The following is a 57,671-nucleotide window of genomic DNA, read 5'->3' as shown; positions in this document are numbered from 1 at the left end:
AGAGCATCTCAACAAACATCACTTAGATACGGTGAAAATCCCCATCAATCGGCCAATTTCTACGGAAATCTGGACGAAATGTTTACGCAATTGCACGGAAAAGAACTTTCGTACAACAACCTCATGGATGTGGATGCCTGCGTGCGTTTGATTGAAGAATTTGATGACTTAACTTACGTAATCGTAAAGCATAATAACGCCTGTGGAGTAGCTACTGCCGCCACTTCGCACCAAGCATACCTAAATGCTCTTTCTTGTGATCCAATTTCTGCTTTTGGTGGAGTTATTATTACCAATGGAAACGTGGATTTAGCTACTGCTGAAGAATTGCACAAACTTTTCTTTGAAATTTTGATAGCACCTTCATTTGATACAGATGCTTTGGAGATTTTGAAAAAGAAAAAAGACCGCAGATTATTGATAAGAAAGGAAGTAAAGACTTCGAAGAAACAATTCAGAACGCTTTTGAATGGGGTTTTGGAGCAAGACAAAGACCTTTCAACAGAAAAAACGGCTGATTTTAAAGTTGTGACAAATACAGTTCCTACGGATGATCAAAATAAAGCATTGGAGTTTGCATTGAAAATATGTAAACATTTAAAATCCAATAATGTAGTGCTTGCCAAAGACGGCCAGTTGCTAGCCAGCGGGGTAGGACAAACATCGCGAGTAGATGCCTTAAAACAAGCAATAGATAAAGCAAAAGAGTTCGGCTTTGATTTGAAAGGTTCAGTTATGGCCTCAGAAGCATTTTTCCCCTTTCCTGACTGTGTAGAAATAGCTGGAAATGTAGGAGTTACAGCAGTTGTTCAGCCAGGAGGATCTATAAAAGACCAACTGTCAATCGACTATTGTAATGAAAATGGGATAGCAATGGTAATGACTGGCGTTAGGCACTTTTTGCATTAAAATAGTTGAATCAAAACGTTAGGTTAAACCTGAAAGATTTAAGTTCATATACAAAGCAGAAATTCATCAACTTGAGTTTCTGTTTTTTTGTTTGGATTATTTGAAGTACTAAAGAATAGAAAACTTCCTTAAATAATTAATATTAGCTTAAATTCCGAAAAATACACCATATGAAACAAACGGAATTATTTATAAACGGATGATTTGAGTTATAAATCTCATGCTTAAACACCACTATTCTGTCTACTTGCTTAATTTTAAAAAAAGGAAGCCAACTTTGTGGGAATCTCCAAGGCTATCGTTTACATTTACATGCCATCAAAGAAAATATGCCTAATGCTGCTGCTTATTCAAAATATATAGTTGCTTGATTGTGGTAAGGAGGCTGTATTTCTAATAAAACTCAGCGAAAACTATGTTTCATAAAATTTACAAACCTCACCCCGCCTTGAGCGAATTTGTGAATAATATCATGGTTTTTCGCTTTGAATTAGACCGAACTTTGCCACGTCCTGAGTTTTCGTTTCCGCCATTGCCTGAGCAATGCCTTTATTTTTATCCATTTGAAGCTCCTGAAAGCGAATATCTGACTACTAATAAAAAGGTAAAACTCAACCGCAGTATTTTGGTGGGGCCGCAAGTAAACCGAATCAAGTTGAAAATGCACCATTCAAATTTTACGGTGAAAGTTGGTTTTCAACCTTGTGGGCTATATCGTTTGTTGGGGATTTCGATGAATGAGTTTCCCGTTGATGAGTCATTGGATAGCACCTACATTTTGGATAAAGAGATTCAGTTCATTAATGAGCAATTAGCCGAAACACAATCGCCAGATAAATTGAAAGAAATTGTGGAGGTTTTTCTATTAAAAAAACTCCATAAACTACGTAGTAGACTTCCTATAGACAGCGTTTTGCCAATGATTATAAAAGAAGGGGGACTTGTAAATGTCGATAAAATTGCCTCGCAAGCCTGTGTAAGTAATCGCCAATTAGAGCGGCAGTTTTTGCAGCGAGTAGGAGTTTCTCCAAAGTTTTTTGTTCGCCAAACTCGCTTCGCTAAGGCTTGGGTAATGAAAGAAAACATACCTAATATCAAATGGACGACCATTGCCCACGAGTGCGGTTACTTCGACCAAATGCACTTGATTCGAGATTTTAAGGCATTTTGTGGTGTTTCTCCGTCGATTATCGAAAACGAGTTTCTTACAACTCCATTTTCACTTCGAAATCAGATTTTTTATTAGTAGTTTTTAGTAAACCCAGCCTTTGAAGTTTAATTCTCTTTGGTTGAAACTTGTCGTGTTTGTACTATTCTTACGACTATTCATCTGCTAATTTTGCAATCAAGAATTTTATATAAATAATTGATTATGAAAAAATTAGCTTCATTTTGTCTCCTGTTTTTAATATCAAACGCACTTTTTGCCCAAGCTAAAACTCCCGACGAAGTGGCGGTGGATAAACAAGTAGATGCATTGATTGCGAGTTGGAACAACCACAATTACGATGATATTGCCAACTATGCCACCGAAGATTGCGACTGGGTAAATGTTGTAGGTATGTGGTGGAAAAACCGTCGCGAGATTCAGTATGCTCATCAGATTTTTCACGAAGGAATGTTCAAGAATGTAAAGCTCACAAAGAAAAGTGTAACATTTCGGGCAATAACAAAAGAGGTCATGGTGGTGCATCTTTTACAGCAAGTTGGAGCATATACTTCGCCATCGGGTACATTATACCCCGAAGCTGATAATTTAAAACTGTTGGTTTTTGTAAAAAAAGCAGAAAAATGGCTCCTGACGGCGGTTGAAAACGTGGTTGTGGTTGAGCAAGCTCAACGGAGTAATCCAGTAAACAAGATGCCGAAGTAGTATTAAAGAATCGTTTCGAAATTCGAAGTCAATGGAAATTTTGAAACGACATAATTAAAATATAAATAATCCTGAATAGAAATTCAATTTGTATTATTTTGACCTCAACATTTTGTTATTCTTAGAATTAGATTTGAGATTATTGCATTTAAAGGATTTAAAGGAAATGTTCGCTACAAATTCCCAGCAAATTTTATGGGTTCATAATGAATTAATTGACTGAACGCAAGACTAGTTTTATCAACAAAATCCATAAGCATAAAATTGTAGGTTTAGCAATGCGGAAATATTTCAGGTACAATAGACTCCAAAACTATTTCTTATTCAAAACAGATTCAAATCCAACAACAATTGTTTATTTTGCACAAAAAAGCTAATAGCTAAATGCTAAAAGCCAAAAGCTATAAACAATGAAACTACAATTTTACGGAGCTGCTCAACAAGTTACAGGCAGTAAACATCTATTAACTACCTCAAAAGGCACAAAAATATTACTAGATTGTGGCATGTTTCAAGGTATCAACACCAGCGACATGAACCTCAACTTTGGATTTAATCCTGCTGAAATTGACTATTTATTGCTTTCACATGCTCATATTGACCACACTGGTCTTGTTCCCAGGTTGGTAAAAAAGGGTTTTAAAGGTCAAATATTTTGTACCGCTGCTACCAAAAGCCTTTGTGAAATAATGCTCATGGATTCGGCGAGAATTCAAGAGCGAGATTTAGAACGGGTAAATAGGAGAAGAAGAAATAGGGGGGAAGATGAATTGGAGCTTTTGTATGAAGAAGACGATGTGAACGAAGCCTTGGCTTTATTTGAAATCATAAAATTGAATCAACCGTTCTATCTGGAAGATGGAGTTAGAATAGAATATTTCAATGCTGGTCATATTTTGGGAAGTGCGGGCATTTTGATTCATTTAGAAGAAGAAGGCGAGACAAAAAAAATCTATTTCACTGGTGATATTGGACGACCTAACGATAAAATCCTCAGAAGTCCTGAGCGTTTTCCTCAAGTAGATTATTTAATTTGTGAGTCAACTTATGGTGACCGATTGCACGAACCAGAGCTAGATATGAAAGCTCATTTGCTTGAATTAGTTCATAAAACTTGTGTCGTAAAACGTGGAAAATTGATTATCCCAGCTTTTGCAGTGGATAGAACCCAAGAGTTGGTTTTTGCACTTGATCAATTGGAATTTGAAGGCAAGTTGCCCCGAATTCCTGTTTATGTAGACAGTCCTTTGGCAGTAAATGCAACTATGGTCATGAAAAAACACAGGGAGGACTTTAATCCTGATATTTTGAATTATATCGAAAGAGATGGTGATGCTTTTGGTTTCGACAATCTACACTACATTACAGAGGTAGAGGACTCAAAAGCTTTGAATGAATCAAAACAACCGTGTATTATTATATCTGCCTCAGGAATGGCAGAAGCTGGTAGAATTAAGCATCATATAGCCAATAACATAGAAGATCCAGATAATACTATCCTGATGGTAGGGTATTGCTCACCAAATTCTTTAGGGGCTATGCTGAAAACCGGACAACCTACTGTCAAGATTTTTGGAAATGAGAAAATTGTCAAAGCCGAAGTTGCTATCATGGATTCATTTTCAGCACATGCAGATTATTCGGAGATAATCGATTTGCTAAAGTGTCAGGATTCATCGAAAGTAAAAACCGTCTTTTTGGTCCATGGCGAATATGATACCCAAAAGTCATTTAAAGAAAAACTATTCTCTGAAGGGTTTAAAAACATTATTATCCCTAGTCAAGCAGAGGCGTTTGAATTTTAATATTTACAAAATGAGTGTTTTATGAAAAAAGTGTTTAGCATATTTTTTTGTTTTGGGATTGTATTCCTAATGTCTGTTGACATTTTGAAGCCCGTCAAATGGACTTTCACAAGTACCCCTAAAAAACCGGCTATAGGCCAGACAGTGGATTTGGTTTTCACAGGAAAAATCGAAAAAGACTGGTACATTTATAGTTCTGAACTTAAAGTTGAAGGTCCAAACCCTACTGAATTAGATTTAATTTCGAATGGTTCATACCAGAAAGTGGGAAAACTAGTTGCCGTAAATCCGAAAGAAAAATATGATAAAATTTGGGAAGGGACTATACATTATTTTGTGAAAGAGGCGAAATTTATCCAGAAAGTCAAGATATTAAAATCAGATGCAACTATCGAGGGTAAGATAAACAGCTATACCTGTACATTAAAAGACGGCAGCTGTATTCCAAACAAAGATAAGTTTAGTTTTAAGTTTTAGTGTTTTTTGACAAACTATCAATCAAGGTAGCATAAATTTTCGTCCAACCAAAATTCGATTCTAGCGATTCAGTTGCTTTATTATAGGCTAATTTCATCCTAAAGTCTTCTATTTTTTTTAATATTTCTTTAGCGTCTCCATTTTTAAAAACAACTTGCTTGGCTTCTTTTATTATAGCTTTATTTTCTTTATCTATTTCTACTATTCCGCAGTGTCTCATTTCTTAAATGGGGGAAATATTTCTAATTCGTTAATCAATACGGGAAAAGTCCATTTTGCTCTATCCAATACCAAAGTCTGTGTACTACCGCCATTGGTTTTGTAGCCGTTTTCGGTGGTTGGAGCTATTTCACTTTCAAATAAAATGGCTTTTTTCCCTTCTTTGAGCTGTATTTTGTAAACATCATATTTTGCTGAATGACTGACGATGGGCAGCCCAAATTTATCTTCCAAATCATTAGATACGACTGTTTGTAAGTCTTCAATTTTTGTCCAAAAAGGAGTGAATGGGGAAGGTGGTGGATTACCCTTTGGGATGATTTTGTAAAGAGCATATCCAACGTTAGGAATAATTTTTTTTGGAACATTCTTGCCGCTATTTATCAGACTTTCAACAAATTGAGGTGCGGAGGCCTCGGCTTTCATATCGTCCAATAAACTTTTTTTTATTTCTTTAATATCAATTCCCCAAGTCCGGAATCCCGATGAGTTACCCAAGCTATCAAAATTTGACTTTAAGCTATCAGCCCACCAAGTACGAAGCAAAAAAATAGACCTTTGGCCCTTGCTTGTATTTTGAAATTCATTTTTTAAATACTCGCTTTTATGCTGATTTCTATGGAGGAATTTTGCAGTTTTTTGTAAAACAATATTTTGTGTTCTCAGGCTATCATCTGCTATACAGACTCTCCAAGCGGCAACTGTACTTTTTTGCTCGTAAAATATTGCCAACTGTTTGCTCCTAAAATCTGAAAGGAAGGCTTTCAGCTCTGCAGAATCTAATGAATAGGTGTTTGCTAAATAAGTAAGTGAATCCTCATTATTTTTGAGTGAGTCTGAGTAAATGGATTTAACTAAATGGCTATTTTCGATTGATGGAAAATTTCCACGAACAACTATTGAAAATGAGATTAGTATTGCTGAAAGAAGTATTTTATTTATCATTTAAACTTAGGGCATATTCCAGTTAAGGGTTTAAAATTAGGGTAATTAAATAGGTATTCAGCTGTTAGAATGAATGATTCATTGGATCAATTTGCATTTTGCTGTTTATTTAAGATTTATATTTTTCTAATATTTTTAATAGAATTAGCATTTCTCCCAAGTTTAAAAACAAACGGGGCAGTAAATACAAGTACTTCCAGTTTAAATCATCGTGAAATCCAGAAAAAACGAAAGCTAAATCTGCCATCACAATGAACGTTACTCCAATGCCGACTTCATGAAAAAGCTTTTCTTTGAAGTTTGAACCATAAATAAGCAATATATAAAGTATTATTATAGAGCAGTAAACAACTGGTTGATCATTATGGTTTATTTCGAATTTTAAGAGGAATATCAAGAAAATTAGGCTTCCAAAAGCTACGTTAAGAAAGTTTTTTAACTTTCTTTTAGAGATAAAATTTGTGCCTAGAATAACTAATATTATAATCCAAAGTAATCGCTGGCTCATTACAAATATCAAGTCTACATTTACTGTATCACCGTCAGGGAAGCAGTAATTTGTAATTTCATTGGCGATATCAAGCAATTGAATAGTTAAAACACATATAATAACTGAATTTCTCAAAGATATGTGTTTATTAAAAACGATATAACATACAATGAGTAAGTGACAACTCTGGTTTAATATTTTCCCAAGAATTATGTCAGCGGTAGTCATTGGACTATTTTCCAAAATGATGCTAAAGAAAAAAATATTCGAGATAAGAAGGATTGTTAAATACAACCCAATAAACCTATTAGACATGTATAATAATGGTTATTCAATGTTCCTAGGCTGAATTTAAATAGAAGTTGAAAATTTCTAAATAATTTGATTTGTTAAATCAAAGATTCAGTTCTTTTCCTCCAAATAAATGCAACTTCTGATTTATACAAGCAGGGATTTCGTCATCATAATGAGTCACAAATAACAACGTTTTATTTTGATGAATCGCAATTTCGTTCAAAATAGTTCTAAAAAACACCATTTGATTATAATCTAAGCCTTGGCATGGTTCGTCAAGAATCAATAAGGCTGGGTTTTTTACCAATGCCCTGGCCAAAAAAACCAGTCTTTGCTGCCCAAAAGAAAGTTGATTGAGTTTTCTATCTTTTAAATCCGAAAGACTAACCAATTGCAAATATAATTCTACTAATTGTTGCTGCTCGGAACTGATTTTTTGAAACAATCCGGCTGAATCAAAAAAACCAGATGCAACGACTTTCCAAACAGTCGTGTTTTTATTAAAGTAAAGATGTAATTCAGGAGAAACGAAGCCTATTTTTTTCTTTAAATCCCAAATGCTTTCACCACTTCCTCTTTTTTTGTCAAATAAATACAGTTGGTTTTGATAGCATTGGGGATTGTCTCCCGTTATAAGGCTTAATAGCGAACTTTTTCCTGATCCATTGGGACCCATTAAGGCCCATTTTTCTCCTTTTTTCACCTCCCAGTCAATTTCTTGGAGAACAATTTTGTTTCCATATTTCACTTTACCTTCTTCCAATCTTATGGCGGTTTCAAAACTATCAAATTGTTTGGATGATAATTTTTCTATGCTCAATAGTAAGCCTTTTGAAACTTCATAGGGAATGGAATATTTTGGGACAAAATCAGATAGTTTTCCGAAATATGAAACTTTACCATTTTCTAATTGAAGCACCTTGTCAAAATTGATTGGAATATCTTTGAAATTAGCTACAAGAATAATTTGAATATCCGAAAGTTCAGAAAGTAAAGTTTTTAGTTCTGCTCTACTAGCCACATCTAAACCTGTAAAGGGATTATCGAGTAGCAAAATGTCTGGCTTTTTTAATAATGCGTTGGCTATTAATGTTCTTCGAGTTTCTCCATTGGACAAGGATGTGATTTTTTGATCGAGTAAATGACTCAAGTGTAGTTTTTTTACAATTTTTTCGAGCCATTCTTCTGAATATTGCGGTGGATTGTGCTCAACTGAATTTTCGTTTATAGTTCCTACCGGGATTATCATGTTCTGCAATATTTCATATACAGTTGGGCCAAGTTCTGCGTCTTGCGAGTTGAATCTTTGCTGATAATACTGATAAACGGGTCCAACAAGCCTATGAAAACTGTAATCTCGGCCCACGGAAATTATTTTTTTTGATTTGTTCTTTTCAATTTTACCTTTAGAAGGGAAAATATTTCCAGAAATGACATCCAAAAATGTGCTTTTCCCCGAACCACTATCTCCCAATATCACTAGATTAATTTCTGGTTCAATAAGTAATTCAATGTCTGAAAGTATCACGAAATTGTTTTTAGCAATCTCTGCATTTTTAAAGATAATGGACATTATATTTTCATTTTGGTGTCCAAATTAAGGGAATTTAGTTTTTTTTCAATCCCAATTGAGCTTTAAAAAACCATAAGGGCTACATTTGTTCAATTTTTATCAAGACAATATCAGTAAATGAAGCATTTTATAAACCTCAACGACGTTTCAAACGTAGCAGAACTCGTAAAAGTAGGCCTTGAGCAAAAAGCAAATCCGTTTGCCAATAAACACTTGGGACTGAACAAAACCATAGGTCTGTTGTTTTTTAATTCGAGTTTACGTACAAGGATTTCTACTCAAAAGGCTGCCCTTAACCTTGGGATGAACGTGATTGTGATGAATGTAGGCTCTGATTCTTGGCAATTGGAGTTTGAAGACGGCGTAATTATGGATCAAGGCAGGGCCGAACACATCAAAGAAGCGGCGGCAGTTTTAGGGCAATATTGTGATATTATAGCCGTAAGGGCTTTTGCCGAACTTAAGGATAGAGACGAAGACTATAAAGAGACCGTTTTAGAGAGTTTTAGAAAATATGCGGGTGTACCAATTGTCAATTTGGAGTCTGCCACTCGCCATCCATGTCAATCTTTGGCTGATTTGATTACTATTGAAGAACTGAAAACTGTAAGAAAACCGAAAGTAGTACTGACTTGGGCTCCACATTTTAAACCTCTTCCTCAGGCAGTAGCCAATTCTTTTGCAGAATGGGTATTAATGACTGATTATGAATTCGTGATAGCTAACCCTGAAGGTTATGACCTTTCGCCAGAAATCAGGAAAAATGCAAAAGTGTTTCATTCACAAGATGAAGCTTTTGTAGGAGCAGATTTTATTTATGCCAAAAATTGGTCGTCGTATGAGCAATACGGAGAAGTATTGACGCAAGATCCTTCTTGGAAAATTACGCCAGAAAAAATGGCTCTGACCAATAATGCCAAGTTTATGCATTGTCTACCTGTAAGGCGTGGTCTGAAAGTATCGGATGAGGTTTTGGATGCAGACTACTCCGCTGTGATTCAACAAGCCGGAAATCGTGTTTGGTCTGTTCAAGCAGTAATTAAGCAGATTTTGGAGGGACTTTGAGTTTTTAACATGAAGATAATGAAGGTTTTAAGAGTATTAAGAGTCTTAATTGCCTTAATTTCTTAATATCTTCATGTTAGAAAAATATCAAGAATTGTTTTAACATGAAGAAAATGAAGGTTTTAAGAGCATTAAGAGTCTTAATTGCCTTAATTTCTTAATACCTTCATGTTAAGAAAAATATCAAGAATGTTTTTAACATGAAGAAAATGAAGGTTTTAAGAACATTAAGCGTCTTAATTGCCTTAATTTCTTAATATCTTCATGTTATAAAAATATCAAGAATGGTTTTAACATGAAGAAAGTGAAGGTTTTAAGAGCATTAAGAGTCTTAATTGCCTTAATTTCTTAATATCTTCATGTTAGAGAAAAATTAAACTAAAATCACAATGACAAAAAAGAAAGTCACACAGTTGTCTTATGAAATTATGAACGCTGCTATTGAAGTTCACAATACCTTAGGCCTAGGTTTATTAGAGAGTGTATATGAAAAATGTTTAAAACATGAATTAATTAGCAGAGGGCATTTTGTGTCATCTCAGCTCTTGGTTCCAATAGATTACAAAGGAATAAACCTGCAGGCAGAATTAAGGATTGATTTACTCGTGGATGATTTGATTATTATAGAAGTAAAAGCTGTAGAAAACCTTCATCCAGCATACGAAGCTCAGGTGTTAACTTACATGAAATTGTTAACAAAACCACAAGGACTTGTAATCAACTTTTTTTCAAGAAAACTAAAGGAGAGCTACATTCCCTTGGTAAATGATTATTTTAGACAATTACCAGATTAGTTTTGTTTCTGATTTCCATTAGCGACTTTTAGATCCATAAAGTCTACTTGCAATATTAGTAGCAGAATTTTTTATATTTGTTTTTTATTCAACCTAATTTAATACAATGTCAAAGAAAGGAAAAATTCTTATTATCACCGGTGATGCTGGTGAAGGTTACGAGTGTTTATACGGAAAACATCGCTTTGAAGAAGCTGGATATGAGTCTGTTATTGCTGCACCAAGTGTAAAAAGGCTCAATTTGGTCATCCATGATTTTGAACCTGGCTGGGATACTTATGTTGAAAAACCTGGGTATATGGTGGAGTCTGATATTGCTTTTGACGATGTAAAAGTTGAAGAATATTTGGCCGTTTTGATTTTAGGTGGAAGAGCACCCGAGTTTTTACGCCATAATGATAAAGTGATAGAAATTATAAGAGCATTCGACAAAGCCGACAAATTTATCTTTTCTATTTGTCACGGAATTCAGATTCTGACAGCCGCAGGTTTGGTAAAAGATAAAACGGTTACTTGCTACGAAAACGTGCGTTTCGAAGTAGAAGCTTGTGGAGGCAATTTTGTAGGTAAAAACGAAGCCGTGAGAGATGGAAGATACGTTTCTGGCCAAACGTGGCAATCGCACCCCGATTTTTATAGAATGGTTTTTGAGTGTTTGGGTGAGGGGTGATGTGAATTGGTAGTTCGGTCTGGAGACCGATAGTCACTCGTGCTTAGTCAGAAGACTAAGCACATCAGGCTGAGACAGTGCCCAGCAGAGTTTATATTCGCAAACTGCAGTATTTTAAACCCCTTTTACTTCAATTTTTGAAATTTTAAATCCAGCATTGTCTATTCCTTTTAGGATATATTCAAAACCATGACTCGAACTTCCTAAGTCCACTTTTATACTTAGGATATTATTTTTTTTATCATGTTTCTTCAAATCAAAACTATGTATTAATCCTGTGGGGCTTAAAAAATACGGTTTTGGAGGTTCCTCTAAGCTCTTGTTAAATTCTTCTACAGCCTTTATTTGGCTTTCATTGGTATTTTTTATGAATTCTTCGATTTCGTTTTTTTTGGCTTCATCAGTTATTTCATCATACTTAAATGTTAATTTCCAAGCAAGCGTATTTTGTTCAGGATCGAAAACCTTCTTTTCATATTTGGATAAATCTGGTTCAACTAAAATCTGAATATGTGTCTGGTTTTCTGAATGCGTATTGTATTCATTAATAATTTCACCAAAGATTTTCAGGAAATTATTTATATCGTAACTATCATCTTTAAAAAACACATTAAATACCAAATCTACATTGAGGTCTTTTGCCCAAGCCTCAAAGCTGTAATCATCTAGTTTTGTACCATTTTTGATTTTCTGCTCTCTATCTGCAAACTCTTTTAAATTTCTAAAATCATTATCACTAAACTCCAGCCTCATTTTTAAGGAGTTGGGTTCAACCTCTTCGGTTGGATCTATAATTGGCCAATCTCCTATAAGGTTTTCTATTATAAGCTTTGGAGTATGTACATAGGCATTGTTATAACCGACTAAAAATTTCTCAGCATATGATTCATTACTATTCAGTGATTGAAGTAATAATTCTTTCTTAGTATTTGGGTAATTAAATGTTCCATTAATTTCAAGAAATTGCACAAAAACTTTTTTTAGATTTAGCTTTTTTTCAAATAAATAATCCAATTCATTTTTCATACATCTTTTTAATTCTTTCTTAAAAGATTTTGATATGACAAAATTTAAACTTATACACTCACCATTTACAAAATAAGCCGAATCAAGAACCTGCATTTGAAGAATTGTTTAATTGTTCTAGAGCTATTCTAAAGTAAAAACAACTGTTATTATAATTTAATCTGAAGAGCGAATTCTCTCTCGGACATATTTCAGCCCATTCATTAATCAAGACAGACCGGATTCTAAGAATCACTTCCCAACAACCACCGCAGGATTCCCAAAAACAGTTGCTCCTTCTTTTACGTCTTCTATGACTACAGAACCGGCACCAATACGTGCGTTTTTACCTATTTTTATGCCTGAAACAACGATTGCTCCACTGCCTATGAAGGCTCCGTTTTCTATTATTACTTCAGCATTTATAATGGCTCCGTTTCCAATCTCTACAAATTCGCCTATTTCGGCTTGGGTGTCAACTACAGCATTCGAGAGGATTACCGTGTGATTTCCTATTTTTGAGCCTTGGTTTACTACTGCTCCTGGTCCAATCAAAATGCCGTGACCAAGCTCTGCGTCTTCAGATACGATGGCTTTTCCGTGTATGGCATTAACCGGCATCGTTTTTCTTCTTTCCAAAAGCATTTTTACTACTTTCTCTTTGTGAGTTTTGTTTTCTAAAGCCACAAATGCCTCAGTTTTATTGCCAATAATTTTCAAAAAGCCATCGTCCATGGGATCGCCAAGTACTACAACTTCTGAAATCTCAGTATTATGTTTCTTCTTGTCATCGTCTAAAAAGCCATAGACCAACACATCATTACTACTGAAAATGTCTAAAGCCAAGCGGCCTAATGTACCAGCACCAAATATTACAACAGGATTTTTCATCAATTTCAATTTTTATGCAAAACTAATCATCAAGTAATATGAATTAGATTTGAGGAGGTAATTATTACTATTTATTTTTTAGAAAGTCTTTGTAAATTTTTCGTTGTTTTTTGAAAGAGTCTGACGCAAAATCATACAAAATATTGAATGCAAAGGGAATTTGGTCGGACAAAACACCTCCATAAATGGCCAAGTCGAATTCTTTAAGGGCATCTTCTAAACGCTCATTTTCAAGGGTTTTGCTTATTTCGGAGGTGGTCATGGTTGAGTAGGGTTTTTTCAACAACCACTCCAAATAGTTTTTCCAGATGATCAGACCACTACTTATGTTGGCGAAATTCTTAGGGCTTTTACTTAGTTTTTTGAATGCTGCAGAAAACTTTTGATGTTTTTGACCGAACTGCCAAATGCGAACATTTCGAATGAGGAATTTCCCAAACAAAGCCCAAAATACGGCGATAGAAATTAGGAGAAGGACCAAATAATATAGAAATTTTGGAAAATTAAAGTCTAAGGGTACTGTAAAATACCCCGTAGATTTTTTAATAATATGATTTCTAATGTCTGTAGTATCTAACATTGAATGTAGTTTTATACTGGCCGTATCCGAAAAAATGGTTTTCTTAGAACGCAGCACTTGGATAGGTAATGACAAAGAATATGTACTATCTACATTAAATGTTATGAGTTTATATACTACACTGTCGAGGCTTTTTCCGTTTTGAGTTTTCGTTGGAAAAAATTCTACGTCTAAAAACTCAAAAGGCTTATAGTTATAGGAGGAGTCTGGAAATAGTAAATCAGTTTTGCCATTATGCAAATAAGTCAAGGAAAAAAATATAGGTTTTCCGATATAGAGTGAGTCGTTGCTAAAGTAAGTCTTTGGCTTTTGAGCGAACCCGAAGGCATAAAGGAAGACAAATAAGGAGCTTAAATAGATTCTCATTTTCTATACCTAAAAAGTTGAATTAGACTATTAACATAATTAGCTCCAGACTCTATGGAAAGGTAATTGGCCTTGTTTTGTTTACAAAGTTTTTCTAGTTCGCTACTATTTTCTTCAAATATATCCTTCATTTCACGCTTAAAAAATCTCGAACTCGTGTTTATCCAAGTTGTTTTACCTGCTTCTTTATCATACACTGGAACGATACCCAAGCTGGGCAAATTCACCTCTCTTTTGTCGTAAATATGCAGAACCACCAAATCGTGCTTTCTGGCAAGAGCTTTTAGGTTATGGGAGTAGTCTTTATCAAGAAAATCAGAAATGAGGATAATCACGCTCTTTCTTTTCAGAATATTTAGGGCAAAAGCTATGGCTTCTTGTAGATTGGTTTTTAAGGAAAGTGGTTCCAGCCTAAACATTTTAGAAATGATATTGTAGGCTTGTTTCATTCCTGACTCTGGCTTTAGGTAAAGTTCTTTTTGGTCTGAAAAGCAATATAAACCAACTTGGCTAGCCTCTTTTATAGCCGAGAGCGTAAGCACACCACAGATTTCCTTTGCAGTGTCTATTTTTAGAGAGCCATCTTTTCCTACATCTTGTGAACCACTCACATCGAGCATAAAAAAAACAGTTTGCTCTTTTTCTTCTTTGAATATCTTCACATAAGCCCCATGTCCTTTTGCCGTAGCTACCCAATCTATGGCCCTTACGTCATCGCCATATTGGTAAGTTCTAAGATCGCTAAACTCCAAACCAGTACCTTTGAAAACCGAACTAAAGTTGCCATTCAAATGAGAATTGACCGCTTTTCTGATTTTAATTTCGTACTTATTGAGTTTATTGATTATTTCTTTCATTAGACCAAAATGCTGTTTTAACGAAATTTATGAACTTAGATTTATCCCTTGCCTGATAATTAGTTATTTTTGTTCGTAATATTTAAAAACCAAAGACATTGGGTAAACTTGGCATAAAAATAGTATTTATTTCGTTGACATGTTTTTTTTCTTGCAAGTCTTCGTCAGAAGATTTTATAGATAAAAAAACAATGGCGATAGTTTTTGCAGATTTAAAGACCGCTGAAGCGAAAGTAAGTAGGCTAAATCTTACGGGAGTAGATTCTTCAAGGGTTGCTTTTAAATATTTAGAAAAGCAGATATATAAAAAACACAAAATTGATTCAGTTCTTTATCTCAAAAGCTTTGATTTTTATGCCAAAGACAAAAAACAATTGCTTTCTATTTATGTTCAGGCTGAAAAAATCATTGAAAATAATAAAAATAAAAATACTACGTACTGAATGAAAAATCTGGTCATCATACCTACCTACAACGAAATCGAAAACATCGAGGCCATCATAAAGGCGGTTTTTAATCTGCCCGTATGGTTTGATGTTTTGATAGTAGACGATGGTTCGCCAGATGGTACTGCTCTAAAAGTTAAAGAACTTCAGCATCAGTTTCCTTCACAACTTCATTTAGAGGAACGTAAGGGGAAACAAGGTCTAGGAACTGCCTATATTCATGGTTTTAAATGGGCTTTGGCCAAGGGCTTTCAATATATTTATGAAATGGATGCTGATTTTTCCCATAATCCGGCAGATTTGGTAAAACTTTATAGAGCGTGTTCAGAAGAAGGTTTTGATGTAGCCATCGGCTCAAGATATATAAATGGTGTAAACGTAGTCAACTGGCCAATCGGCAGAGTTTTGATGTCTTACGGTGCAGGAATTTACGTAAGATTTCTCACAGGTATGCCCATAATGGACCCTACAGGTGGTTTTATCTGTTATTCGAGAGAGGTTTTAGAAACTATTCCTTTGGATCAAATACGTTTTGTGGGTTATGCATTTCAGATAGAAATGAAGTTTAATGCTTACCTCTTCAAATTTAAAATAAAAGAAGTGCCTATCATTTTTACAGATAGGACACTCGGACAATCTAAAATGTCAACCAAAATCTTCCAAGAAGCTGTTTTTGGTGTTGTTATGATGAAAATCTGGAGCTTGTTTAAGAGTTTTAAAAGATAAAACAAATTCACTTTTTAGCCTTCAAAGCATCCATTTGGTCTTGTCTTACGGTCGGGTATTTTATGCCCAGTTGCTCCAAATAAGTATTGTATTTACTCGGATCATAATGATACTTTTTAAGTTCAGGATTAAAAGTTTGCATTATACTGGTATTCAATTGAATGGCTGGTTTGTCATCTTTCGAAATCAATGGCGTATATTTTTGCTCCTTGGTTTGGGTATTGTTGTAATAATCCCAAGCATCTTTAAGAATTTGGGGTTTATAAAGTAAATCTAGAATCGTCATGGCTTCTACTTTGGCACCTGCAGTACAGCCTTTATGGGCTATCGGAGTAGCCATCGTGATGGCGTTTGCCCAGTGGTGTCCGGGCATGCCGGGCATATTGGATGGATATCTTAGTACTATAGTTGGCAATGACCAGGAAATGTCGGCAATGTCATCAGAACCACCTTGTCTGATTACAAGTGGAGAATAAACAGGCTCTGAAACAGAATCTAGTTCCATAGCCAAACCATTAATTTCAGGAGATTTTAATTCTATTTGCGATGCTTTGGCAAGTAGTTGGTCTTCTTCCGACCATTTGGGTAAACCTACTTTCTTAATATTTTGATAGGCCGTTGCAGCCAAAGCTTTATTAAAATGCCCAGGCCAAGCACTGCCCAATATTTCATAAGTAAATTTTGTATCCGTCATTAGAGCGGCACCTTCGGCTATTTTTATCCCGTTATCAAATAAATTCTTGATTTTTGGGTAAGTTCTTTCTCTGAAATAATACCATACGGTAGCTTTTGAAGGAACCACATTCGGCTGGTCACCACCATCGGAAATTACGTAGTGCGATCTTTGAGTGGTTTCAAGATGCTCTCTTTTAAAGTTCCAGCCAATATTCATCAATTCTACGGCATCCAAGGCACTTTTTCCTCTCCAGGGTGCTCCTGCTGCATGGGCAGCAGCACCTTCAAAATGAAACTTAACCGAAACTAAACCCGTGTTTCCAGCATCGCCCCATGAAACGCCCAAATTATTGGCGACGTGTGTAAAAATACATGCGTCCACATCTTTAAAATAACCCTCTCTTACAAAAATCGCCTTTGTTCCCACTTGTTCTTCTGCCACACCAGGCCAAAGCATCAATGTTCCAGGTATTTTCTCTCTTTCCATGATTTCTTTCAATGCCAAAGCTGCAGTAATGTTCAGAGCCTGACCAGAATTATGCCCTTCACCGTGACCTGGAGCACCTTCCACAATGGGGTCTTTGTAGGCTACCCCTGGTTTTTGAGATGCTTTCGGAATACAATCCACGTCGGAGCCAATGGCTATTACAGGTTTGCCACTTCCCCATTTGGCTATCCAAGCAGTCGGAATGTTCGCAATGCCTTTTTCTACTGTAAATCCTTTCTTTTCTAATAGTTCAGTAAGGTATTTTGAAGTTTCGAATTCTTGAAAGCCCAACTCGCTAAAACTAAATAGCATGTCATTTATTTCCTGAGTGAGTTTTTGATTATTGTCTATTTTGGCAATAACTTCTTGTTTCAGAAGCTCCAGTTTATCGGGTTCTGTAGGTTTCTTTTTAGTGTTTTTTTGAGAATGGGCATGATTACCAAGAATCATGATGAAAAGAATGAATAGGAGGTTTTTTTTCATAGTTTGAGAGGGTTTTTTCTAATTCAAATATATTCAAATTTTGTTTTTAATGCATACTTTGGTTACCTTTATTTTATTAAACCTCTTCATCTATCTCTATTATATGAAAATTAAAATTGCCTTATTTCTATTGTTGATTCCATCTATTGTTTTTTCGCAAATTGGTCTCGATTATTACTTGCCTAAAAATGTAACTTACAACAACAAAATCCCAACACCCAAATCCTTTTTAGGCTATGAGGTTGGTGAGCAACATGCCAGTCCTTATGAAATTTATGCTTATTACAGAGAAGTAGCTAAATATTCGGATAGGATAAAACTTGAAACTTACGCCCGTTCTTTTGAAAATCGGGAGTTGATGTTGGCCACGGTTTCCTCTCCTAAAAACTTGGCGAATATTGACCAAATCAGAGCAGAACATTTGAAATTGTCAAATTCAGATGTTTCGAAAAGCTTAAAGCCAGAGCAAATGCCCATAGTAGTTTGGATGGGTTATTCGGTGCATGGAAACGAGGCGTCGGGCTTGAATTCTTCCTTGTTGACGATTTATTATCTCGCAGCAGCTCAAGGAGCTGAAATAGATGCTTTATTAAATGAAAGCATAATTTTAGTTGACCCCAGCATAAATCCAGACGGTGCAACTAGGTTTTCGACTTGGGTAAACCAAAACAAAAGCCAAAGTTTGGTTTCAGATGCCAATTCTAGAGAGTTTAAAGAAACTTGGCCAGGAGGTCGTACAAATCACTATTGGTTTGATATGAACCGCGACTGGCTTTATCAGCAACTACCCGAAAGTAAAGGTCGTTTGGTAAAATATTACGATTGGTTGCCCAACGTTTTGACCGATCACCACGAAATGGGTAGCAACTCCACATTTTTCTTTCAGCCTGGTATTCCTGCTCGTACGCACCCAATGACGCCTGTAAAAAACATAGAACTAACGAGTAAAATTGGACAGTTTCATGCCGCTGGATTGGACAGTATTGGGTCATATTATTATACCAAAGAAAACTATGACGACTTCTATTATGGAAAAGGATCTACTTTACCTGATGTCAATGGAGCCATTGGTATTTTGTTTGAACAAGCCTCCTCTAGGGGACATCTGCAAGAAAGCGTTAACGGTATCCTAAGTTTTCCTTTTACGGTAAGAAATCAGTTTTCGGCAACACTTTCTACTTTGAAAGCCTCCAAAAGTATGAGAAATGAACTTTTGACTTACATGAGAGATTTTTATGCTGAAAAATCTACAGATGAGGTAAAAGCCTTTGTTTTTGGTGGAGGAAATGACCCAGTAAGAACTTGGGAAATGGTAAATGTTATGTTGAGAAACAAAGTAGAGGTTTATAAATTGTCAAAAAACGAAATTTTAGGTAATACTCAATTTTCTACTTCTGATTCCTATGTGGTACCAATGAGTCAGCCGAAGCATCGTTTGGTTAAATCACTTTTTGAAAAAAGAACAACATTTGCAGATAGTGCATTTTATGATATTTCGGCTTGGACACTTCCATTGTGTATGAATGTTCCTTTTGCAGAGTCAAAAACAGCCGTTTCTTTAGGTCAAAAACTCTCGGAATTTAATTTTCCGCTTGGAAAGGTTGTTGGAAATAGTACATATTCATATTTATTTGAATGGGATGGTTATTTTGCTGCAAGAACAGCCTATGAATTACTCAATAAAGGATACAAGCTTAAATACGCCACAGAGCCATTCGAGGCTTTGATTGATGGAAAAAACAAAGCTTTTTCTTATGGTACAATTCAGATTTTATGTGATGGAAATGACCCAAGGGAATATTTGGAAGAACTTGCCAAGCGTGATGGAACTGTTTTTTATGGACAGAAAACAGGTCTTACCCAAAGTGGAATAAACCTGGGCAGTGAGAAATTTAGAAGGATGGAAAAACCACAAGCATTGATGATAGTTGGCGATGGTGTAGATTATAATGATGCTGGCGAGGTTTGGCATTTATTGGATCAAAGAGTAAGTATTCCATTGAGCCATTTAGATATTGCTTCTGTAAATCGTACGGATTTGACCAAGTACACACACATAATCATGAATCAAGGAAGGTACGTAGATCTTTCAGAGGAAAAAATTAAGGGTTTTCTGGCTAAAGGAGGTACCGTAGTTGCATTAGGCGATGCAGCTTCTTGGTTATCACAAAAGAAAATTGGTACTGTAGGTATAAAACCAGAGGCATCTAATGATGGTAAAGGGAAAAGACCTTTTGTGGCAAAAAGCGGTTTTGATGGAGCTTTGGTGACAAGTGGAGCTATATTAGAAGCGAAATTGGACCCTAGCCACCCGCTTTGTTATGGATACAAACAGACTACTTTGCCGATTTTTAAGGTGAATAACGTAACTTTTGAAGAAACAGGGAATCCTTACAATACGCCTTTGGTGTTTACAGATAAGCCACTTTTGGCTGGTTATGTGCATCCCAAAAATTTAGATAGATTTAAGAATAGTCCAGCCATCATAGCCCAGACTGTTGGTCAAGGCAAGGTTGTAAATATCTCAGATAATCCAAATTTCAGAGCTTTTTGGTATGGTACAAACAAGTTGTTTTTAAATTCCCTTTTCTTTAGCAGTGGTATTTCTGCAGGCAGATTTGAAGACGAAGAAGATTAATATTACACACAACCAAACAAAATGAGTAATCAAACCATTGTCATCATCATTTTGGTATATCTGGGAATAAATATACTGGTTTATTTCATTCAGGAATTTTTCATATTTAAGCCCGAAAAACTCTCAGAGGACTTCGAGTTTAAATATGAATTTCCGTTTGAAGAACTCAATTTTGCGATTTCTGAAAAGGAAAGAATTAATGGACTTCGATTTTTTACGGAAGAAAAAGAGAAAAGAGGAGTGGTTATATATTTTCATGGAAATACACGAAGCATAAAAGGCTGGGCAAAATATTCTAGAGATTTTACCAATCATGGTTACGATGTGATTATGATAGACTATCGTGGATTTGGTAAAAGTAAAGGCAAAAGGTCTGAAACAGCCATGAAAAAAGACGCTCAACATGTTTATAATAAAATGAAGTTTGAGCTCAAATATGCCGAAAATAAAATCATTATTTATGGAAGGTCTTTGGGTTCGGGATTTGCGGCAAAATTGGCTTCCTCAAATCGGCCAAAAATGTTGATTCTTGATGCTCCTTATTATAGTTTATCTCAACTTACGAATAGATTTCTTCCGTTTTTACCTGTCTCTATACTTTTAAGATTTAAAGTTAGAACCGACCAATGGCTTAAATATTGTCGCTGCCCGATATTCATTATTCATGGAACGAAAGATAGCTTAATACCCATGAGTTCAAGCGTGAGATTGGCCAAAACAGCCCCTTTGAACACACATTTAGTCCCTATTTATGGCGGAGGGCATAACGATTTACCTTCATTTCCTGAATATCATAGGGCTTTGAAAGACATATTATTAGACCAATACGACCATTTTGATAAGCAAATATTTGGAGACATGGGGTTTAATGCTTGATAGAAAATGATTTTTTTATGGAGAAAAGTAAGTAAGCTATTAATTTCGCAAAAAAATATTTAAATGGAAATCCTAAAGGAAGATTTGATAGCATTTATAAAAAATGCACTACACGAAGATATTAGAGAAGGAGACCACACTTCTAACTCCACAGTGCCAGAAAACGCACAAGGAAAGGCTCGTTTGTTGGTAAAAGACAAAGGAATTGTGGCTGGCGTAGAATTGGCCGAGTTGATTTTCAAAACTGTGGATCCTCATTTGAAGGTGGAGGTTTTGATCAAAGACGGAGAGCCGATAGAATATGGCCAAATAGTATTGTATGTGGAAGGAAATGATCGCTCGATTTTGACAGCAGAAAGACTCGTACTCAATTGTATGCAACGAATGAGCGGCATAGCTACTGTAACACAGGAAATAGTAAAAAAACTTGAGGGTACTAAATGCAAAGTTTTAGACACCAGAAAAACCACGCCGGGCTTCAGGTTATTAGAAAAATGGGCGGTTAAAATTGGGGGAGGGGTAAACCACCGCTTTGGCTTGTTCGATATGATTTTGATCAAAGACAACCATGTGGATTACGCTGGAGGTATAAAAAATGCACTTTTTGCTGCACAGAAGTACCTAAAAGACAAAAATCTGGACTTACCCATAGAGATAGAAGTAAGAAATCTGAATGAACTACAAGAAGTACTGGAAGTTGGTGGGGTTGTACGCATTATGTTGGACAATTTTGATTATGAAAAAACCAAGGAAGCTATCAAGATTATTAATGGAAGATTCCCTGTAGAATCATCAGGCAATATTAATCCGCAAACCGTTCGTGCCTATGCCGATTGTGGTGTAGATTATGTATCCATGGGCTATTTAACGCATTCAGCAAAAAGCTTGGATTTGAGTTTGAAGGCGATGAAGTAGAGACTTAGGTGGCTTCGGCTCCGCTTAGTCACTTTTCCTTTGGCTTGGATCAGTGGCCGCCAGACAGTGACCGTCGCTCTGTTCGGCTCTATTGAGTGTGTCCGCCAATTGTTTCGATTACATAAATTAAAACGTTGTGCCTCAATGCCTTTTGCCTTGATGCTTTTATAAAAAATGAAAAAAGATATAGAATTTCCTAAAAACGAAAATATCCTGATGGCCAGAGCTCCTTCCGAGTTTGAGCAGTGGGATGTATTCTTAATTAACAGAGGGTCTGAAAAAATCGACAATTTGCTTGTTACATCTTCAGGGTATGGGTATGACGAGAAGGGGGAGAAAATTTCAACCAGTACGCTCAGGCATTTTTATGATAATTTTGCCTCCAATTCTGTTCAAGAAATAGAAAAAATTGACCCTTCGGTTTTTCATCTCAATAATGAATTTTGGGTTAGTTATTGGATAGATGGCCAACTTTACGACCGAAGGTTTGTATTTGTGCCGGAAAGTATTTCGCTCAAGAACTGCATTTTTGTGAGTTTATTGGACAAAGAAGCCGTATTACACGCATAAAAAAACCGCAATATTTCTATGGCGGTTTAGTTTCTTTTTTTTAAAGATTTTTATTTTCCAATCATCAAAGACTCACGTCTTCTCATTTTTCCAGCTGGGATACCAAACATCATCTTGAATCTACGGCAGAAATATGCTGTGTCCTTATATCCGACCTCTCCACCGATGGCTCTGATGCTCTTTTTCGATGTTCTCAAAAGGTTTACAGCCTCTTCCATCCTTTGGTATTCGATATAATCTTGAGGATTGATACCTGTTAGCATTTTGAAATATTGACCAACATAATCTTCCGAAACATTGGCGACATTGGCCAATTGTTTGTTAGACAAGTCACCATCGATGTTGTTTTTGATATAAGTAAAGATGTCTATCAAACGAGGATCTTTGAAATACGTGCTGTTGGTGGCCAATTGCTCCACAAACATTCTGTTTCGAAGTATATATCTGATAACTTCTATTACAGCTTCCTCTGTTTTGATAGAAATTACTCTTCCACGACCAGCTTCTTCGGTAAAATCTTCAATCAAAATATCCTTAATCAGCTGAGCTAATTTTGTGTTTTTGTAAATGAAGAATGGGGGGATATCAAGTGACGTAAAAAAGTTTACGGAATCAAATACTTTTGCTTCAAAAGCAATCAGACCAAATGAGTTTTTTACGATGCCTATTTCTTCTGGCTCATTCATTGCCTCGAAATAGTGTTCTCTTCGTGTCATGAACTCTTCGTAAGATATCGGTTTGGCTTCTCCAACTCCATAGGTAATGGTTGCGGCTTTTCCTCCTGGAATGAAAAGAATGTCTCCAACTTCTATTTTACCTTCAACTCCCTCAATTTTAACATCTCCATTGTATAAAACCAACAATGTATTTTCTACATCATAAAAGTTTTTGATGGTGATGGGCTGCAATATATTTATGTGTCTAGCTTTTCCAAACTTAACACCAAGCGATTCAATAATTTTGTTATAGTCTTCCATAAAAGGATTTTTTTAATAATAATTTAGGGGTAAAATTATTATAGTTTATAAGTATTTCAGAACTTGTTTTGTACAAAACTAATAATTATTCTTTGAGTTTCAAACATTACTTCAACTAAAAATTGTTCAATAAATTATATGTTTCTTGGATTATTTCTTGTTTTTTCTAAAAATTGTCTAATATTTTTGATAAATAAATTTATTAAGCGGGCTTTTTAAACCTTGTGTAAATCTTAGAATGCAAAAAGGAGGCCAAGCCTCCATAAAGAATAAAAAAAACTATCTTGTGGTATTATTTTAAGATTTCTCGGGCAATTACCATCTTTTGAATCTCTGATGTACCTTCATAAATTTGTGTAATTTTGGCATCCCGCATCATGCGTTCTACATGAAATTCTCTAACGTAACCGTAGCCACCGTGTATCTGCACAGCTTCAGTAGTTACCCACATGGCAACTTCAGAGGCAAAAAGTTTTGCCATTGCTGCTGATTCCACATAGTCTAAACCAGCATCTTTGTCTCTCGCTGCTTTGTAAACGAGAAGTCTTGCTGCTTCAATTTTGGTCTTCATGTCGGCCAATTTAAACTGAATGGCTTGATGTTCTGAAATTGTTTTACCAAATGCTTTACGCTCTTTGGCATATTTTACTGAGAGTTCAAAAGCTCCAGCCGCAATTCCTAAAGCTTGAGCGGCAATTCCAATTCTTCCACCATTTAGCGTAGTCATGGCAAATTTAAAGCCGAAACCCTCTGGTCCGATACGGTTTTCTTTGGGTACTTTGACATCAGAAAACATCAACGAGTGCGTATCAGAAGCTCTTATTCCCATTTTATCTTCTTTTTTGCCAACTACGAAACCATCTTGCCCTTTTTCTATAATTAGGCAATTTATGCCCTTGTGCTTAAGTTCTACATGAGTTTGTGCCATCACCAAACAAACCGAAGAGGTATCCCCATTGGTAATCCAGTTTTTAGTGCCATTTATAAGATAGTGGTCTCCCATGTCTTCTGCCGTAGTTTTTTGGGAAGTAGCATCAGAGCCAGCTTCGGGTTCTGAAAGGCAAAAAGCTCCAATTATTTGTCCTGAAGCCAGAGGTTTTAGATATTTTTGCTTTTGTTCTTCGGTACCATATTGGTTTAGCCCATAGCATACCAAAGAGTTATTTACAGACATGGCCACCCCTGCGGAGGCATCTACCTTGCAGATTTCTTCCATGGCGATTACATAGCTGAGTGTATCCATGCCACTGCCGCCATATCGCGGGTCTATCATCATGCCCATGAAACCCAATTCGCCCATTTTTTTGATTTCTTCCTTCGGGAATTTGGTATGGATGTCTCTTTCTATTACTCCAGGTAAAAGGTCGTTTTGAGCAAAGTCTCTTGCGGCATCTCTAACAGCAAGGTGCTCTTCAGATAATTGGAAATTTACTCCTTCTATCGTATGCATTGTATTTATTGATGTTTTTTTCGAAAGATATAAAAATCAATAATAGTATGCAAGCATACTGTTTTTCAAGATTGTTTTTACACAAAGTATTTTTTCATGAAACTGTCGCTGGCTTTTAGTTTCCAGTTGTTTTTCAAGTCGGACAAGGTGTTTACTTGGTGATTGAGCAAAGTAGTTTCTGCGTTGATTTTTCCCGCCAAAACTTGTTTTCTAGCTTCTAAAACTGGGAAAAAATTCAAGGCTTCGTTTTCAAAATAGGCAATTGAACGATCAAAAAAGTCGATATTCAAGGTTTGCTGGATGTTTTTTAGCCATTTTGTTGAGCTATCTATTGAGCAGCCAGATGGCTCTTGAAGATCTGTATTTACAGCTAAGACAAGAAATTTATCATAAAAAAACTTGAAGGATGCTTGTAAAGGCGAGCCATGAGACTCCCAATTAGCCACTTGTTCAGACAAATAATTAGTGATTTCATTTATTTCAGTTTCGCTAAGTATTCTGCTGGTTTGGTAAACCCAAACTTTGGCGTGGTCAGGAAGCGAATCAAATGTGACAAGCATATTTTCTTAGTTTTGTTTTTAAACGTGGTTTTTTTGGAAAAGATTCGGGTTTGTAATAATTAATGGTAATTTGAACACGTTTTTGACATTTTTTTCAAAATTAATTAATGCTTGCCGTGATAAAACGACTGCTCTAAGGTCGAAACTTAAAATAAATCTTTCATTTTTAAACATTATTTGACCGCTCTGTGGTCGCAAAATTTTTTAGTGTCTTTTCGTACAAATAGGCGTTTAAAAACAAAACAACTCTTTCAATCCCACATATCTCCAATTCCTGCCCATTTTCCCAAAATCATTTTCTACTTTTGCACCATATTATTTCGCTAAGTTTATAAATAATGACGACTCATACACTGAAATTAAGAAAACCAATCGCTTTCATTGATTTAGAAACTACCGGTATCAACATTTCGAAAGATCGAATTGTGGAAATTTGTATTGCTAAAGCCAATGTTGACGGTTCGGTAGATGTCAAAACAAAAAGGGTGAATCCTGGGATGCCAATTCCCTTGGAGACGAGTTTGATTCACGGAATATATGACGAAGATGTTAAAGATGAGCCGACCTTCCGGCAAATGGCTAAGTCGCTTTCTCAGTTTTTGGACGGCTGCGATTTGGCTGGATTCAACAGCAATCGCTTTGATATTCCGATGTTAGTAGAAGAATTTCTTAGGATTGACACCAATATTTTTGAATTAAAGAATCGTCGTTTTGTAGACGCCCAAAAAATCTTTCATTTAATGGAGCCTCGTACACTTGGTGCTGCCTATAAGTTTTATTGTGGTAAAACACTTGAAAACGCCCATAGTGCAGAAGTAGACACTTTGGCTACTTTAGCGGTTGTTTGTGCACAGGTAGAAAAATATGAAGGAGTAAAACTAAAAGATGCCAAAGGTGTAGAATATGAGCCAGTTCAAAATGATGTTGAAGTGCTTCACAAATTAAGTTCTAACAACTTGGTAGATTTTGCTCAGAGGATGATTTTAAACAATAACGGTGAAGTGGTGTTTAATTTTGGAAAAAATGCGGGTAAAAAAGTAGAAGATGTGCTTATCAAAGAACCTCAATATTATGATTGGATCATCAATAATGACTTTCCTTTAGATACAAAAAGAAAACTTACAGAGATTAAAATCAAAATGAAAAGGTAGGGATTTTCATTGATTAGTGTTATTTTTGCGAAAATTTAAAAAACCTTACAAACACATGTTTGAAAGTACAATAGACCGAGTACCAGATGTTTTCACACAAGTTCCTTTAGTGAATTTTGTGCTTTTAGCGACCATGCTATTTACTATTGGTATAGTTGGCGTATTAATTCGAAAAAACGCCATCATTATATTTATGTCCATAGAGCTGATGCTCAATGCTGTCAATCTTTTGCTAATTGCCTTTTCATCCTACAGATCTGACCCCAATGGACAAGTATTTGTATTTTTTATTATGGCAGTGGCCGCAGCTGAAGTAGCGGTAGGATTGGCTATTATTGTTATGATTTTTAGAAACATAAAAACCATTGATATCAGTTTGCTAAACAGATTGAAAGGATAAATTAAAATTTTACTATTCTTATGACACTAATATCTCTGATTCCCTTATTTCCATTAATTGGTTTTCTGATAAATGGTATTGGGTTTGGAAAAATTTCTAAGACTCTTGTACCCATCGTTGGTACGGGTGCTTCTTTGTTATCTTTTGGATGTGTATTTGCTGCTTATCTTCAATTCGATGGAACACCAGTTATTGTAAATTTATTTGATTGGATAACGGTTGGGGACCTCAACATCAAATTTTCTTTTCAATTTGATCAACTTTCGTTGATTATGTTGTTTGTGATTACAGGTGTAGGGACATTAATCCACCTATATTCTGCAGGATATATGAGCCACGATGAAGGCTACGGAAAGTTCTTTGCTTATTTAAACTTGTTCTTGTTTTCAATGATTTTGTTGGTTCTTGGAGCCAATTACCTAATCATGTTTATTGGATGGGAAGGCGTTGGTTTATGCTCATACTTACTTATCGGATTTTGGAACAAAAACACGGATTATGCCAATGCAGCTCGCAAAGCATTCATAATGAACCGTGTAGGTGACTTGGGTTTTCTTGTTGGTATTTTCTTGATAATTCAAACTTTCGGGACATTAGAATATTTAGAGGTTTTCGAAAAAGCCAAAGGCTATCAGATTGGTGACGGAATAATTTTGGCCATTACTTTTGCTCTTTTTATAGGTGCTATGGGAAAATCGGCTCAAATTCCTCTGTTTACTTGGTTACCTGATGCGATGGCTGGCCCAACGCCTGTTTCGGCATTGATACATGCCGCTACCATGGTTACATCTGGTATTTACATGATAGTTCGTTCAAATGTCCTTTACAGTCTCTCGCCGCAAACATTAGAATTTGTTGCATGGATAGGATTGGCCACAGCATTATTGGGAGCTACCATTGGTCTTTTTCAAAATGATATCAAAAAAGTATTGGCCTACTCCACCGTTAGCCAATTGGGATATATGTTTCTAGGCCTAGGCGTTATGGCCTATTCATCTGGTTTATTCCATGTTATCACACATGCATTTTTCAAGGCTTTGTTGTTTTTAGGAGCAGGAAGTGTAATACATGCTATGAGTGGCGACCAAGATATTCGAAATATGGGTGGTCTTTGGCCGAAAATAAAAATCACTGCCATTACATTCTTGGTTGGAACAATTGCAATCAGTGGTATTCCTCCATTTTCTGGATTTTTCTCAAAAGACGAAATACTTGCTCACGTTTTTGAGCATAATAAATTGATGTGGGTTTTAGCCCTTTTGGGTTCTTTCATGACGGCTTTCTATATGTTTAGATTGTTTTTTGTCACTTTTAAAGGGAACTTTAGAGGGACACATGACCAAGAGCACCATTTACATGAATCACCAAGTAGCATGACTTTGCCTCTGATTGTTTTGGCTTTACTGTCTATTATCGGTGGAGCTATTGGTTTTCCAGAAATTTTCCACTTTCCCCACAGACTCAACGAGTTTTTAAGTCCAATTTATGAGGGAAGCAAGTCTGTTAATCCAGAATTTGGCCTTATACACATTAACCATTCTACTGAATGGATACTAATGGGAGTTTCGGTTGTAGTTGCCATTGTGGCTATCGTTTTTGCTTACATTGTTTACGGAAATGGGAAAAATGTTCCAGTTTCAGACGAATCTATGAGCGGAATAAAAAAAGTAATTTACGACAAGTACTATATAGACGAACTTTACAACAAGGTATTCGTCAATTCTATTTCTTCACTTTCGAAGTTTTTTGGAAACGTTATCGACAATAAATTTATAGATGGAATTGTGAACGGAATAGGAAGTACAGTTAATCTTGCTAGTGCTCAAGTCAAAAGAATTCAGGTAGGTGGTACGAGTAGCTATTTGTTGTTTATGACCATCGGAATCATCCTATTATTAGGATATAGTTTAGTTCCTGAGTTGTTCGAGTCTCTTAAGTCGGTTATTAAGTAAAAATCAATTGAAAAGCACCCTATGTTAACGCTTTCGCTATTTATTATACCATTGATCTCAGGTTTGATTTTGTTAAATATCAAAAGCAAAAGTCTTGCTGGGTCAATTTCTATTTTGGCTTCGTTTGTTCAAATAGCTGTTTTTGTGTACGCTTTAAGTGTATTCAAAGACAATTCTGCACTTTTGGTATTTGATAAACCATGGTTGTCGGATTTTGCGATTAGATTCCATCTTGGAATTGATGGTTTGTCGCTGGTAATGGTTGGACTTACGGTCGTGTTAGTTTCGTTGATAGTTTTGGCTATAAGAAACCTCAACTATGAAAACATACCCAAAATGCTGGGTTTAATATTGCTTACGGAAGCCGCATTGATTGGTGTATTTTCAGCTAAAGACATATTTTTGTTTTACTTCTTTTTTGAGTTGGCTTTGGTTCCAGTATACCTCATCGCCAACTTTTGGGGTGGAGAAAGTTCTTCAAAAATTACTTTCAAAATGTTGATTTACACTGTTTTTGGAAGTTTGTTTATGTTGATATCTTTCGTGTTATTGTACATGAGAGGCCAAAGTGCAGACATTGAGTCGATTAAAGTAACTGTTTCTTTACTGCCCAACGCCATCAAACATATACTTTTCTGGGGTTTACTTTTGGCCTTTTCCATCAAAATGCCGATTTTCCCATTTCATACTTGGCTGCCAGATGCTTACAGTAAATCTCCAACACCTGCCACCATGCTGCTTTCTGGTTTACTTTCCAAAATGGGTGTTTATGGATTGATAAGAATTTTGTTACCATTTGCTCCTCAAGGAATTGAGCTTTACGGAGAGATAATTATTGTTTTAGCTGTAGTAGGATTGGTTTATGGCTCTATCATAGCGATAAAACAAAACGAAATAAAACGGTTGATTGCCTATTCATCATTTGCACACATGGGCTTAATGGCTGGTGCAGTATTAACGTTGAGCATAACTGGTCTACAAGGGGCTATTTTTCAAATGGTCGCTCACGGATTTAATGCGGTAGGATTATTTTATATCGCCAAAATAATTTTTGATAAAACAGGAAGTAGAAATTTGACTCAATTGGGCGGGATGACCCAATCAGCACCGGTTCTTACAGTAATCTTTATGGTAGTATTGCTAGGAAGCGTAGCTTTGCCACTGACCAATGGATTCGTTGGAGAATTTCTAATGTTAAAAGCTGTTTTTGATTTTAATCATGTAATAGGTATTGCTGCTGGTTTAAGTGTAATTTTTGGGGCAGTTTATATGTTAAGATTTTTTCAGAAAACTATGTTCGGACCTTCCAACGAACAGACTTCAAGTATTACAGATATAGGAATGAAAGAATTGATAGTTTTGGTTCCGATAGTGATTATTATTTTAATTACTGGAGTGTTTCCAAATCTGATTTTAGACATAAGTAGCTCGTTGGTAAACAGTTTAGGGCTTTTAAATAAATAATTTTATTAGGTATATACCGAAAGAAAATAGATAAGATATGTATCCAATTATAGTTTTTTCAGTTTCAGGTTTGTTGATGCTTTTTCTAGGCTTATCTGTAACCAAAAAGAGTTTACTGCCTATCAATTTGGTGTTTTTGATAATAGGCTTGTTGTCGAATTTCATGGATTGGAATTCTCCTGGATTGTATTTCAATAGCATGCTAGAGGTTAACAACTCATTGGTTATTGTTCAAAGCATCGTGATTTTGGCAGCTATTTTAGTTGCCGGATTGAGTTCTAGGTTATTTGAAGACGCTATAGACCACCCGGCTGAATATTATGCACTCATGCAGTTTGCAGTTGTGGGTGCTTTAATTATGATTAGTTTTCAAAATCTTATCATGCTTTTTGTAGGATTAGAGATATTATCAGTTGCTTTGTATGTTTTAGCTGGTAGCGATAAAAGAAACCTAAGAGGCAATGAAGCATCAATAAAATACTTTTTGATGGGAGCTTTTGCTACAGGAATATTACTTTTTGGTATTGCAATGTTCTATGGAGCTACTGGTTCTTTTGACATTAATAGTGGTAGCTCGGTAGGCAATAGTGCGATGGAGGCTAAAATATTCTTTTGGATTGGTCTAGTTTTTATATTTATTGGTTTATTATTTAAAATTTCTGCTGCTCCTTTTCATTTCTGGACAGCGGACGTCTACCAAGGATCTCCTACGATATTTTCGGCATTTATGGCTACAATAGTTAAAACTGCTGTAATTTTCGCCCTTTATAGATTGGCTGTATATAGTTTTAGTTATGAATATGCTCACTGGTCTAAGTTTTTAGTTATCATTATTGCTTTGAGTATGTTTATAGGCAACCTTACAGCTGTTTATCAAGTAAATTTCAAAAGAATCTTAGCCTATTCGAGTATTTCTCAGGCAGGATTTATGCTTTTAAGCTTGATTGGTTTGGGTGAGCAGTCTTTTGGTAATTTAGGCTTTTTTACACTTAGTTATGCTTTTGCCACGATTTCTGCATTTGGAGTATTTTTGATAGTTTCTTCAAATCAATTGGTAGATGGTAGACCCAATGAGAATATAGATGTTTTCAAAGGACTTTTTTCTCGCAATCCTGACCTTGCCATTATACTTTTTATATCAATGCTCTCCTTATCTGGTATTCCTCTTACCTCAGGGTTTTGGAGCAAATTTTTTGTATTGAATGATGCTGCTTCAAAAGGATATTTGTGGATCCTAATAATTGGAATTGTAATGTCAGCAGTTTCATTATATTATTATTTTAAACCCATCAGGGCCACTTTTATGGCTACAGATGCTGATGCAGTATCTGTTTCTACCTTGTCAAAAATCACTTTGTACATTTGTGCTGGTCTAACTGTTCTGTTAGGCGTTGCTCCGAATTTATTCAGAGGTTTATTTTAAGTTTAAGTTAATTCTAAGTATTGATTAAGACCAGAATTTTGGGTTTTTAAGTTACAAACTAGCAAAAATTGATTTATTTTTCAAAAAGATAGTATTAAACAAAGAATTTTAAATAAATATTTAAGAATTTTTTAAGAACTCTTGCATCAAAACTTAAAATGTCCTTAAATTTGTAGCGTCTTATAACAATAAACAATCTAAGAAATGAAAAAAGTATTTGGAATTCTTTTCGTTGCAGGTATGGTAGCTTTTGCTTCATGTACTTCTGCTACTGAGGCTACTGAAGATGCAGCTGCTGCTGTTGATTCTGCTGCAACTATGGTTGATTCAGCTGCTACTGCAGTTGTAGATTCAGCTGCTACTGTTGTTGATTCTGCTGCTGCTGCAGTTAAGTAATCTTAGCATAGCTTAAGAAATTGAGCCTTATCTTCGGATAAGGCTTTTTTTTTGCCTAATTTTTAGATTTTAAAATTTATATTCTTATAATGCTTGATCGCAATACTGCTCCGAGTTTTAAAGCAACAAAAAAGATTACCCTTCCAGATGTAGAGATTGCGTCCATAGGGTCTGGTATTGAATTGTTTTCTTTAGTCAATCATAATTTGGAGATATTTAGGCTAGAGATAGTTTTCAAGGCGGGTTCATATTTTGGGACAAAATTTGGGCTTTCCTATTTTACATCAAAATTACTTCCAGCTGGAACAAAAAGTAAAAAAGCCAACGAAGTTGCTGAGAGCTTTGAACGTTTAGGAGGCTTTTTGGAGGTTAGTCAAAACCAAGAAAGGTTAGTAGTTACACTCCACGGACTAACTAAATTTTTCGAATTTTATTTACAAGACCTTTCAGATCTTATTTTCGACCCGATTTTACCTGGCGAAGAATTAGAAATTCAGAAAAAGATTGCCAGTCAATCCTATTTAGTGAACATTGAAAAAACTTCAGTTGAAGCCAATAAAATCTTTAGAGAAGGGCTTTTTGGTACAGATCATTCTTTTGGGAAAACCTTAGAACCCTCAGATATTGATTTGATTTCTTTGGATGAAGTTGCAAGTTTTCATCAGGAATATATAAAAAGCTCGAGTTTTAATATGTTTTTGGTTGGAAATATCCATCAGAAGCACATTGCTTTACTTCATGAGTATTTCAATAAAGAAACGATTCATTCTTATTTCCCGATAGTTTCGCCTAAAATGAATGATGTTTTTGAATTGCGGAAAGAAAAAGCAGATAGTTTACAAAGTTCAATTCGTATTGGAAGAAGAATGTTTAATCGTCATCACCCTGATTTTTTCAAATTCCTTGTTTTTAATACCATATTGGGAGGGTTTTTTGGTAGTAGGTTGATGAAGAATATTCGAGAAGAAAAGGGCTTGACTTATGGAATTTCTTCCTCTATGGTTCCTTTGGCTTCGGAAGGATATTGGTCTATTGGGGCCGATGTAAAGAAAGAGAATGTTCCTTTGGCTCTTGTGGAAATACAAAAGGAAATTGAAGAATTGAAACAACAAAAAGTAACTGAAAGTGAACTATCATTGGTTAAAAACTATATGAAAGGCTCGGTTTTGAGTAGCACCAACACCGTGTTTGACACAATGGATAAGCACAAGGCTATTGTACATGAACATCTTTCAAAAGACTTTTATGATACTATGTTAGAAAGGATTGAAGGTATTAATAGCACTGATGTGCAAGATATGGCTAATTTTTATTTGAATGACTTGTCAACGGTTGTAGTAGGTTAATTGAAAGAATTATGGGCAGAGTTTTGGCGATTGATTATGGAAAGAAACGAACAGGTTTGGCGGTTACTGACCCCCTAAAAATTATCGCTACAGCTTTGGAAACTGTTTTGACAGCGGATTTACTTAAATATTTGATTAAATACACACAAGCTGAAGAAGTTGAACAAATTGTGCTTGGTTTACCAGTTAATTTGAATTCACAGGATACGGATGTAACTGCCGATGTTCGGAAGTTTGCAGATATTTTGAGAACCAATTTTCCTACTATTCCCGTACATTTTTACGATGAAAGGTTTACCTCTAAAATGGCCTTGCAAAGCATGATTGATTCTGGCACAAAAAAGAAAGACAGGAGAGAAAAGGGTAATCTGGATAAAATTAGTGCGGTTATTATTTTACAATCTTTTTTAAGCTCAAATAAATTCTTTTAAAGAACAATCTAAGTACCATACATCTGCATTTTGAGTGGACTTGTGTAATTTTCGTGCTAGAGCTTTACTTCTAATGCCAGTGGCACAATATAAAATGGTCTTCATGTTCGGCTTAATACTTTCTTCGTTGAATTCGTCCATGGGAATGTTTTCGCCACCGATATTAAATTCTTCGTGTTCATAAGGTTCTCTAATGTCGATTAGATTGATATTTTCTTTTTCAAGAGCAATAAGTTCGTCTTTTGTTATGGCAAAGCTGTCTTTCTCTTTACTCGAGCAAAAAGCTTCATAATCTATCAATGCGGTTATTTTTGGCCTTTCTGAATTTTTGGTAAGCTTAAATTTTCTAAAAACCATACTTTGGAACTCTACGACCATGATTTCGTTAAAAAGTGGGCTTTCTATGTTGCAAATTATCTTTATGGCCTCTAAGGCTTGCATGCTACCTATAACACCAGCAATCGGCCCTAAAACGCCTCCTACAGCACAGTTTGGTGCAGTTTCTGGGTTTGGTGGCGTATTGTAAAGGTCCCGATACGTACATGAGCCTTTATAATTAAAAACCGATACCTGCCCTTCAAATTGGTGGATGGCTCCATAGACATACGGTTTGTTCAAAATCTCACAGGCATCGTTTACCAAATACCGGGTCGGAAAATTATCAGAACCGTCCACTATGAGGTCGAATTCTGAGAAAATTTCGAGAGCGTTTTTAGAAGTTAGTTGGGTATTATAAGTAAGAACCGTTACATCGGGGTTGAGTGTTTGTATTCTCTGTTTTGCTATTTCAATTTTTTGTTGACCAACATCCTTGGTTTCAAAAATAATCTGTCGGTGAAGATTGGATAGTGAAACGGTATCAAATTCTATAAGACCAATCGTTCCAACACCAGCTGCCGCCAGATAGCTCAAAACAGGCCCACCCAAGCCACCACAGCCTATCACCAGCACTTTGGCTTTGCTAAGCTTTTCTTGGCCTTCCAAGCCCATTTGTGGCAGGATAGTCTGCCGAGCGTATCTTGAATAGTATTCTTGCTTCACCTTAACCTTATTTGGAGGTAAAAATAAGGAAAAGTATTTGATTGTTAATTAGGCTAAGATGTGGGAGTGGGTTAAAAGTATTTATTCCCAAATATTATTTTTTTGGAATTCTTCAAATCTTAATCCAGGCAATTTATGTTTTCTGCGGGTGAAACCCGCTTCACACACCTACGAAGGCAATAGCCTTCGCAGAGCCTGTAATCCTGCTAGCTATCAGAACGCCTTACGCACATACTAAGGCACAGCCTTCGCAGAGCCTGTAATACTGCTAGCTATCAGAACGCCTTACGCACATACTAAGGCACAGCCTTCACAGAGCGGATATTATTTTTATTGGAATTTTAGAAATCCTAATACTGACATTTTACTTTTTCTGCGGGTACGACCCGCTTTTCACACCTACGAAGTACCAGCCTTCGCAGAACGGGGATTAAGTGCCAAAGAACTAAGGCTCAGCGTTAATTTAATATTTAGTCTCATTTAAAATTCAATTTTTATCTAGCTTTGGTAAACTTAGAAAAATCATCAGTTTTAACGGCGAACATCTAAAACTATGCCAGCCACTATCTGCTTAAATAAAAAACCGCCTTGCGGCGGTATTTATTTTTAGAATAGCAAATCTGTAAGTCGGAATCCTTAAGAACCGCACATTTCGCAACCTTCTGGGTTGTCTAGTGAGCACTGCATTGCTGCATATTTAAGTTCTTCTTCGCTTAATTGGAAGCTTGCGGCAGCTTCTTTGGCTTTGGCCTCGTTTTCTTTGGCATAAGCTTCATAGTTGAGCGGTTTTTCTTCAAACATCTCAGTTACTGGTGTAGTTTCAGCAATTGCTTGTCTGTCTACAGTAAACTTAACGGCATCCACGGCAGCTTTAGTACGTAGGTAGTACATACCTGTCTTGAGTCCTGCTTTCCATGAATAGAAGTGCATAGATGTAAGTTTGGCAAAGTTAGGATCCAACATGAAAATATTCAACGACTGGCTTTGACAAATAAATGCACCTCTGTCAGCAGACATATCTATCAATGTCTTTTGTTTTATTTCCCAAGCTGTTTTGTATAGTTCTTTTAAATGAGTTGGAATTTCAGCAATATTTTGAACCGATCCATTGGCTGCTATAAGCTTATTTTTCATCGAATCATTCCACATGCCGATTTTCACCAAATCTCTTAATAAGTGCTTGTTTACAACCACAAATTCTCCTGAAAGAACTCTTCTGGTATAAATGTTTGAGGTATAAGGCTCAAAGCACTCATTGTTGCCAAGTATTTGACTAGTGGAAGCAGTTGGCATTGGAGCCAATAGCAATGAGTTTCTAACGCCGTTTTTGATAACTTTGCCTCTTAGATCTTCCCAATCCCAAAGGCCTGAATCAGGAGTAACTCCCCACATATCAAACTGGAATTCTCCTTTAGAGATTGGTGATCCAGCCCAAGTTTCATAAGCACCTTCTTCCATGGCCAACTCCATAGATGCCTCCATAGAAGCATAGTAGATGGTTTCGAAGATGTCTTTATTTAGTTTTTGAGCAGGCTCGCTATCGAAAGGCATTTTCATCAGTATAAATGCATCAGCAAGTCCTTGAATACCAATACCGATTGGTCTATGACGCTTGTTGCTTTTTTCTGCTTCAGGAACCGGGTAATAATTTACGTCAATAATTTTGTTGAGGTTACGCGTTATAACCTTGGTAATGTCGTAAAGCTTTTTGAAATCAAAACTTACCGTTTCGTTATTGTCAACATTGTTCACAAATTTCGGCAGAGCTATTGAGGCCAAATTACAAACAGCCACCTCGTCTGGAGCTGTATATTCTATGATCTCAGTACACAAGTTAGAAGACTTGATAGTACCAAGGTTCTTTTGATTTGACTTTTTATTGGCCGAATCTTTGAATAAAATATATGGCGTACCTGTTTCTACCTGTGATTCTAAGATTTGGAACCAGAGTTCTTGAGCCGAGACAGTTCTTCTAGCTTTTCCTTCAGAAACATATTTTTCATAAAGTCTCTCAAAATCATCTCCATAGCAGTCAGACATGCCAGGGCATTCATGCGGACAGAATAGACTCCAATCAGCATTGGCTTCTACTTTTTTCATGAATAAATCAGGAATCCAAAGAGCAAAGAATAAGTCTCTTGCACGATTTTCTTCTTTTCCGTGGTTTCTTTTCAAATCCAAGAAGTCGAAAATATCAGCATGCCAAGGCTCTAAATAAATGGCGAAAGAACCTTTTCTTTTGCCACCACCTTGATCGACATATCTAGCCGTGTCGTTGAAAACACGTAGCATCGGTATGATACCGTTAGAAGTACCATTGGTGCCTTTGATATAACTTCCTGTGGCTCTGATGTTGTGAATTGAAAGACCAATTCCGCCCGCTGACTGAGATATTTTGGCCGTTTGCTTTAAAGTATCGTATATGCCATCAATACTATCGTCTTTCATGGTTAAAAGAAAACACGACGATAATTGTGGTTTTGGTGTACCTGCATTGAAAAGGGTAGGAGTGGCATGGGTAAACCATCTTTCTGATAAAAGATTGTACGTTTCAACTGCTTTTTCTATGTCTTCTCCGTGAATACCCACAGATACTCTCATGAGCATGTGTTGTGGACGCTCAACAATCTTACCATTGAGTTTCATCAAATAAGATTTCTCAAGTGTTTTGTACCCGAAGTAATCATATCCAAAATCACGATCATAGATTATTGATGAATCCAAGAGTGCCGCATTTGCTTGGATTACTTTCCAAGTGTCTTTAGAAATCAGAGATGCATTTTCGCCTGTTTTGGGGTCAACATACTGATACATCATTTTCATGGTGCCTGAAAATGACTTCAAGGTGTTTTTATGCAAATTTGAAATGGCTATTCTTGCAGCCAATGTTGCATAATCAGGATGCTTGGTAGTCATAGAAGCTGAGGTTTCAGCCGCCAAGTTGTCTAGTTCGGATGTCGTAACACCGTCATAAATACCTGAAACTACTTTCATGGCAACCTCAACAGGTTGAATAAAATTAGGATCTAATCCATAACAAAGTCTTTCGATACGAGCTGTGACTTTATCAAACTTCACGGATTCGCGTCGTCCATCTCTCTTAATTACGTACATGTTAATTCTAGGAGTAAAAGGTGTAATATAAAATTCTCAAACTAAAGGGTTCTCTAAAAACTCAATTCCAAAAGTAAAGAAAAAATAAAATAAAAAAAAGACAAATTTTTTTTGGAAAAATAAATTATTAAAATACTTCCGAATTCGAGATTTGAGTTGTGTCTAATTATCAATTCATTGTAAAAAAAGCATCTACAAATAGTACTATATTAAAAGTTTTCCACAGAAAAATTGGGATGTAAACAGAACAATACCGAATAATAAATATCTGACATTTTTAAAAGATAATTTTAAATTTCCAGATTATATTGCATATTTATGCTCATACTTATCCACATTTAAATCGTTCATTATTAATCCTTACATTCCATTATCAACATATCCCCTGTTTGATAACTGATGTGCACTTCCCCATCTTCTATGGCCTCATTGCTACTCCCATTTCTATGACCCAGTTTCAAGGTTTCGCTATACAACGAATATTTGAGATTTTTAGTAGTTATTCCAGTGGCTTCTCCTATAGGCATTAATGAAATTGTGCTGCCTTTTTTGTACCATTTTATGAAAATATTTGGAAAGGGTAATATTGGAAAAATACAAGAATGGTCATCTATCATTTTTAGTTTAATGTGACTAGAATACTTGGGTAAATTGGCTATATTTACCATTGTGTGGTCGGCTCTTTTGCCTGTCGCCCACACAATGTTGGCCGCAGGAAAATCACGCTCAATTAAGAATTCTATCGCTTTTTCAAGGTCGGTTTTTTCTTGATCTGGTGCATGAATTATTTCAATAGGAAACTGACTCGATCTCAAGTCGTCAAGGTCAAAATTCAGATGATCAAAATCGCCAAAAAGTACATCAATTTTAATGCCTCTACTCAGCACTCTATCTATGGCTCCGTCTAATACCAAAACGAAAGGACTCCATTCAAGTAGCTGACCTAAAAGGTCTTCGCTACAAGCTTCGCCATTGGCAATGATAAGGGCAGGTTCTTGTTTTTCTCTTACGATATGATGAGATGACATATTAAAAAAAAGACCCAAATTTATGTTTGGGTCGTTTATGTTATTTTGTTTCTTCTTCTATTTTTTCTTCGAAAAGTTCTGGTAGATTTTCAGAAAGAATATTATACCAGGTTATAATTTTCTTGACATCTGTGGGATAAACACGTTCTCTGTCAAAATCGGGCATCACTTTAGCGAAAAAGTCAAAAATATCTTTATTTGATGCTGTTTTTGTGTCAAGTTCTATTTTTAAACCAAAATCTTTGCGGATGGTTAGAAAAATTTCTCCTAATGGAGTGGCTTTGTTTACGTCTTCTGTATAAACCGAGATTTCTTTCAAAACGGATACTTTGGCGTTTGCATTGATCATTTCTCTTTTGTGAAGTTGATCCAATGACTCTACAATCACTCCTGCTCTCCCTGGCTTGACGATTCTGTAAAGACCTGGTTTGCCAGAGATGTTTGCTACTTCTTGTAATAATTCCATATATATTTTCAATGTGTTTTGTAAAACGTTGCAATTTAGTGAAAAATCAGACTGAGTTTGAATTTTTAACCCAATATGGCCATTTTCTAAATCTCAGATATCACCTTTTAATGGACGCAACACGATTTCTTCAACGACAGCTGATTTGGATAAATTGTAACTAGCCCAAATTATATCTGCCACGTCTTTTGATTCCATAAATCTTTCAGCTGGTAAATCTACGCCTGCCCAACTGTCAGTTAAGGTAGCCCCCGGCATTATAGAAGTCACTTTTACGTTCGTATTTAATAATTCCTGACGGAGACTTTTACTAAAACCCAGCAAGGCAAATTTTGAAATGGAATAAGAGCCGCTTTGCGGATAGGCCATCAAACTAGCTATGGAACAAATGTTGAAAACATGGGCAGAATCCAAAGTTTCCATCACTGGAACAAGAATTCTAGATAAATAATAAGCACTGTAGACATTGGTGTTTATGAGCGTTTCTAAGGTGTCTTCGGCTTCTTCAAGGATTTTTCCAGGTAAAAACAAACCTGCATTGTTTACCAAAACATGCACGGGCAAATTCAATCCAAGAATAAATTTTCCAAAATTTTGAATTTCATCTTTTTTGGAAACGTCAGCGACAAAAATATGAATATTTGAGGTGTATTTTGATTCAAATTCGATTTTTAAAGCCTCTAGATTTGAGATTGATCTTGAACAAACTGCAACGTCAAACCCTTCGGAAGCTAATTTTTCTACCACCGCTTTACCAATTCCTTTGCTTGCCCCACTAACCACAGCTAATTTTTTCATTTTCTTAGAATTTTTTTCAAAATTAACGCTTGAAGAGGTTTAAATAAAATTCAATTTGATTAGACTTGAATTAATTCGTGTTTGATTACCTTTGTGTTTCATCTTTTATCATAGTGTATATGCTAAAACTGCTAGGAAAATTCTTTATTTTTCTCAATGAGCTTTTTACAAGGAGGGAGTCGGCAAAAGTTTATTGGTATCGTTTTTTGGACGAATGCATAACTATTGGAATTGACTCCGTGCTAATTATTGCAATTGTGGCCTTGTTTATAGGTGCTGTAACCTGTGTGCAGATATTTGCAAACTTGGTGAGTCCGGTTATTCCGCTGTATATCGTTGGCAATATTGTTAGAGATATGACCTTATTAGAACTTTCATCTACATTTATGTGCGTGGTTTTAGCAGGTAAAGTAGGATCTAATATTGCTGGCGAGCTTGGGACTATGAGAATAACAGAGCAAATAGATGCACTTGAAGTAATGGGCATCAACTCTGCTTCATATTTGGTACTTCCTAAACTATTAGCGGCGGTATTTACATTTCCTATTTTGGCTATTTTTTCTGGATTTTTAGGCATATTTGGTGGATATTTGGCTGGCACACTCACAGGTATTTTAACACCTGAGCAATATATATACGGAATCAGGTTTTCGTTTATACCTTATAACCTCACTATTCCGATTATAAAGTCAGCCGTTTTTGGTTTTTTGATAGCGACTATTTCTGCCTATAAAGGATATCACACCAGAGGCGGAGCTTTGGAAGTTGGGAAGGCTTCAACAGCGGCAGTAACCAACAGTTGTATAGCGATTTTGATTGCCGATTATCTTTTAGCAGAGTTGTTGACATGATAGAAATAAAAAATATAAGCAAGGCTTTTAATGGAAAAGTCGTTTTAGAAAATGTTTCTGGAATCTTCAAAAAAGGAGAGACAAGTTTAGTAATTGGAGCCAGCGGAACCGGAAAGAGTGTGCTTTTAAAGTGTATGCTTGATTTGGTGGAACCTGAAAGTGGCGATGTGTTTTTTGATGGTAGGGAGTTTTTGCACATAAGCGAAAATGACAGAAAAGACCTTAGAAGAGAAATGGGTGTTCTTTTTCAAGGAGGGGCATTGTTTGATTCAAAAACGGTACACCAAAACATCAAGTTTCCATTGGACATGCTTACCAAAATGTCGGAAGGTGAAAAAAATGACAGGGTGGAGTTCTGCCTTCATAAAGTAGGTTTGGACGGAACAGGCCCGAGAATGCCTTCGGAAATATCTGGTGGAATGAAAAAACGCGTAGGAATTGCCCGAGCAATCGTGATGAATCCTAAATATTTGTTTTGTGATGAACCGAATAGTGGTTTAGACCCTCTTACATCTATTAAAATAGATGAATTGATTAAAGAAATTACTGATGATTTTAATATAACCACCGTAGTAATTACACATGACATGAATTCTGTATTGTCTATTGGTGACAATATTATGTTCCTATATAAAGGGAAGAAAATTTGGGAAGGCGATAGCACTACGATAATGACATCAAGTGTGAAAGAGTTGGATGAGTTTGTGTTTTCTAACCACGCTTTGAAAAAACTTAGAGGAGAGTATTCAAAGTAATTAACTGAAGGTCAGGGTATGAAGATAAAGAAAGCCACACCTTTTTTAGTTCTTTTTTCTGCATTTTTGTTTAATTTTTTTTCGCTTTATTCACAAAAAACAGATGAATATTTACTAAAATCACAGATTGATTCAGCCCTTCAATTTATCAAAAGTACTCAGATAAAAGAAACGGTTTTTGCCAAATATTACGCTGGCGAGTGGCCTGTGGAAATGCACTTAACAACACCTTATTTTTTTATCGGTAGGAAACAAAAAGCACAAGATTCCAATTGTTTTACGGTTTCTGCCATACACAATGCTCTCGCAGAAATTTATCTACTTGATACCAACAGAAAGGATCTTTTGCCTACTTTAAAACTCGCATATGATGATATTAGGAGTTATAATGAGGATAATTTGTATAATTTTTGGAAGAAACTGCCACCAACAAGAAAGCTAAAATTATTTAACGAACCACATCCTCAGCCGTTGGTGCATAGACCTACTAATTTTAATTTACGCTCAAGGTTTATTCACAATACAGGAAATGTGCCTAAAGATGCCGATGATACTTCACTGGGAAACTTAGCATCTCTTTACAATAATAATATTTTTGATTCAAAAAATGAGCTGGCTTCCTGTAAAAGATTCGATGCGTTTTTGGATATTGAAAGAAAAAACAGAAACTGGTTTAACGTGCTTTTTCACAGAGATGGCAACTCAGGTGCATATATGACGTGGCTATATCCTGAATATGAATATAATAACTGGAATGTGTTAAAAACTGCAATCAATACCCTGATGATTTTTGTGCCTGGAAGTTCAGCTCGACCGGAAGCGTATGAGCCATGGGTGCCTTTTGGGGCAAATGATGTGGATGTGGTGGTGAATGCCAATGTGCTGGCATATTTGGCCAAAACAAGACAATTGCAAAATAGCAAAGGCCATTTAGATGCTATAAAATTGATAGAAAATCGGCTTAGAAAGAAGTTTTGGTACAATAACTCGGTGTATTATCCCAATCAATTTCACATTCATTTCACAGTGGCGAAAGCCTTTGCGAGTGGAGTAGATGAACTGAGGGTTTCATCTGAAATAATTTTAAAGGATATTGAGGAGAAACAAAACGCAGATGGGAGTTTTCAAAGTCAAAGTTTTATCAATCATTTTGACCGAGTACAAAGTACAACCAATGCCCTTTCTGCGATGATAGATTGTAAATCCAAAGGTTTGGCGGTGTCTGAAACAGTCATGCAAAAAGCTATTAACTTTATTATAAGTCAAAAAAAAGTAAAAAACGACCAAATTTACTGGGAAGCAGGTGTGTATTTTTCGGGAGGCACTTTGCTTCGTAATATTCTTTTTTGGAAGTCCGAAGCCTATACTACCGTAGCTGTTGCCAATTGTTTTCAGCGATTTTTGGCTTTGAAGGGCACTAAAGAATGACTTTCTAGAAATTATTTCACCAAAACACCTGCCGCCCAAAGTTGCTTGTAGGCAGATTTTAAATATTTTAGTTTTAAAGACTGATTTTTTAGTAAGCTTTCAATCCATTTATTCTCTCTGGAATTTATCAAAAAAAGCGTACTTTCGCCTTGTTGGAGCTTAAATTCTTCATTTTTAAGTAGGTTTCGATAATTAATTATCATACTCTGAGAGGTATTTAGTTGGCTTTTTAAAGCATTTTGTTCTACACCATAAGATCTTATTTTGTTCTCAATTTCCCAAGTTTTGTTGCTAATTATGGAGTTAGTTTCGGATATTTTCAGCAAAGTTTTTTGGTAATCGCCCCGAGCTTCTCTGAGGAATAAGGGCATTTTGAAATCAAAACCAAATTTGTAATTATTATTGAGAAAAGGTGAATATGCCGATTCAAAATTATAATAGTTTTTGCTTAGGATATTCATTTTTAAATTAGCGGTAGGCAACAAAGATTGTCTTTTTAGCGTTCGCTCTACAGCTAATGCATCCATCTTAAACCTATAAACTCCGAGTTCTGGATGTTGGTTTTTGGCTAAACTGATGAGTTCTTCAGTTCTGTCTTCTATGGAAACCAAACCAAAAGCCACAATATCGGGAATTGTGCCAGATTCTAGAAAGTAGGGGCTGTCGTTGCTATTCCAAAGATATTTTGCAAGACTGATGGCTGAGGTTTGAGCCTCCATTTGAGCCTCTTGGTAGAGTAACTCTATGTTCTGAACTTGTGTGTAAGCTTCCAAGGTGTCGTTCATGGATTTATCACCATTTTGAAATGCAATTCGTAATAAATTTAGTCTATTTTTAGCATTTCCGAGGTTTTGTATTAGCAGGTCCATGTTTTGGTAGGAGGCCGTCCACTGCCAATAATCTTGTATGGCATCCAAATATAAATCGTTTAGCATTTGTCGCTTTTCTTCCTCTGATTGTTTTTGATAAATAGCGGACTGTTTAAGGATTGCTCTTTGGTAATCTATCAAAAGTCCTTTGAGGACAGGCATTTCTAAACCAATATATCCAAGGTTTCCGATGGTTCGTTCATTGGAAGAGAACATGCCATTACTATTTTCTATACCAGTTTTGGCGGTGAGGCCTATGGGGGTATAGACTTTCAATTCTGTATCTTGGTAGTTATAATAGATTTTGCCGTCTAAGGTTTTTTTTGCTGTTTCATTTGTCAAAACGGGATCAAACACCCCTTTGGCGGCAAAAAACGCAGCGGCAGACATGTCCACTCTAATTTGAGCTTGCTTTGCTATGGGATGATTCTTTGAAATGAGCTCCAAAAAATCATCCAGTTTCAAAACTTTTTGTGCTGAGGTGTTTTTTGATATAAAAATTATCAAAAGTACAATCACAATTCTCATGTTCTTTTTATTTTTTTGTGGTAGTGGCTTTGGTTTCAGGCACATAAAATTCTGGCGGAAAGCCATTTATGTTACGCCAAAGTTCATAGAATATCGGAACGTCTTTAAGTAGGGCTATGCCTTTTGATCCACCACCAAGCCTCAGATTTTTAGGCCATGGCCTATCGTTTTTATCTTCTGCAACCAAAACCCTAAACATGCCGTTAGAACTTACCGAAGTTTCTACCGCAGTAATTATACCCGAAAATGTACCATAACTAGTTTGTGGCCAGCCGCTAAAGACAATTGCCGGAAAACCATCAAATATAAATGTTACTTTTTGGCCTTTGTTTATGAGAGGTAAATCTAAGGGACTTACATACATTTCTACCGCTAATTTGGTGTTTTGTGGTACTATTTCTACTATCATATCGCCTTCTTTAAGCATTTCTCCAATACCGGCTTTCATGGCTTTGGTTATTTGTCCGCTTTGTGGGGCAGTTATGAAAAACAATTGTTGCCTGGCATCATAATTTGCCAAGGTGTTTTCTAGCTTTATGACTTCTGCCTCGGTGCTTGCTGCGGCAGAAATACTTCCGAATCGGTCTCCTTCCGCTTTGGCTATTTTGTCAAGATATTCTTGAACTGCTCCATTTCTTTCTATTCTGAGGTTGAGTAACTCCTGCCTAGATTGATTCAGTTTATTACCATTACTGGTTGTTTTGGCTATTGCATCTTGATAGGTGACTCTTCTTTTTTCGAATTCTGTAAGCGAGATTACACCACTGTCCAACATTACTTTAGCGGCGGATATTTGTCTGGAGTAGGCTTCTAAAGCGTTGTTGGCCGCGGCTAAGTCGGCACTGTCACTAGTTATTTTAAGGCGTTGTTGACCAATTTTGTTGTCAATAGAGTTGAGTTTAAGTTCCATGGCATTTCTCAAGACTTCAGTTTGTGTTACTGAAGTGGAAGCTTTTCCTTCATATGCGACAATACTTTGATTTTTGGCATCTATTTGATTTTGAGTTCTTTGTAAAAGAATCGGGTCAAAATACTCTACTTTGACCTCCCCCAATTGTAGTATAGTATCTCCTTTATTTACAAAATCGCCTTCTTTCACAAACCACTTTACTACTTTTCCTGGAATTATTGTATTAACTTCTTGTGCTCTATCCTCCTGTTTCAATGTGGTAATGTTACCATTTGACCTGATATTTTGGGTCCAAGGTAAAATTAATATTAAAATGGTAATGATTATAATTGCAATAAACCACTTTCGCAGAGACGATTTCTTATTTATTTGATAAATTTTAGAAAACGACTTCACATTGCTGTCTTTATCAATATTTTCGAGGTCTGTATTTAAATATGTATTCATCTTGCACTATCGATTTTTCCGTTTTCCAATTTCAAAATTACGTCGCAGTGGTTTTCACAAGCCATTGATTCTGAGGTTAATAATACTGTTGCTGATGTTTCTTTTATATAATTAATAGTATTAATCATTTGTTGTTCGCTGAGATATTTAAAAGGCTCTTCAAATAAAAATAATCGAGATTTGCCTAGCAATGAACGGGTCAAAAGTATGGCATGCCTTATTTCGGAAGGCAACCTTTTTCCTATTGGGTCTATACGAGTTTCTAATCCCTTTTCAGAGTTTGAAATAAAAGTATCTAAGCCTGTCAGTTTTGCAATTTTAAGAATATCATTCGTTCCTATGGATAAAATTCCCATTGTAAGGTTTTCTTCTAAAGTTCCAAGAAATATATCTTGTTGTCCTAAAAGAATTCCAGTTTGAGCTCTTATAGAGTCACTATTATAATTTCTTATAGGCAAACCGTCCAATGTTATGTTACCTGAGAAATTTTTGAACGCTCCAGTAAGAAGTCTTAAAACTGAGGATTTTCCAGTTCCTGATTTACCATTTATAAGTACCCACTGACCTGACTTAATATCAAAAGTTAAATTCTTGAGTATTTCATTGTTAACTTCATATGAAAAATTCACTTTTTCAAAATTTATTGAAACACCTTCTGATTTTTCATTAAGTTTTTCTTTCCCTGAGGTTTCTACTTCTGCTTCGGCCACTTTATTTAGTTTTTCAACGGCAGTTAGTGCTTCATATATTTGGTCTAATACCCCTATTAACTTTTCGATAGAACCCATTATCGCTATAATTACAATGTCTGCAGCAATAAATTGACCGATGTTTATTTGCTGATTAATAAGTAACCAAACGCCTATCACAAGCATAGACCCAGTTATTAGAAGCTTGAAACCTATTAGACTCCAATATTGTAACTGAAGAATTTTAAAATGCCTCGTTCGAGAATTTAGATATTTCGATACTAATTTATCTGTATTGTCTATGTTTAAGGTCGATTTTTTTGAGTATTTAAAAGATTTAATACTACGAGCCATTTCTTCAAGCCAACCAGCTATCTTATATTTATTGTCACTGGTTTCGATAGAGGTTGCGAAGCCTTTTTGTGATGTATATTGTAGAATAAGTGCCACCGTTATAAATAGAATTAAACCGAAGGCTATAAAAAGTGGATGATAAAATGACAACAAGGCAATACCAAGAATGACCTGAATTAGTGCTGCTGGTACTTCTACTAATAACTTTTGAAGACTTTTCTGTAAAGTACTAATGTCAAAGAATCGATTTACTAACTCTGGAAGATAATAACTGTCTAGCTTCTCAATATTGAGTTTAGGTAATCTATTTCCATATTCAAGCGAATATCTAACAAACAATTTTTGTTCTATTTTCTCTATCATTTCCAATGTACGCACTTGTAAAAGCCCCGTCAAGAAGGTTCCCACCAAAACCAATCCAATAAGTACAATTATTGAGGTAGATAAACTGCCCGCCATAACAAACCCAATGATGGCTTGAATACCCAAGGGCAATGATAAGGATAGAATTCCCGCAAAAATAGAGAACATGTAAATAGAGCTAATATCTTCTTTATCGAGCTTTAGTAAATCTAAAATTCGACTTGTGGCAGATCGGATGGTTGATGAATATTTTTGTTCCATTAAAAAATATTTTTTTTGCAAATATACAAACACTTTTTAAAACAATAGTAATACTATCATAAAAAATTATAATACTTTTGTTTGTGTGATAATTACTATTTACTTTTGTTTTATAAAGATATGAAATGCAAATAGAATTTAAAATTAAACTTAACAATTCGCTATTCCTTCGCGATCCTGACGGAACCGAAATAGGGAAAAATATAATTCGAAAATCAATAAAGCTGATTTCTGAGATTGGTTATGAGCAGTTTAATTTCAAGAAACTGGCTTTGGAAATCCCAACCACAGAAGCCACAGTCTATAGGTATTTTGAAAACAAACATAAGCTCCTTATCTATTTGATAGATTATTATTGGGCGTTTATTAGGTACCAGGTATTGTTCAATATCAATAATTTGAAAAGTCCAGCGGATAAAATTAGGACAATTATAGATCTTTTGGTTTGGGAGGACAACTCTGTAACCTACTCTACTGATATAGATCAAAAGGCACTTTATTACATAGCTATTACAGATGGAAGCAAAACTTTTTTGTCTAAAGAGGTAGATAATTTGAATAAAAATCAGGTGTTTGTTCCATACAAGGAGCTTTGTGAATTGATAGCATCTGTTTTCAAAGAGTATAATCCCGAATATAAATTTTCAAATTCACTCGCAAGCACTTTGGTTGAAGCGTCTCATTTGCAGTATTTTTTTATGCATCATTTGCCTAGATTATGCGATTTTGCCGATCATAAAGATCCAAAAGTTCTTGAATTGTTTTTAGAGAACTTGGTTTTTGGAGCTTTAGATAATCAATAGTTTTACTTTGAGTTTGGTTTCATATTTTCAAATAGAAAATCAACCATTAGTATAAAATCTACAATTAAGTTATGGATAATTAGCTTTTTTTGAAGATAAATATAAAGCTATTATGAAACAATTCGGTGAGTCAGTTGATGGGTACAATATTCCTGTATTAAATGAGAGAGAAATCAGAGGAGCCGCAGGTATTTTGTTCCTCTTTATGTTGATATCTTTTATGCTAATCATGTTTGAGGCAAATTTTTTGCTGATTAAATACTTCATAACGGTATTTATGCTTGACATGTCCATAAGGGTTTTCATAAATCCAAAATATTCACCTTCGCTAATCATTGCCCGATTTATGGTTAGAAACCAAACCCCGCAATATGTTGGAGCTGCACAAAAGAAGTTTGCCTGGATGATTGGTCTCACGCTTTCCACTGCTATGTTTATTCATATGATAATCTTTAATGCATACGGGCCAGCCAACGGTATTTCTTGCCTGATTTGTATGATTTTGATGTTTTTTGAGGTGGCTTTTGGCATTTGTATAGGTTGTAAAGTTTATGGATTGTTCAATAAAGGCAAAGTGCAGTATTGCCCTGGGGAAGTTTGCGAACTAAAAGACAGGCAAGAGATTCAAAAAATAACTGATATACAAGTGTTGGTTCTTTTGGCTTTTGGTCTTCTTTTGGCGGGTATGATTTACTTCCTCAATGACTATTTTGGCAAAAATCCACAAGATTTGATGGATGTTTTAAAAGGCCTTAAGTAATCAAAATCAATATTTTTAACAAAAAGGTGGTTTTAATATTTTTTTGAAATTCTAAGGTTTTTATGTATTCTTCCCATTTATAGTCTTTTGCAAGAAACATAACTCTAAGTATTGTGTGATTGCCTACCTAAAGCCATGAATAGGAATATTTCGTAAAATTTGAATTTTTTCTATCGCTTTGTCAAAATATTTCAAAATTGAAAGTTGGCATACCAAAATTTTGAAGTTTTTCGTTTTGGAAATATTGATTCAATGAATATCTATTCTACTTAAACAATGTACAAAATACTGCTTACTTTCTTGATTTTTGGAGTCTTTCAATGCGATAAACAGGAGGTCAATGCAGAAAAAGGCATGGCTGGGGAATGGCGTTATGTGGGTACTTTTAATCATACCACTGATTATACCTGTTATGTGTGTTCAGATTTTGACTATGAGAAAAGTCTATATCGGCTCACATTTAATGATGATAAATCTTATACAGCAAAAATCAATCTATTGATAGGAAAGGGAGAGTATATTACAAGTATTGAAAATTCTGAAAATGACCAAATTTCTGGAACTTTTGAAAACTTAAATCTTCAAATACTGAATAAGCCCTATGAAACCGAAGCGGATTCTAAATTCCAATGGATGTTTATGGAGGCAAACAATTTTGTCCTTTCTATTAATTACAATGGACACGGTTACGATGAACTTATTTTAGGTTCTAACAATAATGAGTATTTGCTTTTTGTAAGAAAGTAAATGTTAGTCTGACCAAATGCCAACTTTTTTTAACCTAGCTTTTATTTCTAAATTTGAATATACACCAGAACTCGAATATTTTTTATAATGAATTGCCATTCCAGCTTTTACTAGTTCTTGGTTAAGATTCGTACCATCCAGCAATATTACTTCTCCTACCAATCGCCCATATCTATCAAATTGGTTGCTGTGGATTATCTTCACAGTTTTTCGGTAACATTTTTCTGACGTAAACCGCTTAGCGTTTTGATAAAATGGCATTCCACGCTCAGGACAATCAACATGTGCAAGCCTTATTCTTAGGTTTTTGCCAGTTCTTGCTCTGGCTCTTGGGTCATTCGAAACCATCCTTAATTCTATAGTATCTCCGTCCATTATGCCCACAACATCGGAGCTTAAGGTTTGGAAAAAAAGCAAGGCCTTAATAAATAGTGAGAGGCTAAATAACATTTTGGCACGTTTTTGTAGCTACAAAGCTAAATACCATTTATGCCGTTTTTCTACCTTTTAATAATTTTTTTAGAAATAATTTGGAATACTAAACAGTGTTCATTTAGTTTGTAGTGTTAAGTAAAAAACAATTGTTTAATAATAATGGGCGTAGCAGATAGAAAAGAAAGAGAGAAAGAAGAAATGAAAACCAAGATATTAGAAGCTGCAAAAAAGCTTTTTCTAGATCATGGTTTTGAGAAAACTTCTATCCGAAATATTGCCGAGGAAATAGAATACAGTCCAGGCACAATTTATCTGTATTTTAAGGACAAAAACGAGCTTTTGTTTGCATTACATCAAGAGGCCTTTCAAGGTTTGATAGCAAAGTTTATGGTCGTAGCACCCATTAGTGATCCTTTTGAACAGCTGATTGCTATGGGTCATGAGTATTTGAAGTTTGCGATAGAAAATCCAGAACTTTATGAATTGATGTTTTTGATGACCGCTCCGATAGAAGCTTTGGAATGCCGATGCGATGTTTGGGAAGATGGTCACACAGCATTGAATTTGCTTATTGCTCTGATTGATTCTTGTAAAACCAAAGGATATTTTAAAGGGCAAAATTCAGATGATTTGGCGATGATGATTTGGGCCAATGTACATGGTTTTGCGAGTTTACACCTCCGCAAACGCATGTCGATGTTTCCAGAAGAAGAGCGTATCCCGAGATTGCAGAGAGCATTGGAAGTTATGATTGAGTCACTCAGAAAATTATAATACCATGAATATCAATCAAATTCTTTTTGGTGTAAATGCTTTAATTCTCTTTTTTGTTGCTACAATACATTTTTATTGGGTATTTGGAGGCAAATGGGGAGCAAATGCAGTTTTGCCGCAAATTAATTCTCAGAAACGGGTATTTACCCCTTCACCAATAGCCACTTTTGCTGTAGCCATTCCCTTTCTTCTAATAAGTTTAATATTTGCTCAGGCTGCAGGTTGGTTTAATTTTGATATTATCGGTCAGTATTTATCAAGTCTATTACTCATTTTAGTTGCAGTATTTGCAATTAGGGCTTTAGGAGATTTTAAGTATGTTGGTTTTTTTAAGAAAATAAAAAATACTGAATTTGCCATCAACGACACTAAATATTTTACGCCGATTTGTGCTTTTGTAGCCGTATCACTCTTGATTGCAATTTATATATAATGAAAAAAATACTTATCATACAAGGCCATCCTGACGAAGAGAGTTATTGTAGGGCATTGGGAAATGCGTATAAAATGGGAGCCATAAGTGAAGGTGCTGAAGTGCAAGAAATTGTAGTGAGTGAGATAAGTTTTAATCCAAATTTAAATTTTGGATACAGAAAACGTACAGAATTGGAGCCAGACCTTCTAGTAGCTCAAGATAAAATAAAATGGGCAGATCACCTTGTCATTGTTTATCCGCTTTGGTGGGGCGGAATGCCCGCACTTTTGAAAGGTTTTTTCGACAGGACATTTCTGCCAGGTTTTGCTTTTCAAAAAAGAGAAAATTCAGTTTGGTGGGATAAATATCTGACTGGGAAATCTGCCAGAGTAATTACCACCATGGATCAACCACCTTGGTATCATTGGCTTATTTATGGCGAACCCGCACATAAAGCTTTGAAAAAGATGATTTTAGAATTCTGTGGAATAAAACCAGTAAAAATTACATCAATTGGCCCTATTAGATTTTCGACTGACGAATTCAGGAAAAAGCATTTAGAAAAAATAAATACCCTCGGTTCAAAACAAATTTAAAACATGAAAACCCTATTAAAACTTGAAGATTTAGCAGAATTCCTTTTCGGAATATTCTTTTTTGGATTGCTCAGCTATGAATGGTGGTGGTTTCCGGCACTTTTACTCGTTCCTGATTTGTCAATGATAGGATATCTGATTAACTCCAAAATAGGTGCATGGTTATACAACTTGGTGCATCACAAGGGTTTGGCTATTCTTTGCATCATATTTGGTTATGCTTTGGGAAAGAATGAAATGAGTTTGGCAGGAGCTATTTTGCTTTCACATTCTGCAATGGACAGAATGTTTGGCTACGGCTTAAAACATGAATCAGGATTTAAAAATACACATTTAGGTATCATCGGAAAAAACTAAATATTAGACATGTTCAAGGAATTGATAGGAAAAGAAGCAAAAGACATAAGCCCATCACCTTTTGGAAGATGGCTCAACGGCAAATTCATTGAAGCTAGTGCGGGTAGCCTAACTATAGAGTTTGTGGTTCGAGAAGAATTAACCAACCCGGCAGGAATTATGCATGGTGGTGCCATAGCTGGGTTAATTGACGAAGTGATGGGTATGACTACTTATTTTTTGGGGAAAACCGGATTTTATGTAGCTGTGAACCTAAACATTGACTTCTTAAGGCCAGCAAAATTAGGAGAAAAGCTTAGAGTAATATCAGAAGTAATCAGAGATGGCAGAACCATCGCCCATGCTGAGTGCAAAGTTTATAATGAAGAAGGCAAATTGATAGCCAAAGCGGCTTCCAACTTAGCACTTACAAATCGATAAAGAGTATGAAAAAACTACACATAATATTGTTTTTAGCTTTAGTTGGCCAGAATGCGACCGCACAATCGAATATTTTGCAGGCTTACATCAACCAAGGCTTGGAAAGTAATCTTTCGCTGAAGCAAGAAAATTTAGAACTGCAAAAAGTTCTAAAAAGTATTGATATTGCCAATTCTAATCTCTTCCCTAAGATAAGTTTTTCACCTACTTATTCCTTGGCAGCTGGCGGTCGTAGATTAGAGTTCCCGATAGGAGATTTGCTCAACCCCGTGTATTCTACGCTTAATCAACTTACCAAGACCAACAATTTTCCCCAAGTAGAAAATGTCAATCAGCTGCTGGCACCAAATAATTTTCACGACACAAAGTTTGCCATCCAATATCCGATTTTCAATCCAGACATAAAGAATAATATAGCTGTTCAAAAGGAAATATTGCAATCCGAATATGCAAAAAAGCGATTTTTAGAATATGAACTCAAGCACAACATTGAGCATGCATATTATCAATATTTGCAGTCGTTGGAAGTCATAAAAATTTATGAAAACTCAAAGTCCGTTTTACAAGAATTGAATATTCTGAATAAAAAATTACTGGATAACCATGTGATTCTAAAAGATGTGGTCTTAACTTCAGAATATGAACAAGAGAAACTTGAACAGCAAATTGTAGAAGCTCAAAAAAATAGCACTTTAGCCAAGGCATATTTTAATTTTTTGATAAACAGGTCTTTAGAAGAGCCAGTTGAGGTAGATGCCAACTTAATACTTAGCTTGCCTTTGCTGTCGGACCTTCCTAAATATACCCAGTCTGCAATGGAAAACCGTCCCGAATTTGATCAAATAAATAGCGGAAAAAGAATCAATCAGTCGCTATTGAATCTTCAACAAAAAAATGCCAAACTGCCTCAGGTATTCATTGGAGCCAATACCGGTTTTCAAGGCTTCGGATATAGTTTTTCTAATCAAGCATATTTGGTGGCTCAACTGGGTCTTACATGGGATTTGTTTCATGGATATGAAAAAAAACATAAAATAGAACAAACCAAAATTTCAACAGAGATTTTGAACATAAAACAGGAAGAGGTAAAAACTCAGATGCAGTTGCAAGTATTACAAAAATATAAAGAGCTGCAGGTAAGTATTTCCAACCTAACATCTGCAAAAGGAGGAATTGATAAAACTCAAAAAATATACGATTTGGTAAGCAGTAGGTACAAAAACGGTAATGCGATTTTTATGGAAGTTTCAAAAGCTCAAAATGACCTGATGTTAGCCAAATTAGCCGAAAGTTTAAATAAATATGATATATGGGTAAAATATGCAGACCTTAAAAAAGTGAGTGGGTTATGATGAAAGCCTTAGCTCATATAATTTGAAATTTGCTATTGCTTTTTAACCAACGATAAAGAATCATTGAATTTCTAAAAGACAAAAGAATACTAGAAGAGAAAAATTTTAAAAAATGAAAAAACTATTTTTTATTACATTAACAATCAGTGGATTGGTGTTTTCTTGTAAAAGCAAAGAAAAGCAGGAAACCAATACCAAAGATGCACAACTACAAACTATTGAAGTTGCTACAGTTCAAAGTCAAAACCTAACAGAACAGATAAATTCTTCTGGAGTCTTATCTTCAAAATCTGAACTTAAATTGGCTTTTAAAACTGGTGGAATGATTAAACGCATGTATGTTTCAGAAGGACAGGCCGTTTCAGCTGGACAACTTTTGGCGGAACTAGATATGTCAGAAATAGACGCTCAAGTAAATCAAGCTAAAATAGGTCTCCAAAAAGCCAAACGTGATTTTGATAGAATAAAAAAGCTCTATGACGATCAAGCGGCCACTCAGACCAATTTACAGGATGCAACAAGTGGCTTAGAACTAGCAACAGAGGCTGCTACTGCGGCAGAATTTAACCGTAAACTTTCAAAAATATTTGCTCCAACATCCGGAAAAATACTAAGAAAAATATCTGAGCAAGGCGAATTAATTGTGCCGTTTTCCCCCGCTATAATTCTCGGAACAGGTACCAATGCATATACTTTAAACGTAGGTTTGGCAGACAAAGAAATCGTAAAACTCAAGATTGGAGATAAGGCAAGTGTTCAGTTAGATGCGTATCCAAACGAGAACTTTACTGCGAAGGTTAGCCAAATTGCTCAAACGATTAACCCATCAACTGGGACATTTGAGGTGGAGCTTCAAATGTTACCCACCGCTAAAAAATTGATCTCTGGCTTTGTCGCAAAAGTAAATATACAACCAAGTTTAAGCAATAACAGTTTGGTACTGCCAATTACGTCCATAGTAGAAGCTGATGCCGAAAAAGCATTTGTATATGTTTTTGATTCAGCAACAAGTAAAGTGTTCAAAAAACCGGTAAAAATTGGAAAAATTTATGACGAAACTGTGGAGTTGATTTCTGGACTAAGCCGAGGAGAACAGATAGTTACCCGAGGAAGTGGTTTTGTTACTGATGGAGAAAAAGTCAAATTATTTCATCCATAATAAATAGTCGAACGATGAAAATAACAGATTTTTCCGTAAAAAACCATCAGTTTACCATAATCATTTTTATAATGATTATTGCACTAGGAATCAGCTCTCTACTCAATATGCCCAAAGCAGAGGATCCAGTGCTCAAAGCCACGTTCAACTCTATCGTTGTAGTATATCCAGGAACTAGCCCCGAAGACATGGAAAAACTCATTTTGGAACCCATAGAGGACAAAATGAGTAGCATAGCAGACATCAAAAAAATGATTTCTTATGCAAACGACGGTGTTGCTTCTATCATCATAGAGTTTAATCATAATGTAAAAGAAGACGAAAAGAATAATGAGGTTTTGCGTGAATTGAACAGCTTAAGAAGCAAGCTTCCTCAAGATTTATTTGCATTGGATGTTTTTAAGTATACACCCGAAACCGTAAATATTATACAGGCTGCATTCTTGTCTGAAACAGCTTCCTATAATGAACTCAAAACCTATGCAGATGATCTTAAAATAAAAATTAAGAAAATCAAAGACATTAAGGATGTGGATATACACGCTGCTCCTGAACGAATTGTACGAATCGCTATCAACACCGATAGGTTAGCACAGTTTAAGATTCCTTTGAGTAGGATTATGCAAATAGTTCAGTCTGAAAACATGAACATTCCAGCCGGAGCTATTGAAATTGGGGATCGAAAAATCAATGTGAAAACATCGGGTTCTTATGAATCTATTGACGAAATAAAAAATACCGTTATAAGTACATCAGGAACTCAAATTACTTATTTGAAAGATGTTGCTGATGTGAATTTTGGTTATGAAGATGAGACCTATTTGGCTAGACTTAATGGAAAAAGAGGAATTTTTATCACTGCTTCCCAGAAAAAAAACACTAATATTTTTGATGTAAACAAAATACTTTCTCCGCTTTTAGCAGATTTTGAGAAAACACTTCCTCAACATATTAAGTTTGAAAAAAGCTTCGACCAAGCACATAGTGTGTCAAAAAGGCTCTTAGGATTGGGTAGGGATTTTGCTATTGCTATTGTTTTGGTTTTAATTACGCTCATTCCACTAGGTTTTAGAGCAGCTTTGATTGTCATGATTTCTATTCCGCTTTCCTTGGCTATCGGTTTGGCGGGTCTAGATATTTTAGGTTATGGGATTAATCAGCTTTCGGTGGTTGGTTTGGTTATTTCTTTAGGGTTATTGGTGGATGATTCCATCGTGGTAGTAGAGAATATTGCCCGGTATTTGCGTATGGGATATTCTAGAAAACAAGCTGCTACTGAAGCTACCAAACAGATAAGTTTGGCAGTATTAGGCTGTACCGCTACACTGATATTTGCGTTTTTGCCACTGACATTTTTGCCAGAATCTGCAGGAGATTTTATACGAAGTTTGCCCATGGCAGTTATCACTACGGTATTAGCTTCGCTTTTTGTTTCTTTGACTATCGTGCCATTTTTAGCAAGCCTTTTGATGCCTAAAGAGGAGGAAGAGCATGGAAACGTGTTTTTGCAGTTTCTCAATAGGGCTATAGATGGATCTTACAAAAAAATATTATCATGGTCATTGGCCAACCCCTTCAAAACCCTCGGAGTAGCCATTTTAATATTTATTGGAAGTTTGGGACTGATCAAAGTAATTGGAATTAGTGTCTTCCCTAAATCCGAAAAACCTCAGTTTTTGATAAACATAGAAACACCGCTGGGTACTTCTCTAAAAGTAACCGATAAAGCCGTACGATTTGTGGAAAAAATTCTTTCTGAAAAGGAATTGGTA

Annotated in this window: 57 protein-coding genes (1 of these 57 running past the window's edge); 36 read left to right on the top strand and 21 right to left on the bottom strand. The window is 35.6% G+C overall.

The window, feature by feature from the left end; all coding sequences use genetic code 11:
• From purH to EGI24_RS12465, 5 genes are all read left to right on the top strand, one after another.
• Nucleotides 1-909: the 3' portion of a bifunctional phosphoribosylaminoimidazolecarboxamide formyltransferase/IMP cyclohydrolase gene (gene purH / locus EGI24_RS12485; protein WP_255048754.1), read on the top strand. 606 nt of this gene lie to the left of the window's left edge; only the last 909 of its 1,515 coding nucleotides appear in the window; the start codon falls outside the window, past its left edge; its stop codon occupies nucleotides 907-909.
• 415 nt (nucleotides 910-1,324) lie between these two features.
• Nucleotides 1,325-2,155 (top strand): helix-turn-helix transcriptional regulator, encoded by an 831-nt coding sequence (locus EGI24_RS12480; RefSeq protein ID WP_255048753.1) that lies wholly within the window; start codon nucleotides 1,325-1,327, stop codon nucleotides 2,153-2,155.
• A gap of 126 nt (nucleotides 2,156-2,281) precedes the next feature.
• Nucleotides 2,282-2,782 (top strand): SgcJ/EcaC family oxidoreductase, encoded by a 501-nt coding sequence (locus EGI24_RS12475; RefSeq protein ID WP_255048752.1) that lies wholly within the window; start codon nucleotides 2,282-2,284, stop codon nucleotides 2,780-2,782.
• Between the two features lie 410 nt (nucleotides 2,783-3,192).
• Nucleotides 3,193-4,587, top strand: a complete 1,395-nt coding sequence (locus tag EGI24_RS12470; protein ID WP_255048751.1) for an MBL fold metallo-hydrolase RNA specificity domain-containing protein — start codon at nucleotides 3,193-3,195, stop codon at nucleotides 4,585-4,587.
• Between the two features lie 21 nt (nucleotides 4,588-4,608).
• Entirely contained in the window at nucleotides 4,609-5,064 is a 456-nt protein-coding gene (locus tag EGI24_RS12465) for a protein-disulfide reductase DsbD domain-containing protein (protein WP_255048750.1), read from the top strand.
• Here the strand turns inward: EGI24_RS12465 and EGI24_RS12460 are convergent.
• The 4 genes from EGI24_RS12460 to EGI24_RS12445 all read right to left on the bottom strand — a co-directional run bounded on the left by EGI24_RS12460 (nucleotide 5,054) and on the right by EGI24_RS12445 (nucleotide 8,585).
• Nucleotides 5,054-5,284: a hypothetical protein gene (locus EGI24_RS12460; protein WP_255048749.1), complete on the bottom strand. Its 231-nt coding sequence runs from the start codon at nucleotides 5,282-5,284 to the stop codon at nucleotides 5,054-5,056. The two genes, EGI24_RS12465 and EGI24_RS12460, sit on opposite strands and share 11 nt — an antisense overlap.
• A complete protein-coding gene (locus EGI24_RS12455; RefSeq protein WP_255048748.1) occupies nucleotides 5,281-6,228 on the bottom strand; it encodes a hypothetical protein in 948 nt (315 codons plus the stop codon). Before EGI24_RS12455 ends, EGI24_RS12460 begins: the two co-directional genes overlap by 4 nt.
• Nucleotides 6,229-6,337: 109 nt before the next feature.
• Nucleotides 6,338-6,853: a hypothetical protein gene (locus EGI24_RS12450; RefSeq protein WP_255048747.1), complete on the bottom strand. Its 516-nt coding sequence runs from the start codon at nucleotides 6,851-6,853 to the stop codon at nucleotides 6,338-6,340.
• A gap of 259 nt (nucleotides 6,854-7,112) precedes the next feature.
• Nucleotides 7,113-8,585, bottom strand: a complete 1,473-nt coding sequence (locus EGI24_RS12445) for an ATP-binding cassette domain-containing protein (protein ID WP_255048746.1) — start codon at nucleotides 8,583-8,585, stop codon at nucleotides 7,113-7,115.
• A 117-nt stretch (nucleotides 8,586-8,702) separates the two neighbouring features.
• On the opposite strand from EGI24_RS12445, the gene EGI24_RS12440 reads away from it, so the two are divergent.
• The 3 genes from EGI24_RS12440 (at nucleotide 8,703) to EGI24_RS12430 (ending at nucleotide 11,114) form a co-directional block, all read left to right on the top strand.
• On the top strand, nucleotides 8,703-9,650 hold the full coding sequence (locus EGI24_RS12440; protein ID WP_255048745.1) for an N-acetylornithine carbamoyltransferase: 948 nt from the start codon (nucleotides 8,703-8,705) through the stop codon (nucleotides 9,648-9,650).
• A gap of 389 nt (nucleotides 9,651-10,039) precedes the next feature.
• Nucleotides 10,040-10,444 (top strand): GxxExxY protein, encoded by a 405-nt coding sequence (locus EGI24_RS12435; protein WP_255048744.1) that lies wholly within the window; start codon nucleotides 10,040-10,042, stop codon nucleotides 10,442-10,444.
• Between the two features lie 106 nt (nucleotides 10,445-10,550).
• The gene (locus EGI24_RS12430; RefSeq protein WP_255048743.1) at nucleotides 10,551-11,114 is read left to right on the top strand and encodes a DJ-1/PfpI family protein; all 564 of its coding nucleotides are present in this window, start codon (nucleotides 10,551-10,553) and stop codon (nucleotides 11,112-11,114) included.
• Nucleotides 11,115-11,228: 114 nt separating this feature from the next.
• Here EGI24_RS12430 and EGI24_RS12425 read toward each other — a convergent pair whose 3' ends face one another.
• The 4 genes from EGI24_RS12425 to EGI24_RS12410 all read right to left on the bottom strand — a co-directional run bounded on the left by EGI24_RS12425 (nucleotide 11,229) and on the right by EGI24_RS12410 (nucleotide 14,813).
• Complete coding sequence (locus tag EGI24_RS12425) at nucleotides 11,229-12,140, bottom strand: hypothetical protein (protein WP_255048742.1); 912 nt, start codon at nucleotides 12,138-12,140, stop codon at nucleotides 11,229-11,231.
• Nucleotides 12,141-12,371: 231 nt separating this feature from the next.
• A complete protein-coding gene (locus EGI24_RS12420) occupies nucleotides 12,372-13,010 on the bottom strand; it encodes a NeuD/PglB/VioB family sugar acetyltransferase (RefSeq protein WP_255048741.1) in 639 nt (212 codons plus the stop codon).
• 67 nt (nucleotides 13,011-13,077) lie between these two features.
• The gene (locus EGI24_RS12415) at nucleotides 13,078-13,956 is read right to left on the bottom strand and encodes a hypothetical protein (protein WP_255048740.1); all 879 of its coding nucleotides are present in this window, start codon (nucleotides 13,954-13,956) and stop codon (nucleotides 13,078-13,080) included.
• Entirely contained in the window at nucleotides 13,953-14,813 is an 861-nt protein-coding gene (locus tag EGI24_RS12410; RefSeq protein ID WP_255048739.1) for a DUF58 domain-containing protein, read from the bottom strand. The genes EGI24_RS12415 and EGI24_RS12410 overlap by 4 nt, the downstream gene beginning before the upstream one ends.
• A gap of 98 nt (nucleotides 14,814-14,911) precedes the next feature.
• Between EGI24_RS12410 and EGI24_RS12405 the strand changes: the two genes are divergently transcribed.
• On the top strand, nucleotides 14,912-15,256 hold the full coding sequence (locus tag EGI24_RS12405; protein ID WP_310586084.1) for a DUF4296 domain-containing protein: 345 nt from the start codon (nucleotides 14,912-14,914) through the stop codon (nucleotides 15,254-15,256).
• The gene (locus EGI24_RS12400; protein WP_255048738.1) at nucleotides 15,257-15,985 is read left to right on the top strand and encodes a polyprenol monophosphomannose synthase; all 729 of its coding nucleotides are present in this window, start codon (nucleotides 15,257-15,259) and stop codon (nucleotides 15,983-15,985) included.
• Between the two features lie 7 nt (nucleotides 15,986-15,992).
• Here the strand turns inward: EGI24_RS12400 and EGI24_RS12395 are convergent, their stop codons facing one another.
• The gene (locus EGI24_RS12395; protein ID WP_255048737.1) at nucleotides 15,993-17,630 is read right to left on the bottom strand and encodes an amidohydrolase; all 1,638 of its coding nucleotides are present in this window, start codon (nucleotides 17,628-17,630) and stop codon (nucleotides 15,993-15,995) included.
• Nucleotides 17,631-17,733: 103 nt separating this feature from the next.
• Between EGI24_RS12395 and EGI24_RS12390 the strand changes: the two genes are divergently transcribed.
• The 4 genes from EGI24_RS12390 to EGI24_RS12375 all read left to right on the top strand — a co-directional run bounded on the left by EGI24_RS12390 (nucleotide 17,734) and on the right by EGI24_RS12375 (nucleotide 22,629).
• Nucleotides 17,734-20,268 carry a M14 metallopeptidase family protein gene (locus EGI24_RS12390; RefSeq protein WP_255048736.1) on the top strand — a complete coding sequence of 845 codons (2,535 nt, stop codon included), beginning with the start codon at nucleotides 17,734-17,736 and terminating at the stop codon, nucleotides 20,266-20,268.
• Nucleotides 20,269-20,289: 21 nt separating this feature from the next.
• On the top strand, nucleotides 20,290-21,144 hold the full coding sequence (locus tag EGI24_RS12385) for an alpha/beta hydrolase (RefSeq protein WP_255048734.1): 855 nt from the start codon (nucleotides 20,290-20,292) through the stop codon (nucleotides 21,142-21,144).
• 63 nt (nucleotides 21,145-21,207) lie between these two features.
• Nucleotides 21,208-22,059 carry a carboxylating nicotinate-nucleotide diphosphorylase gene (gene nadC / locus EGI24_RS12380; RefSeq protein ID WP_255048733.1) on the top strand — a complete coding sequence of 284 codons (852 nt, stop codon included), beginning with the start codon at nucleotides 21,208-21,210 and terminating at the stop codon, nucleotides 22,057-22,059.
• Between the two features lie 174 nt (nucleotides 22,060-22,233).
• A complete protein-coding gene (locus tag EGI24_RS12375; protein ID WP_255048732.1) occupies nucleotides 22,234-22,629 on the top strand; it encodes a hypothetical protein in 396 nt (131 codons plus the stop codon).
• Between the two features lie 50 nt (nucleotides 22,630-22,679).
• Here EGI24_RS12375 and EGI24_RS12370 read toward each other — a convergent pair whose 3' ends face one another.
• The 3 genes from EGI24_RS12370 to EGI24_RS12360 form a co-directional block, all read right to left on the bottom strand.
• Nucleotides 22,680-23,606, bottom strand: a complete 927-nt coding sequence (locus EGI24_RS12370) for an AraC family transcriptional regulator (RefSeq protein ID WP_255039495.1) — start codon at nucleotides 23,604-23,606, stop codon at nucleotides 22,680-22,682.
• 292 nt (nucleotides 23,607-23,898) lie between these two features.
• Nucleotides 23,899-25,056: an acyl-CoA dehydrogenase gene (locus EGI24_RS12365; protein WP_255048731.1), complete on the bottom strand. Its 1,158-nt coding sequence runs from the start codon at nucleotides 25,054-25,056 to the stop codon at nucleotides 23,899-23,901.
• Nucleotides 25,057-25,133: 77 nt separating this feature from the next.
• Entirely contained in the window at nucleotides 25,134-25,616 is a 483-nt protein-coding gene (locus EGI24_RS12360) for a hypothetical protein (protein ID WP_255048730.1), read from the bottom strand.
• Between the two features lie 338 nt (nucleotides 25,617-25,954).
• On the opposite strand from EGI24_RS12360, the gene EGI24_RS12355 reads away from it, so the two are divergent.
• From EGI24_RS12355 to ruvX, 8 genes are all read left to right on the top strand, one after another.
• Complete coding sequence (locus tag EGI24_RS12355) at nucleotides 25,955-26,767, top strand: 3'-5' exonuclease (RefSeq protein ID WP_255048729.1); 813 nt, start codon at nucleotides 25,955-25,957, stop codon at nucleotides 26,765-26,767.
• Nucleotides 26,768-26,822: 55 nt separating this feature from the next.
• Complete coding sequence (gene nuoK, locus EGI24_RS12350) at nucleotides 26,823-27,167, top strand: NADH-quinone oxidoreductase subunit NuoK (protein ID WP_255048728.1); 345 nt, start codon at nucleotides 26,823-26,825, stop codon at nucleotides 27,165-27,167.
• 20 nt (nucleotides 27,168-27,187) lie between these two features.
• Nucleotides 27,188-29,119, top strand: coding sequence for an NADH-quinone oxidoreductase subunit L (nuoL, locus tag EGI24_RS12345; RefSeq protein ID WP_255048727.1), 1,932 nt, complete (start codon nucleotides 27,188-27,190; stop codon nucleotides 29,117-29,119).
• 21 nt (nucleotides 29,120-29,140) lie between these two features.
• Nucleotides 29,141-30,583: a NuoM family protein gene (locus EGI24_RS12340; protein ID WP_255048726.1), complete on the top strand. Its 1,443-nt coding sequence runs from the start codon at nucleotides 29,141-29,143 to the stop codon at nucleotides 30,581-30,583.
• Nucleotides 30,584-30,620: 37 nt separating this feature from the next.
• Complete coding sequence (locus EGI24_RS12335) at nucleotides 30,621-32,006, top strand: NADH-quinone oxidoreductase subunit N (RefSeq protein WP_255048725.1); 1,386 nt, start codon at nucleotides 30,621-30,623, stop codon at nucleotides 32,004-32,006.
• A 204-nt stretch (nucleotides 32,007-32,210) separates the two neighbouring features.
• Complete coding sequence (locus EGI24_RS12330; RefSeq protein WP_255048724.1) at nucleotides 32,211-32,402, top strand: hypothetical protein; 192 nt, start codon at nucleotides 32,211-32,213, stop codon at nucleotides 32,400-32,402.
• Between the two features lie 89 nt (nucleotides 32,403-32,491).
• Entirely contained in the window at nucleotides 32,492-33,748 is a 1,257-nt protein-coding gene (locus EGI24_RS12325; RefSeq protein ID WP_255048723.1) for a pitrilysin family protein, read from the top strand.
• Nucleotides 33,749-33,759: 11 nt separating this feature from the next.
• Nucleotides 33,760-34,179: a Holliday junction resolvase RuvX gene (ruvX, locus tag EGI24_RS12320; RefSeq protein WP_255048722.1), complete on the top strand. Its 420-nt coding sequence runs from the start codon at nucleotides 33,760-33,762 to the stop codon at nucleotides 34,177-34,179.
• Here ruvX and moeB read toward each other — a convergent pair.
• From moeB to EGI24_RS12295, 5 genes are all read right to left on the bottom strand, one after another.
• The gene (gene moeB / locus EGI24_RS12315; RefSeq protein ID WP_255048721.1) at nucleotides 34,162-35,220 is read right to left on the bottom strand and encodes a molybdopterin-synthase adenylyltransferase MoeB; all 1,059 of its coding nucleotides are present in this window, start codon (nucleotides 35,218-35,220) and stop codon (nucleotides 34,162-34,164) included. The two genes, ruvX and moeB, sit on opposite strands and share 18 nt — an antisense overlap.
• Nucleotides 35,221-35,856: 636 nt before the next feature.
• Nucleotides 35,857-38,334, bottom strand: a complete 2,478-nt coding sequence (locus EGI24_RS12310; RefSeq protein WP_255048720.1) for a ribonucleoside-diphosphate reductase subunit alpha — start codon at nucleotides 38,332-38,334, stop codon at nucleotides 35,857-35,859.
• A gap of 353 nt (nucleotides 38,335-38,687) precedes the next feature.
• Nucleotides 38,688-39,362, bottom strand: coding sequence for a thiamine diphosphokinase (locus EGI24_RS12305; protein ID WP_255048719.1), 675 nt, complete (start codon nucleotides 39,360-39,362; stop codon nucleotides 38,688-38,690).
• A gap of 40 nt (nucleotides 39,363-39,402) precedes the next feature.
• Nucleotides 39,403-39,828: a DUF5606 domain-containing protein gene (locus tag EGI24_RS12300; RefSeq protein WP_255048718.1), complete on the bottom strand. Its 426-nt coding sequence runs from the start codon at nucleotides 39,826-39,828 to the stop codon at nucleotides 39,403-39,405.
• A 93-nt stretch (nucleotides 39,829-39,921) separates the two neighbouring features.
• Nucleotides 39,922-40,626, bottom strand: coding sequence for an SDR family oxidoreductase (locus EGI24_RS12295; protein ID WP_255048717.1), 705 nt, complete (start codon nucleotides 40,624-40,626; stop codon nucleotides 39,922-39,924).
• Between the two features lie 119 nt (nucleotides 40,627-40,745).
• On the opposite strand from EGI24_RS12295, the gene EGI24_RS12290 reads away from it, so the two are divergent.
• The 3 genes from EGI24_RS12290 to EGI24_RS12280 are packed head-to-tail and all read left to right on the top strand — an operon-like array spanning nucleotide 40,746 to nucleotide 43,660.
• Complete coding sequence (locus EGI24_RS12290) at nucleotides 40,746-41,477, top strand: ABC transporter permease (protein ID WP_255048716.1); 732 nt, start codon at nucleotides 40,746-40,748, stop codon at nucleotides 41,475-41,477.
• A complete protein-coding gene (locus EGI24_RS12285; protein ID WP_255048715.1) occupies nucleotides 41,474-42,232 on the top strand; it encodes an ABC transporter ATP-binding protein in 759 nt (252 codons plus the stop codon). The genes EGI24_RS12290 and EGI24_RS12285 overlap by 4 nt, the downstream gene beginning before the upstream one ends.
• 18 nt (nucleotides 42,233-42,250) lie before the next feature.
• Nucleotides 42,251-43,660, top strand: a complete 1,410-nt coding sequence (locus EGI24_RS12280) for a hypothetical protein (RefSeq protein ID WP_255048714.1) — start codon at nucleotides 42,251-42,253, stop codon at nucleotides 43,658-43,660.
• 11 nt (nucleotides 43,661-43,671) lie between these two features.
• Here the strand turns inward: EGI24_RS12280 and EGI24_RS12275 are convergent, their stop codons facing one another.
• Genes EGI24_RS12275 through EGI24_RS12265 form a run of 3 tightly spaced genes read right to left on the bottom strand, consistent with a single transcriptional unit; the run spans nucleotide 43,672 to nucleotide 48,081 of the window.
• Nucleotides 43,672-45,057, bottom strand: a complete 1,386-nt coding sequence (locus EGI24_RS12275; protein ID WP_255048713.1) for a TolC family protein — start codon at nucleotides 45,055-45,057, stop codon at nucleotides 43,672-43,674.
• A 7-nt stretch (nucleotides 45,058-45,064) separates the two neighbouring features.
• On the bottom strand, nucleotides 45,065-46,414 hold the full coding sequence (locus tag EGI24_RS12270) for an HlyD family secretion protein (RefSeq protein WP_255048712.1): 1,350 nt from the start codon (nucleotides 46,412-46,414) through the stop codon (nucleotides 45,065-45,067).
• On the bottom strand, nucleotides 46,411-48,081 hold the full coding sequence (locus EGI24_RS12265; RefSeq protein WP_255048711.1) for a peptidase domain-containing ABC transporter: 1,671 nt from the start codon (nucleotides 48,079-48,081) through the stop codon (nucleotides 46,411-46,413). Before EGI24_RS12265 ends, EGI24_RS12270 begins: the two co-directional genes overlap by 4 nt.
• A 125-nt stretch (nucleotides 48,082-48,206) precedes the next feature.
• On the opposite strand from EGI24_RS12265, the gene EGI24_RS12260 reads away from it, so the two are divergent.
• The 3 genes from EGI24_RS12260 to EGI24_RS12250 all read left to right on the top strand — a co-directional run bounded on the left by EGI24_RS12260 (nucleotide 48,207) and on the right by EGI24_RS12250 (nucleotide 50,391).
• Nucleotides 48,207-48,884 (top strand): TetR/AcrR family transcriptional regulator, encoded by a 678-nt coding sequence (locus tag EGI24_RS12260; protein WP_255048710.1) that lies wholly within the window; start codon nucleotides 48,207-48,209, stop codon nucleotides 48,882-48,884.
• A gap of 112 nt (nucleotides 48,885-48,996) precedes the next feature.
• Entirely contained in the window at nucleotides 48,997-49,644 is a 648-nt protein-coding gene (locus EGI24_RS12255; RefSeq protein WP_255048709.1) for a DUF4395 domain-containing protein, read from the top strand.
• A gap of 276 nt (nucleotides 49,645-49,920) precedes the next feature.
• A complete protein-coding gene (locus EGI24_RS12250; RefSeq protein ID WP_255048708.1) occupies nucleotides 49,921-50,391 on the top strand; it encodes a hypothetical protein in 471 nt (156 codons plus the stop codon).
• Between the two features lie 3 nt (nucleotides 50,392-50,394).
• Here the strand turns inward: EGI24_RS12250 and EGI24_RS12245 are convergent, their stop codons facing one another.
• Nucleotides 50,395-50,841, bottom strand: a complete 447-nt coding sequence (locus EGI24_RS12245; RefSeq protein ID WP_255048707.1) for a thermonuclease family protein — start codon at nucleotides 50,839-50,841, stop codon at nucleotides 50,395-50,397.
• A 144-nt stretch (nucleotides 50,842-50,985) separates the two neighbouring features.
• Between EGI24_RS12245 and EGI24_RS12240 the strand changes: the two genes are divergently transcribed.
• From EGI24_RS12240 to EGI24_RS12205, 8 genes are all read left to right on the top strand, one after another.
• Nucleotides 50,986-51,600 carry a TetR/AcrR family transcriptional regulator gene (locus EGI24_RS12240; RefSeq protein ID WP_255048706.1) on the top strand — a complete coding sequence of 205 codons (615 nt, stop codon included), beginning with the start codon at nucleotides 50,986-50,988 and terminating at the stop codon, nucleotides 51,598-51,600.
• 4 nt (nucleotides 51,601-51,604) lie between these two features.
• A complete protein-coding gene (locus EGI24_RS12235) occupies nucleotides 51,605-52,033 on the top strand; it encodes a DUF3995 domain-containing protein (RefSeq protein ID WP_255048705.1) in 429 nt (142 codons plus the stop codon).
• Complete coding sequence (locus EGI24_RS12230) at nucleotides 52,033-52,611, top strand: NAD(P)H-dependent oxidoreductase (protein ID WP_255048704.1); 579 nt, start codon at nucleotides 52,033-52,035, stop codon at nucleotides 52,609-52,611. Before EGI24_RS12235 ends, EGI24_RS12230 begins: the two co-directional genes overlap by 1 nt.
• 3 nt (nucleotides 52,612-52,614) lie before the next feature.
• Nucleotides 52,615-52,968 (top strand): DUF4260 domain-containing protein, encoded by a 354-nt coding sequence (locus tag EGI24_RS12225; RefSeq protein ID WP_255048703.1) that lies wholly within the window; start codon nucleotides 52,615-52,617, stop codon nucleotides 52,966-52,968.
• A 9-nt stretch (nucleotides 52,969-52,977) separates the two neighbouring features.
• Nucleotides 52,978-53,388, top strand: a complete 411-nt coding sequence (locus tag EGI24_RS12220; protein ID WP_255048702.1) for a PaaI family thioesterase — start codon at nucleotides 52,978-52,980, stop codon at nucleotides 53,386-53,388.
• 5 nt (nucleotides 53,389-53,393) lie between these two features.
• Nucleotides 53,394-54,740, top strand: coding sequence for a TolC family protein (locus EGI24_RS12215; RefSeq protein ID WP_255048701.1), 1,347 nt, complete (start codon nucleotides 53,394-53,396; stop codon nucleotides 54,738-54,740).
• Nucleotides 54,741-54,852: 112 nt separating this feature from the next.
• Entirely contained in the window at nucleotides 54,853-55,899 is a 1,047-nt protein-coding gene (locus tag EGI24_RS12210) for an efflux RND transporter periplasmic adaptor subunit (RefSeq protein ID WP_255048700.1), read from the top strand.
• A 14-nt stretch (nucleotides 55,900-55,913) separates the two neighbouring features.
• Nucleotides 55,914-57,671: efflux RND transporter permease subunit (locus tag EGI24_RS12205; protein ID WP_255048699.1), on the top strand; the 1,758-nt coding region annotated here is incomplete at its 3' end.

Source organism: Lacihabitans sp. CS3-21 (assembly GCF_024343675.1).
Taxonomy (GTDB): Bacteria; Bacteroidota; Bacteroidia; order Cytophagales; family Spirosomataceae; genus Leadbetterella.
This window is presented reverse-complemented; position numbering and strand designations above follow the sequence as displayed.

Bases quoted from the DNA above. Each gene is read 5' to 3' on its own strand.
- EGI24_RS12480 (WP_255048753.1), top strand. From the start codon at position 1,325: ATGTTTCATAAAATTTACAAACCTCACCCCGCCTTGAGCGAATTTGTG.
- EGI24_RS12475 (WP_255048752.1), top strand. From the start codon at position 2,282: ATGAAAAAATTAGCTTCATTTTGTCTCCTGTTTTTAATATCAAACGCA.
- EGI24_RS12470 (WP_255048751.1), top strand. From the start codon at position 3,193: ATGAAACTACAATTTTACGGAGCTGCTCAACAAGTTACAGGCAGTAAA.
- EGI24_RS12465 (WP_255048750.1), top strand. From the start codon at position 4,609: ATGAAAAAAGTGTTTAGCATATTTTTTTGTTTTGGGATTGTATTCCTA.
- EGI24_RS12460 (WP_255048749.1), bottom strand. From the start codon at position 5,284: ATGAGACACTGCGGAATAGTAGAAATAGATAAAGAAAATAAAGCTATA.
- EGI24_RS12455 (WP_255048748.1), bottom strand. From the start codon at position 6,228: ATGATAAATAAAATACTTCTTTCAGCAATACTAATCTCATTTTCAATA.
- EGI24_RS12445 (WP_255048746.1), bottom strand. From the start codon at position 8,585: ATGTCCATTATCTTTAAAAATGCAGAGATTGCTAAAAACAATTTCGTG.
- EGI24_RS12440 (WP_255048745.1), top strand. From the start codon at position 8,703: ATGAAGCATTTTATAAACCTCAACGACGTTTCAAACGTAGCAGAACTC.
- EGI24_RS12435 (WP_255048744.1), top strand. From the start codon at position 10,040: ATGACAAAAAAGAAAGTCACACAGTTGTCTTATGAAATTATGAACGCT.
- EGI24_RS12430 (WP_255048743.1), top strand. From the start codon at position 10,551: ATGTCAAAGAAAGGAAAAATTCTTATTATCACCGGTGATGCTGGTGAA.
- EGI24_RS12425 (WP_255048742.1), bottom strand. From the start codon at position 12,140: ATGAAAAATGAATTGGATTATTTATTTGAAAAAAAGCTAAATCTAAAA.
- EGI24_RS12420 (WP_255048741.1), bottom strand. From the start codon at position 13,010: ATGAAAAATCCTGTTGTAATATTTGGTGCTGGTACATTAGGCCGCTTG.
- EGI24_RS12415 (WP_255048740.1), bottom strand. From the start codon at position 13,956: ATGAGAATCTATTTAAGCTCCTTATTTGTCTTCCTTTATGCCTTCGGG.
- EGI24_RS12410 (WP_255048739.1), bottom strand. From the start codon at position 14,813: ATGAAAGAAATAATCAATAAACTCAATAAGTACGAAATTAAAATCAGA.
- EGI24_RS12400 (WP_255048738.1), top strand. From the start codon at position 15,257: ATGAAAAATCTGGTCATCATACCTACCTACAACGAAATCGAAAACATC.
- EGI24_RS12395 (WP_255048737.1), bottom strand. From the start codon at position 17,630: ATGAAAAAAAACCTCCTATTCATTCTTTTCATCATGATTCTTGGTAAT.
- EGI24_RS12390 (WP_255048736.1), top strand. From the start codon at position 17,734: ATGAAAATTAAAATTGCCTTATTTCTATTGTTGATTCCATCTATTGTT.
- EGI24_RS12385 (WP_255048734.1), top strand. From the start codon at position 20,290: ATGAGTAATCAAACCATTGTCATCATCATTTTGGTATATCTGGGAATA.
- nadC (WP_255048733.1), top strand. From the start codon at position 21,208: ATGGAAATCCTAAAGGAAGATTTGATAGCATTTATAAAAAATGCACTA.
- EGI24_RS12375 (WP_255048732.1), top strand. From the start codon at position 22,234: ATGAAAAAAGATATAGAATTTCCTAAAAACGAAAATATCCTGATGGCC.
- EGI24_RS12370 (WP_255039495.1), bottom strand. From the start codon at position 23,606: ATGGAAGACTATAACAAAATTATTGAATCGCTTGGTGTTAAGTTTGGA.
- EGI24_RS12365 (WP_255048731.1), bottom strand. From the start codon at position 25,056: ATGCATACGATAGAAGGAGTAAATTTCCAATTATCTGAAGAGCACCTT.
- EGI24_RS12360 (WP_255048730.1), bottom strand. From the start codon at position 25,616: ATGCTTGTCACATTTGATTCGCTTCCTGACCACGCCAAAGTTTGGGTT.
- EGI24_RS12355 (WP_255048729.1), top strand. From the start codon at position 25,955: ATGACGACTCATACACTGAAATTAAGAAAACCAATCGCTTTCATTGAT.
- nuoK (WP_255048728.1), top strand. From the start codon at position 26,823: ATGTTTGAAAGTACAATAGACCGAGTACCAGATGTTTTCACACAAGTT.
- nuoL (WP_255048727.1), top strand. From the start codon at position 27,188: ATGACACTAATATCTCTGATTCCCTTATTTCCATTAATTGGTTTTCTG.
- EGI24_RS12340 (WP_255048726.1), top strand. From the start codon at position 29,141: ATGTTAACGCTTTCGCTATTTATTATACCATTGATCTCAGGTTTGATT.
- EGI24_RS12335 (WP_255048725.1), top strand. From the start codon at position 30,621: ATGTATCCAATTATAGTTTTTTCAGTTTCAGGTTTGTTGATGCTTTTT.
- EGI24_RS12330 (WP_255048724.1), top strand. From the start codon at position 32,211: ATGAAAAAAGTATTTGGAATTCTTTTCGTTGCAGGTATGGTAGCTTTT.
- EGI24_RS12325 (WP_255048723.1), top strand. From the start codon at position 32,492: ATGCTTGATCGCAATACTGCTCCGAGTTTTAAAGCAACAAAAAAGATT.
- ruvX (WP_255048722.1), top strand. From the start codon at position 33,760: ATGGGCAGAGTTTTGGCGATTGATTATGGAAAGAAACGAACAGGTTTG.
- EGI24_RS12310 (WP_255048720.1), bottom strand. From the start codon at position 38,334: ATGTACGTAATTAAGAGAGATGGACGACGCGAATCCGTGAAGTTTGAT.
- EGI24_RS12305 (WP_255048719.1), bottom strand. From the start codon at position 39,362: ATGTCATCTCATCATATCGTAAGAGAAAAACAAGAACCTGCCCTTATC.
- EGI24_RS12300 (WP_255048718.1), bottom strand. From the start codon at position 39,828: ATGGAATTATTACAAGAAGTAGCAAACATCTCTGGCAAACCAGGTCTT.
- EGI24_RS12295 (WP_255048717.1), bottom strand. From the start codon at position 40,626: ATGAAAAAATTAGCTGTGGTTAGTGGGGCAAGCAAAGGAATTGGTAAA.
- EGI24_RS12290 (WP_255048716.1), top strand. From the start codon at position 40,746: ATGCTAAAACTGCTAGGAAAATTCTTTATTTTTCTCAATGAGCTTTTT.
- EGI24_RS12285 (WP_255048715.1), top strand. From the start codon at position 41,474: ATGATAGAAATAAAAAATATAAGCAAGGCTTTTAATGGAAAAGTCGTT.
- EGI24_RS12280 (WP_255048714.1), top strand. From the start codon at position 42,251: ATGAAGATAAAGAAAGCCACACCTTTTTTAGTTCTTTTTTCTGCATTT.
- EGI24_RS12275 (WP_255048713.1), bottom strand. From the start codon at position 45,057: ATGAGAATTGTGATTGTACTTTTGATAATTTTTATATCAAAAAACACC.
- EGI24_RS12270 (WP_255048712.1), bottom strand. From the start codon at position 46,414: ATGAATACATATTTAAATACAGACCTCGAAAATATTGATAAAGACAGC.
- EGI24_RS12265 (WP_255048711.1), bottom strand. From the start codon at position 48,081: ATGGAACAAAAATATTCATCAACCATCCGATCTGCCACAAGTCGAATT.
- EGI24_RS12260 (WP_255048710.1), top strand. From the start codon at position 48,207: ATGCAAATAGAATTTAAAATTAAACTTAACAATTCGCTATTCCTTCGC.
- EGI24_RS12255 (WP_255048709.1), top strand. From the start codon at position 48,997: ATGAAACAATTCGGTGAGTCAGTTGATGGGTACAATATTCCTGTATTA.
- EGI24_RS12250 (WP_255048708.1), top strand. From the start codon at position 49,921: ATGTACAAAATACTGCTTACTTTCTTGATTTTTGGAGTCTTTCAATGC.
- EGI24_RS12245 (WP_255048707.1), bottom strand. From the start codon at position 50,841: ATGTTATTTAGCCTCTCACTATTTATTAAGGCCTTGCTTTTTTTCCAA.
- EGI24_RS12240 (WP_255048706.1), top strand. From the start codon at position 50,986: ATGGGCGTAGCAGATAGAAAAGAAAGAGAGAAAGAAGAAATGAAAACC.
- EGI24_RS12235 (WP_255048705.1), top strand. From the start codon at position 51,605: ATGAATATCAATCAAATTCTTTTTGGTGTAAATGCTTTAATTCTCTTT.
- EGI24_RS12230 (WP_255048704.1), top strand. From the start codon at position 52,033: ATGAAAAAAATACTTATCATACAAGGCCATCCTGACGAAGAGAGTTAT.
- EGI24_RS12225 (WP_255048703.1), top strand. From the start codon at position 52,615: ATGAAAACCCTATTAAAACTTGAAGATTTAGCAGAATTCCTTTTCGGA.
- EGI24_RS12220 (WP_255048702.1), top strand. From the start codon at position 52,978: ATGTTCAAGGAATTGATAGGAAAAGAAGCAAAAGACATAAGCCCATCA.
- EGI24_RS12215 (WP_255048701.1), top strand. From the start codon at position 53,394: ATGAAAAAACTACACATAATATTGTTTTTAGCTTTAGTTGGCCAGAAT.
- EGI24_RS12210 (WP_255048700.1), top strand. From the start codon at position 54,853: ATGAAAAAACTATTTTTTATTACATTAACAATCAGTGGATTGGTGTTT.